General features: G+C 60.0%; 53 protein-coding genes (2 of these 53 cut by a window edge). 33 read left to right on the top strand and 20 right to left on the bottom strand.

Translation table 11 applies throughout. The features are described from left to right. On the top strand, positions 1-297 hold the end of the coding sequence (locus EOI86_RS11515; RefSeq protein WP_127765359.1) for a CCA tRNA nucleotidyltransferase. 900 nt of this gene lie to the left of the window's left edge; the window shows 297 of its 1,197 coding nt (coding positions 901-1,197); the start codon falls outside the window, past its left edge; its stop codon occupies positions 295-297. A gap of 15 nt (positions 298-312) precedes the next feature. Here EOI86_RS11515 and EOI86_RS11510 read toward each other — a convergent pair whose 3' ends face one another. From EOI86_RS11510 to EOI86_RS11500, 3 genes are all read right to left on the bottom strand, one after another. Then, positions 313-861 carry a hypothetical protein gene (locus tag EOI86_RS11510; protein ID WP_127765358.1) on the bottom strand — a complete coding sequence of 183 codons (549 nt, stop codon included), beginning with the start codon at positions 859-861 and terminating at the stop codon, positions 313-315. 31 nt (positions 862-892) lie between these two features. Then, entirely contained in the window at positions 893-1,762 is an 870-nt protein-coding gene (gene hemF / locus EOI86_RS11505) for an oxygen-dependent coproporphyrinogen oxidase (protein WP_127766359.1), read from the bottom strand. Positions 1,763-1,833: 71 nt separating this feature from the next. Next, on the bottom strand, positions 1,834-2,283 hold the full coding sequence (locus tag EOI86_RS11500; RefSeq protein ID WP_127765357.1) for a tRNA (cytidine(34)-2'-O)-methyltransferase: 450 nt from the start codon (positions 2,281-2,283) through the stop codon (positions 1,834-1,836). Positions 2,284-2,733: 450 nt separating this feature from the next. Here EOI86_RS11500 and petA point away from each other — a divergent pair, with 450 nt between their 5' ends. Genes petA through EOI86_RS11485 form a run of 3 tightly spaced genes read left to right on the top strand, consistent with a single transcriptional unit; the run spans position 2,734 to position 5,371 of the window. Further along, positions 2,734-3,285 (top strand): ubiquinol-cytochrome c reductase iron-sulfur subunit, encoded by a 552-nt coding sequence (gene petA / locus EOI86_RS11495; protein WP_127765356.1) that lies wholly within the window; start codon positions 2,734-2,736, stop codon positions 3,283-3,285. A gap of 11 nt (positions 3,286-3,296) precedes the next feature. Then, entirely contained in the window at positions 3,297-4,571 is a 1,275-nt protein-coding gene (locus tag EOI86_RS11490) for a cytochrome b (protein WP_127765355.1), read from the top strand. Positions 4,572-4,585: 14 nt separating this feature from the next. Further along, positions 4,586-5,371, top strand: coding sequence for a cytochrome c1 (locus EOI86_RS11485; RefSeq protein ID WP_240035639.1), 786 nt, complete (start codon positions 4,586-4,588; stop codon positions 5,369-5,371). A 135-nt stretch (positions 5,372-5,506) separates the two neighbouring features. On the opposite strand, the gene EOI86_RS11480 is transcribed toward EOI86_RS11485, so the two are convergent. After that, positions 5,507-5,941 carry a DoxX family protein gene (locus tag EOI86_RS11480; protein WP_127765354.1) on the bottom strand — a complete coding sequence of 145 codons (435 nt, stop codon included), beginning with the start codon at positions 5,939-5,941 and terminating at the stop codon, positions 5,507-5,509. A gap of 130 nt (positions 5,942-6,071) precedes the next feature. Here EOI86_RS11480 and EOI86_RS11475 point away from each other — a divergent pair, with 130 nt between their 5' ends. Next, positions 6,072-6,965, top strand: coding sequence for a LysR family transcriptional regulator (locus EOI86_RS11475; RefSeq protein WP_127765353.1), 894 nt, complete (start codon positions 6,072-6,074; stop codon positions 6,963-6,965). 47 nt (positions 6,966-7,012) lie between these two features. Here EOI86_RS11475 and secA read toward each other — a convergent pair whose 3' ends face one another. Continuing rightward, entirely contained in the window at positions 7,013-9,757 is a 2,745-nt protein-coding gene (gene secA / locus EOI86_RS11470; RefSeq protein WP_127765352.1) for a preprotein translocase subunit SecA, read from the bottom strand. A 302-nt stretch (positions 9,758-10,059) separates the two neighbouring features. Here secA and EOI86_RS11465 point away from each other — a divergent pair, with 302 nt between their 5' ends. From EOI86_RS11465 to mutT, 5 genes are all read left to right on the top strand, one after another. Beyond that, complete coding sequence (locus EOI86_RS11465; protein ID WP_127765351.1) at positions 10,060-10,941, top strand: hypothetical protein; 882 nt, start codon at positions 10,060-10,062, stop codon at positions 10,939-10,941. A gap of 151 nt (positions 10,942-11,092) precedes the next feature. Next, positions 11,093-11,974, top strand: coding sequence for a peptidylprolyl isomerase (locus EOI86_RS11460; protein ID WP_161973799.1), 882 nt, complete (start codon positions 11,093-11,095; stop codon positions 11,972-11,974). Between the two features lie 185 nt (positions 11,975-12,159). Beyond that, positions 12,160-13,398 carry a bifunctional glutamate N-acetyltransferase/amino-acid acetyltransferase ArgJ gene (gene argJ / locus EOI86_RS11455; RefSeq protein WP_127765349.1) on the top strand — a complete coding sequence of 413 codons (1,239 nt, stop codon included), beginning with the start codon at positions 12,160-12,162 and terminating at the stop codon, positions 13,396-13,398. Between the two features lie 6 nt (positions 13,399-13,404). Further along, positions 13,405-13,983 carry a GNAT family N-acetyltransferase gene (locus tag EOI86_RS11450; RefSeq protein ID WP_127765348.1) on the top strand — a complete coding sequence of 193 codons (579 nt, stop codon included), beginning with the start codon at positions 13,405-13,407 and terminating at the stop codon, positions 13,981-13,983. Continuing rightward, positions 13,983-14,432: an 8-oxo-dGTP diphosphatase MutT gene (gene mutT / locus EOI86_RS11445; RefSeq protein ID WP_127766357.1), complete on the top strand. Its 450-nt coding sequence runs from the start codon at positions 13,983-13,985 to the stop codon at positions 14,430-14,432. The genes EOI86_RS11450 and mutT overlap by 1 nt, the downstream gene beginning before the upstream one ends. A gap of 7 nt (positions 14,433-14,439) precedes the next feature. Here mutT and EOI86_RS11440 read toward each other — a convergent pair whose 3' ends face one another. Next, positions 14,440-15,324: a hypothetical protein gene (locus EOI86_RS11440; RefSeq protein WP_127765347.1), complete on the bottom strand. Its 885-nt coding sequence runs from the start codon at positions 15,322-15,324 to the stop codon at positions 14,440-14,442. 5 nt (positions 15,325-15,329) lie between these two features. After that, positions 15,330-16,259: a methyltransferase domain-containing protein gene (locus EOI86_RS11435; RefSeq protein WP_127765346.1), complete on the bottom strand. Its 930-nt coding sequence runs from the start codon at positions 16,257-16,259 to the stop codon at positions 15,330-15,332. Between the two features lie 141 nt (positions 16,260-16,400). Between EOI86_RS11435 and EOI86_RS11430 the strand changes: the two genes are divergently transcribed. From EOI86_RS11430 to EOI86_RS11415, 4 genes are all read left to right on the top strand, one after another. After that, entirely contained in the window at positions 16,401-18,002 is a 1,602-nt protein-coding gene (locus EOI86_RS11430; RefSeq protein ID WP_127765345.1) for a rhodanese-like domain-containing protein, read from the top strand. A 27-nt stretch (positions 18,003-18,029) separates the two neighbouring features. Next, positions 18,030-18,782, top strand: a complete 753-nt coding sequence (locus EOI86_RS11425) for a ComF family protein (protein WP_240035638.1) — start codon at positions 18,030-18,032, stop codon at positions 18,780-18,782. A gap of 165 nt (positions 18,783-18,947) precedes the next feature. Next, positions 18,948-19,232, top strand: a complete 285-nt coding sequence (gene grxC / locus EOI86_RS11420) for a glutaredoxin 3 (protein WP_275668588.1) — start codon at positions 18,948-18,950, stop codon at positions 19,230-19,232. Then, positions 19,229-20,086, top strand: a complete 858-nt coding sequence (locus tag EOI86_RS11415; RefSeq protein WP_127765343.1) for a carbon-nitrogen hydrolase family protein — start codon at positions 19,229-19,231, stop codon at positions 20,084-20,086. The genes grxC and EOI86_RS11415 overlap by 4 nt, the downstream gene beginning before the upstream one ends. Before the next feature lie 31 nt (positions 20,087-20,117). Here EOI86_RS11415 and EOI86_RS11410 read toward each other — a convergent pair whose 3' ends face one another. Next, positions 20,118-20,663: a class I SAM-dependent methyltransferase gene (locus EOI86_RS11410; protein ID WP_127765342.1), complete on the bottom strand. Its 546-nt coding sequence runs from the start codon at positions 20,661-20,663 to the stop codon at positions 20,118-20,120. Positions 20,664-20,827: 164 nt separating this feature from the next. Between EOI86_RS11410 and EOI86_RS11405 the strand changes: the two genes are divergently transcribed. Beyond that, the gene (locus EOI86_RS11405; RefSeq protein WP_127765341.1) at positions 20,828-21,259 is read left to right on the top strand and encodes a DUF1178 family protein; all 432 of its coding nucleotides are present in this window, start codon (positions 20,828-20,830) and stop codon (positions 21,257-21,259) included. A 19-nt stretch (positions 21,260-21,278) separates the two neighbouring features. Here EOI86_RS11405 and EOI86_RS11400 read toward each other — a convergent pair whose 3' ends face one another. The 3 genes from EOI86_RS11400 to ubiG are packed head-to-tail and all read right to left on the bottom strand — an operon-like array spanning position 21,279 to position 23,848. After that, positions 21,279-21,758 carry a DUF2269 family protein gene (locus tag EOI86_RS11400; protein ID WP_127765340.1) on the bottom strand — a complete coding sequence of 160 codons (480 nt, stop codon included), beginning with the start codon at positions 21,756-21,758 and terminating at the stop codon, positions 21,279-21,281. A gap of 3 nt (positions 21,759-21,761) precedes the next feature. Beyond that, a complete protein-coding gene (locus tag EOI86_RS11395) occupies positions 21,762-23,066 on the bottom strand; it encodes an SDR family oxidoreductase (protein ID WP_205032179.1) in 1,305 nt (434 codons plus the stop codon). Positions 23,067-23,089: 23 nt separating this feature from the next. Continuing rightward, complete coding sequence (gene ubiG, locus EOI86_RS11390) at positions 23,090-23,848, bottom strand: bifunctional 2-polyprenyl-6-hydroxyphenol methylase/3-demethylubiquinol 3-O-methyltransferase UbiG (RefSeq protein WP_127766355.1); 759 nt, start codon at positions 23,846-23,848, stop codon at positions 23,090-23,092. A gap of 261 nt (positions 23,849-24,109) precedes the next feature. Here ubiG and EOI86_RS11385 point away from each other — a divergent pair, with 261 nt between their 5' ends. The 9 genes from EOI86_RS11385 to EOI86_RS11345 all read left to right on the top strand — a co-directional run bounded on the left by EOI86_RS11385 (position 24,110) and on the right by EOI86_RS11345 (position 36,184). Further along, complete coding sequence (locus EOI86_RS11385) at positions 24,110-25,330, top strand: aspartate kinase (RefSeq protein ID WP_127765338.1); 1,221 nt, start codon at positions 24,110-24,112, stop codon at positions 25,328-25,330. A 217-nt stretch (positions 25,331-25,547) separates the two neighbouring features. Then, positions 25,548-27,815, top strand: coding sequence for a phosphoenolpyruvate--protein phosphotransferase (ptsP, locus tag EOI86_RS11380; protein WP_127765337.1), 2,268 nt, complete (start codon positions 25,548-25,550; stop codon positions 27,813-27,815). A gap of 190 nt (positions 27,816-28,005) precedes the next feature. Beyond that, on the top strand, positions 28,006-29,379 hold the full coding sequence (locus EOI86_RS11375) for a helix-turn-helix domain-containing protein (protein WP_127765336.1): 1,374 nt from the start codon (positions 28,006-28,008) through the stop codon (positions 29,377-29,379). Between the two features lie 197 nt (positions 29,380-29,576). Continuing rightward, positions 29,577-30,698, top strand: coding sequence for a flavodoxin-dependent (E)-4-hydroxy-3-methylbut-2-enyl-diphosphate synthase (gene ispG / locus EOI86_RS11370; RefSeq protein ID WP_127765335.1), 1,122 nt, complete (start codon positions 29,577-29,579; stop codon positions 30,696-30,698). Positions 30,699-30,730: 32 nt separating this feature from the next. Beyond that, positions 30,731-31,975, top strand: a complete 1,245-nt coding sequence (gene hisS / locus EOI86_RS11365) for a histidine--tRNA ligase (protein WP_127765334.1) — start codon at positions 30,731-30,733, stop codon at positions 31,973-31,975. Between the two features lie 19 nt (positions 31,976-31,994). Then, the gene (gene hemA, locus EOI86_RS11360) at positions 31,995-33,344 is read left to right on the top strand and encodes a glutamyl-tRNA reductase (RefSeq protein ID WP_161973797.1); all 1,350 of its coding nucleotides are present in this window, start codon (positions 31,995-31,997) and stop codon (positions 33,342-33,344) included. Beyond that, positions 33,341-34,426 (top strand): peptide chain release factor 1, encoded by a 1,086-nt coding sequence (prfA, locus tag EOI86_RS11355; protein ID WP_127765332.1) that lies wholly within the window; start codon positions 33,341-33,343, stop codon positions 34,424-34,426. Before hemA ends, prfA begins: the two co-directional genes overlap by 4 nt. Positions 34,427-34,451: 25 nt before the next feature. Continuing rightward, complete coding sequence (gene prmC, locus EOI86_RS11350) at positions 34,452-35,297, top strand: peptide chain release factor N(5)-glutamine methyltransferase (protein WP_127765331.1); 846 nt, start codon at positions 34,452-34,454, stop codon at positions 35,295-35,297. Positions 35,298-35,593: 296 nt separating this feature from the next. Further along, entirely contained in the window at positions 35,594-36,184 is a 591-nt protein-coding gene (locus EOI86_RS11345) for a DUF4167 domain-containing protein (protein WP_127765330.1), read from the top strand. 98 nt (positions 36,185-36,282) lie between these two features. On the opposite strand, the gene EOI86_RS11340 is transcribed toward EOI86_RS11345, so the two are convergent. After that, complete coding sequence (locus tag EOI86_RS11340) at positions 36,283-37,050, bottom strand: MOSC domain-containing protein (RefSeq protein WP_127765329.1); 768 nt, start codon at positions 37,048-37,050, stop codon at positions 36,283-36,285. A 114-nt stretch (positions 37,051-37,164) separates the two neighbouring features. Between EOI86_RS11340 and EOI86_RS11335 the strand changes: the two genes are divergently transcribed. Genes EOI86_RS11335 through EOI86_RS11325 form a run of 3 tightly spaced genes read left to right on the top strand, consistent with a single transcriptional unit; the run spans position 37,165 to position 40,986 of the window. After that, the gene (locus EOI86_RS11335) at positions 37,165-39,540 is read left to right on the top strand and encodes a Lon protease family protein (RefSeq protein WP_127765328.1); all 2,376 of its coding nucleotides are present in this window, start codon (positions 37,165-37,167) and stop codon (positions 39,538-39,540) included. A gap of 23 nt (positions 39,541-39,563) precedes the next feature. Further along, on the top strand, positions 39,564-40,145 hold the full coding sequence (locus EOI86_RS11330; protein WP_127765327.1) for a D-sedoheptulose 7-phosphate isomerase: 582 nt from the start codon (positions 39,564-39,566) through the stop codon (positions 40,143-40,145). 58 nt (positions 40,146-40,203) lie between these two features. Then, complete coding sequence (locus tag EOI86_RS11325; RefSeq protein WP_127765326.1) at positions 40,204-40,986, top strand: N-acyl homoserine lactonase family protein; 783 nt, start codon at positions 40,204-40,206, stop codon at positions 40,984-40,986. A gap of 34 nt (positions 40,987-41,020) precedes the next feature. On the opposite strand, the gene EOI86_RS11320 is transcribed toward EOI86_RS11325, so the two are convergent. The 4 genes from EOI86_RS11320 to EOI86_RS11305 all read right to left on the bottom strand — a co-directional run bounded on the left by EOI86_RS11320 (position 41,021) and on the right by EOI86_RS11305 (position 44,404). Further along, the gene (locus EOI86_RS11320) at positions 41,021-41,893 is read right to left on the bottom strand and encodes an NAD(P)-dependent oxidoreductase (protein ID WP_127765325.1); all 873 of its coding nucleotides are present in this window, start codon (positions 41,891-41,893) and stop codon (positions 41,021-41,023) included. Between the two features lie 2 nt (positions 41,894-41,895). Beyond that, on the bottom strand, positions 41,896-42,273 hold the full coding sequence (locus EOI86_RS11315; RefSeq protein WP_127765324.1) for a carboxymuconolactone decarboxylase family protein: 378 nt from the start codon (positions 42,271-42,273) through the stop codon (positions 41,896-41,898). Between the two features lie 54 nt (positions 42,274-42,327). Then, positions 42,328-43,227, bottom strand: a complete 900-nt coding sequence (locus tag EOI86_RS11310) for a LysR family transcriptional regulator (protein WP_127766354.1) — start codon at positions 43,225-43,227, stop codon at positions 42,328-42,330. A gap of 148 nt (positions 43,228-43,375) precedes the next feature. Next, positions 43,376-44,404, bottom strand: a complete 1,029-nt coding sequence (locus tag EOI86_RS11305) for a mitochondrial fission ELM1 family protein (protein WP_127765323.1) — start codon at positions 44,402-44,404, stop codon at positions 43,376-43,378. Positions 44,405-44,681: 277 nt separating this feature from the next. Here EOI86_RS11305 and EOI86_RS11300 point away from each other — a divergent pair, with 277 nt between their 5' ends. Further along, on the top strand, positions 44,682-45,167 hold the full coding sequence (locus EOI86_RS11300) for an Lrp/AsnC family transcriptional regulator (protein ID WP_127765322.1): 486 nt from the start codon (positions 44,682-44,684) through the stop codon (positions 45,165-45,167). 68 nt (positions 45,168-45,235) lie between these two features. Here EOI86_RS11300 and EOI86_RS11295 read toward each other — a convergent pair whose 3' ends face one another. The 3 genes from EOI86_RS11295 to carB form a co-directional block, all read right to left on the bottom strand. Beyond that, positions 45,236-45,460, bottom strand: a complete 225-nt coding sequence (locus tag EOI86_RS11295) for a hypothetical protein (protein ID WP_127765321.1) — start codon at positions 45,458-45,460, stop codon at positions 45,236-45,238. 87 nt (positions 45,461-45,547) lie between these two features. Continuing rightward, complete coding sequence (greA, locus tag EOI86_RS11290; RefSeq protein ID WP_127765320.1) at positions 45,548-46,021, bottom strand: transcription elongation factor GreA; 474 nt, start codon at positions 46,019-46,021, stop codon at positions 45,548-45,550. 106 nt (positions 46,022-46,127) lie between these two features. Further along, positions 46,128-49,391: a carbamoyl-phosphate synthase large subunit gene (gene carB, locus EOI86_RS11285; RefSeq protein ID WP_127765319.1), complete on the bottom strand. Its 3,264-nt coding sequence runs from the start codon at positions 49,389-49,391 to the stop codon at positions 46,128-46,130. Between the two features lie 165 nt (positions 49,392-49,556). On the opposite strand from carB, the gene EOI86_RS11280 reads away from it, so the two are divergent. Further along, positions 49,557-50,843, top strand: coding sequence for an O-antigen ligase family protein (locus tag EOI86_RS11280; protein WP_127765318.1), 1,287 nt, complete (start codon positions 49,557-49,559; stop codon positions 50,841-50,843). Positions 50,844-50,851: 8 nt separating this feature from the next. Here the strand turns inward: EOI86_RS11280 and carA are convergent, their stop codons facing one another. Further along, positions 50,852-52,030, bottom strand: a complete 1,179-nt coding sequence (gene carA, locus EOI86_RS11275) for a glutamine-hydrolyzing carbamoyl-phosphate synthase small subunit (protein WP_127765317.1) — start codon at positions 52,028-52,030, stop codon at positions 50,852-50,854. A 203-nt stretch (positions 52,031-52,233) separates the two neighbouring features. On the opposite strand from carA, the gene EOI86_RS11270 reads away from it, so the two are divergent. The 4 genes from EOI86_RS11270 to EOI86_RS11255 all read left to right on the top strand — a co-directional run. Then, complete coding sequence (locus EOI86_RS11270) at positions 52,234-52,695, top strand: GatB/YqeY domain-containing protein (RefSeq protein WP_127765316.1); 462 nt, start codon at positions 52,234-52,236, stop codon at positions 52,693-52,695. A 162-nt stretch (positions 52,696-52,857) separates the two neighbouring features. Beyond that, positions 52,858-54,729 (top strand): DNA primase, encoded by a 1,872-nt coding sequence (gene dnaG, locus EOI86_RS11265; protein WP_127765315.1) that lies wholly within the window; start codon positions 52,858-52,860, stop codon positions 54,727-54,729. A 157-nt stretch (positions 54,730-54,886) separates the two neighbouring features. Continuing rightward, a complete protein-coding gene (rpoD, locus tag EOI86_RS11260; protein ID WP_127765314.1) occupies positions 54,887-56,878 on the top strand; it encodes an RNA polymerase sigma factor RpoD in 1,992 nt (663 codons plus the stop codon). A 50-nt stretch (positions 56,879-56,928) separates the two neighbouring features. Next, on the top strand, positions 56,929-56,979 hold the beginning of the coding sequence (locus EOI86_RS11255) for an alpha/beta fold hydrolase (protein ID WP_127765313.1). The gene runs 1,323 nt beyond the window's last position; 51 of the gene's 1,374 nt are visible here — the first part of the coding sequence; its start codon is at positions 56,929-56,931; its stop codon lies off the right edge, out of view.

Here is a 56,979-nt window from a genome sequence, read left to right as displayed (position 1 = left end):
GAGATAGGCCGCTATCTTTATCGAAATGGGGCTGAAATGTCCTGGGGCGCCGGGCATTTGGCCATCGCCCGCGGCATCGACGCTAAGTCTTGGGAAGCTGTCGTAGCGGTGGCCGAGGAATGGCAGCCGAAAACGTTCCCACTGCGCGGGCGTGATCTGCTCGACGCGGGCATGGCGCCGGGTGCTGAGGTGGGGGCATTGCTTGGATCGATTGAAAACTGGTGGATCGACCAGGGTTTCGAGCCGGACCTGGCTGCCTGTCTGGACCATGCCCAATCGTTGATGCCGAAAACCTAGATCGGCGACCGGCCGCTAGTTTCCGATCTTGATCAGCCGCGCCCGCACTTGGCGAATTTGGTCGCCGTCCTCAATGCTTTCAAAGACGAGTTCCATACCCGACCCACTGACGGTGCGGATGTATTTCTGTACCCGCCAGGTGCCGTCTTCGTTGATTTGCATGCGATAGGTATAGAGCGACGTGCCGTCCACCCGGCTCCACCAAACCGGCGCGCCGTCCAAGGGGTCTCCCTCAGATTCCGTTCGGTAAACGCCGGGTGTGTTGGCGGGCATGAAAGTCAGGCTGGCTTGTTTGTGTTTGACCTTCGGATTGTCCGGATCGCCCTTTTCCCGGGTCACGGTGGTCCAATCCAAGGTGAAGCCGCCATTCGGTGCGGCGGCAATCTTTACGTCCAGATCACGGACCGAAACGGCGAAATAGATGCTGTCCGCGTTCTCGGAGATGCCCGACCCTTCGAAATGGCCGAAGAACTTCTCGATCCCTTGCGCCAATGCGCCGGTGCTCGAAAGGCCGGCCGACATGGCCAGGGCCAAAGCGAACAGGAAGGAAAGAAATCTAGGCATGGGCCTTCTCCACTAGGGGGGATGCTGGGCCTTACGGCCATTTCGCTTCCGGCGGCAGGGACATCAGGATCGCCTCCGGATTTCCACCGGTCATCAAACCGAACCGCGTCCCACGGTCATAGAGCAGATTGAACTCCGCATAAAGGCCACGATAGACGAGCTGTGTTTCGCGATCCTCATCGGTCCAGGCCTCGTCCATGTGGCGGGTGACCAGTTTCGGATAAATGTCCAGGAAAGCGCGCCCCACATCCTGCGTGAAGGCGAAGTCGTCGTTCCAGTCGCCGGTATCCAGATAATCGTAGAAGATGCCGCCCGTGCCACGCGCCCGGTTGCGGTGCGGGATATAGAAATACTCGTCGCACCAATCCTTGAACATGGGATGATAGTCCGGGTTATGGGCGTCGCAGGCCGATTTAAACGCGGCGTGGAAATCGGCGGTATCCTCATCGAGTGGAAGCGGAGGGTTCAAATCGCCACCGCCGCCGAACCAGGACCGGCTGGTCACGATGAAGCGCGTATTCATATGAACCGCGGGGACCTTTGGAGAATGCATATGGGCGACCAGCGATATGCCGCTGGCCCAGAAACGGGGGTCTTCCTCCGCGCCAGGGATCTCTTTCGCGAACCGTTCCGAAAATCGGCCATGGACGGTGGAGATGTTAACGCCGACTTTTTCGAAAACGCGGCCCTTCATGACCGACATGACCCCGCCGCCGCCCGGTGAACCGTCTTCGTTCTTGCGTTCCCACGGGGTTTCCACGAACCGGCCCGGCGGCAGATTGTCGCGCAAGGCGCCGCCCTGGTCTTCGCAGGCTTCGAAAGCATTGCGGATATCGTCCCGCAATTGCCGGAACCAGCCCTGGGCGGCTGTTTTGCGTTCTTCGATCACGGCCTCGCCCATTGGCGCCGGATCGGCACCCGGCTTGCGCAGTCGGTTCATCATCGCCCGCTTTTCCAGCTTGTCCCCAGAACTCATGACGGAAATCCTTTTGTTTGGCGCAGCCCCTCGCCCAGCACGATGGCCGCTGCATTGACGACATTCAAGGAGCGCATGCCGGGCATCATGGGGATGCAAAGACGGGCGTCGGCTGCCGCGTGGACATCCGCCGGCACGCCGGCGCTTTCCCGGCCCAACAGCAATGTATCGTCGGGACTGAACAGGAAATTGTCGAAACGCTCGGCGGAACCCGTCGTCAGCAGCACGATCCGGCCGGTGGTCTGCGCGCGATATGCGGCCCAGCCGCTGTGGCGCTTCAAATCGACGTTGTCCAGATAATCCATGCCGGCCCGCCGCATCTTTGGTTCGGACCAGACGAAGCCGCAGGGTTCGATGATGTCGACGCCCACGCCCAAGCAGGCAGCCAGCCGCAGGGCGGCCCCTGCATTCTGGGGGATGTCGGGTTGATAGAGGGCTAGTCGCATCTGCCTTCGTTGTCTCGTCGCGATTACGGCCGGGAAATGTCAGGCCTGTGCGTATTCGGTTGGCCCTATCTTTACAATGATTTCGCCCTACCGATCACGTCGGATCTGATGTGTTTTGGTCCTTTGGTAGGGCTTGTTCTCGACCGGTCTTCAACCGGTAGGATAGGCTAGACGACGCCGGAATCGACTTGCCGGTCAAATCGGGGTAAGCGACAGTGTGTATATAGGCGGCTCGAATACCCCGCAAAAAGTTGTGGGATTCGGGTTTGGGGGCCTGCAGCTTCGTTTGACGGAATGCGATGCGCGCGCTAAACGGTGCGTGATCAGCCGGTTAGTTGCCGGCGGGTGGCGAATGGCTTGATCCGAGCCGAATACGATTCGGATCTGATTGAGCCGGAAATCCTGTGAGAAGGTCGCCACCGGGAGAGGTTTAGAAGGGGATAGGGATACATGTCGGAATCGACCGAAACCGGGCATGCCTCCGAAGACGGCGGCAGTCGGCGCGATTTCCTGGGCATGCTGACCATGGCGACAGCCGCGGTCGGCGCTGCGTCGTTCGCGTGGCCAATCATCGACAGCATGAACCCATCCGCGGAGGTCCTCGCATTGGCGTCGACCGAAGTGGATTTGGATGGCGTCGAGGTCGGGCAAGCCATAACCGTTATCTGGCGTAAAAAGCCGGTCTTCATTCGGCATCGCACGCCGGAAGAGATCGCTGAAGCCGAGGCGGTTCCAATGGACGATCTGGTCGATCCGGAAACGGATGAGGCCCGGGTCAAGAACCCGAACTTCCTCGTCATGGTCGGCATCTGCACCCATCTTGGTTGTATTCCGTTGGGCCAGAATCCCAGCGACCCCAAAGGCGATTTCGGCGGTTGGTTCTGCCCCTGCCATGGGTCGCATTACGACACGTCCGGCCGTATCCGGAAGGGCCCGGCCCCCCGGAACCTGACAGTTCCGGAATACGAATATTTGAGCGATACGCTCGTCAAGATCGGGTAGGGAGCGAGACGATGCAAAGCAACGAACCCGGCCCCGAATTTTCGGGTGTGGTGAAGTGGATCGATCGGCGTTTGCCGATCTTCACGATGATGAGCAAGGAGTACCAGCAGTTCCCGGTACCCCGTAACCTCAACTATTTCTGGAGCTTCGGCGCTCTGGCCTCGATCACGCTGATCGTCATGATCGCGACCGGTATTTTCCTGGCCATGCAGTATCAGCCGAACACCGAACTGGCCTTCAACAGCGTCGAGCGTATCATGCGCGACGTCAATTACGGCTGGTTGATCCGGTATATCCACATGAATGGGGCGTCGATGTTCTTCATCGTCGTCTATATCCATATCTTCCGCGGCATCTATTACGGGTCCTACAAGGAACCGCGTGAGCTGCTTTGGATTCTGGGTGTGATCATCCTGATCCTGATGATGGCGACGGCCTTCATGGGCTATGTCCTTCCCTGGGGCCAGATGAGCCTTTGGGGCGCCACCGTCATCACCAACCTGTTCTCGGCCTTCCCGATCATCGGTGAGCCGATCGTGACATGGCTGTGGGGCGGTTTCGCCGTCGACAATGCGACGCTGAACCGGTTCTTCGCCCTGCATTACCTGCTGCCCTTCGTGATCTTCGCGGTCGTGTTCCTGCACATCGCGGCGCTGCATATTCCGGGATCCAACAACCCGGACGGCATCGATCCGAAAGGCCCGCAGGACACGGTGAACTTCCACCCGTATATGACCGCCAAGGACATGATCGGCATCGCCGTCTTCCTGTTGGTCTACGCGGCCTTGGTCTTCTATGCGCCGAACTTCCTGGGGCATCCGGACAACTACATTCCGGCCAACCCGCTGGTGACGCCGCCGCATATCGTTCCTGAATGGTACTTCCTGCCGTTCTACGCGATCCTGCGCTCCTTCGTCGCCGATTGGTGGTTCTTCCAGATCTTCCTGGGATGGTGGGGCATGACCGCCAAGTTGGCCGGCGTTCTGGCCATGTTCGGGTCGTTGATCCTGCTGGCGGTATTGCCGTGGCTGGACACAAGCCGGGTGCGGTCCTGCAAGTACCGTCCGGTTTACAAATGGCTGGTCTTCCTGTTCGTGATCGATTTCGCCATCCTCGGGTATGTCGGCGGCAAGCCGGCGGAGGGCTGGTATGTGATCGTCGCCCAGTGGGCCACGCTCTACTACTTCTTCCATCTCCTGATCCTGACACCGTTCGTCGGGTGGATGGAGCGTCCGAAACCGCTGCCCGCAAGCATCAGCCAGCCGGCTGTGGCCCCGGCCGAGTAAGGGGAGGAAGAGGAATGAGCATGTCCATAAAATCCCGCATGATTGGCCGCGCCCTGTTGGGCGCCGCCATGGCCCTGATGATCGGTGGCGGTTCCGCCCAGGCGGCGGAGGGTATCGTCCCGCCGAGCCAGGATTGGAGCTTCAACGGCGTCTTTGGAACCTTCGACAAGGCTTCCGCCCAGCGTGGCCTCAAGATCTACAAGGAAGTCTGCTCGGGCTGTCATAGTCTCAACCTGATGTACTATCGGAACATCACGGCGCTGGGCTATTCGGAAGACCAGGCAAAGGCCTTCGCCGCTGAATACGAAACGACCGACGGACCGAACGACGATGGTGATTATTTTACCCGTCCCGCGCGGCCCTCTGACCGTTTCGTGGCGCCGTTTGAAAACGAGAAAGCCGCTGCGGCTTCCAATGGTGGCAAGGCGCCGCCGGACCTCAGCCTGATGGTCAAGGCCCGGATGCATGGCGCAGACTATATCTATGCCCTGCTGACAGGGTACAAGGAAGTCCCGCCGGAAGGCGTTACCTTGTCCCCCGGCGGTCATTACAACGAATATTTCCCCGGACATCAGATCGCGATGGCGCCGCCATTGTTTGAAGATGCCGTTGAATTCGATGATGGCACCCCGGCTACCGTTGAACAGATGGCGAAGGACGTTTCCATGTTCCTGGCCTGGACAGCGGAACCTGAAATGGAAGACCGCAAGGGGATGGGCGTCAAAGTCTTCCTCTTCCTGTTGGTTTTCCTGGGTCTGGCGATCGCCAATAAGAAACGCCTCTGGGCCAAGCTCCACTAAGCGATTGGCGCATGCCTGAGATGAAAACGGCCTGCCGGAAGCTCCGGCAGGCCGTTTTCTTTTGCCCAAGGGGCTGAGTGGAAACAGAAACGGGGGCCGAGGCCCCCGTCTCCCTTTCCGGACCGCGAAGAGACCCTACGCGGAAGCTTGGCCGGCCGTCCGTCCTTCACCCAGCAGGGTGCCGGGTTTCAAGGCATAGGCCCCGTCGCCGAGCAGGATCTGCGTGGCGGAGGCCGCGATCAGGAAAAGCGGGTATTCATAGCCGCCGCCTTCGGCCGAGAAGACCCAGCCATTGCCGGCATGCACCATCATGGCGCCGACCAGGATGGGGACGAGCGCGGCCGCCACATAGCGCGTATAGACACCCAAAATCAGCAGGGCGCCGCCACCGATTTCCGCCGCCACCGTCAGATAGGCGACAAAGCCCGGATAGCCCAGTGATTCGAAGAACTGGACCGTGCCGTCCATCGTGAAGACGGCCAATTTCAGATAGGCATGCATGATGAACATGACGCCGAGGGAAAGACGCAGAAGAGTAGCCGCATAGGGCGCTGTACGAGTATCGATCATTTGGAAAAAACCTCCGCCAAGTGGTTTCGAATTAAACCGGTGTTTCACTCCGGGCCGGACATCCTGTCCGCTTGGTGGACAAGTTAGTATGTGCAGATTATTTCTGTAATTCTTTGAAAAATCTCAATAGATGTGCGTAAATGCACAGATGAGCGATTGGGACAATTACCGATATTTTCTCGCCGTGGCGCGGGAAGGCACCCTTTCAGGGGCTGCACGGGCGCTATCGGTCAATCACGCGACGGTCCTGCGTCGGCTGCGGTCGCTTGAGGAGCAGCTTCAAACCAGCTTGTTCGAGCGCCGCTCCGACGGCTATTCGCTGACCTCTGCCGGGGAGGAGATGCTCGACCATGTTGCCCGGATGGAGGAGGAGAGCCTCGCGCTCGAGCTTTTGCTCGCGGGCCAGGATGTTCGTTTGGCCGGTGACGTGCGGGTGACGACCGTCGACTCCCTCGCCGACGCGGTGCTGGGTCCCCTGCTGCCGTTTTTCACCCAGGAACATCCCGGCATCACGATAGAGTTGGCCACCGACTACCAATGGGCCAACCTGTCCCGGCGAGAGGCGGATATCGCCTTGCGGCCGTCCAACAATCCGGGGGATGCAATGGTCGGCCGGCGTGTCGGCCTGTTGAAAAGCGGCCTGTACCGGTCGCCCGACCTGCCGGGCTTCGACGCGGCATCGCCGGATCGCGTCATGGACTGGCGCCAGGCGCCGATACTGGCGCCCGACGGGCGCATCGCAGAGACCGCGGCGGCCCGTTGGTTCAACAAGGAGTCACAGTCATCCCGTGTGGTGCTGCGGGGCACCTCGTTTCTGATCCTTCGGAAAGCCTGCCTGGCGGGCATGGGGGTCACTTGCCTGCCACACTACCTTGGTGAGGGCCTTGTACGCATCGAAAGCGCGCCTGAGAGCACGTTCACGGACGTCTGGCTGCTCACACATCCTGAACTGCGCAAAAGCGCCAGGGTCAGGGCCGTTTTGGATTGGATGGCGCGGGAAGTGCCTCGGCGCATGCCGAACTAGGCCTCACCGTCGCGGGTTTTCAAAGAAGTACCCAGTAACGCGGGGAACTACAGATTGCCGTGGCAATGCTTGTATTTCTTGCCGGAACCGCAGGGACAGACCGAGTTCCGCGAAACCTTGCCCCATGTTTCCGGGTCATTCGGATGCAGCCAGCGGCGCAGACCTTCATGAAAAATGAAGCCTGGGGGGGCAGTGTCCTTGGTATATTGCGTCCCCATGGACCGCACGGCCGTGGCCGGCGCGTCTTCTTCGTCACTGGGCCCCGATTCCTCTAGATCCGTCGGTGCTTCCGGCTCCAGGGCCTGTTGGGCCTGATCGGCGCGGATTTCCACATGCGACAGGACCTGCGTCACCGTGCTGCGCAGATTGTCGAGCATGCTTTCGAAAAGTTCGAAAGCTTCCGACTTGTATTCATTCAGCGGGTCACGCTGCCCGTAGGCACGCAGACCGATCCCCTGACGCAGGTGATCCAGATTGAGCAGATGATCCTTCCAGGCGGTATCCAGAAGCTGCAGCAACAGGCCGCGCTCGGCATATCGCATCATCTCGGTCCCCATATCGACGGCCTTCTTGGCCATTTTCTGGTCGACCGCTTCGCGCAGGCGTTCCCGGATTTCCTGGTCGGCGATGCCTTCTTCCTTGGCCCATTCCTGGACCGGCAGGTTCAGACCGAAGATACGCAGGGTTTCTTCGTGCATGCTGTCGATAGACCACTGATCCGGCAGGGCGTCTTTCGGCATCGCCTTGTCGACGATGTCGTCGATCACCTCGTAACGCATGTCCAGAACGGTGTCGTGGACGTCGTCGGCGCGCATCAACTCCTTGCGTTGCTCAAAGATGACCTTGCGCTGGTCATTCATGACGTCATCGAACTTCAGAAGCTGCTTCCGGATTTCGAAGTTCCGCGCTTCAACCTTCTGCTGTGCCTTTTCAAGCGCCTTATTGACCCAAGGATGGATGATCGCTTCGCCGTCTTCCAGGCCAAGCTTCTGCAGCATCCCGTCCATCCGCTCCGATCCGAAGATCCGCATCAGGTCGTCTTCCAGGCTGACATAGAATTTGGACTCGCCCGGGTCGCCCTGACGGCCCGATCGGCCGCGCAACTGGTTGTCGATGCGCCGGCTTTCATGCCGTTCGGTGCCCAGAACGAATAGACCACCCGCATCCAGGACCTGTTTCTTCTTGGCTTCGATATCGGCGGTGATCTCGGCGACCTTGGCGTCGATCGCCGCCTGATCTTCCATGCCTTGAGTCTCGCGTTCGACACGCATTTCCAAGTTGCCGCCCAATTGAATGTCGGTTCCGCGGCCCGCCATGTTGGTCGCGATCGTCACTGCGCCGGGCACGCCGGCATCGGAGATGATATGCGCTTCCTGTTCGTGATGCCGCGCGTTCAGAACCTTATGCGGAATTTTCATCTGCGTGAGGGTCTTCGAAATCTGCTCCGACCGTTCGATGGAAATCGTGCCGACCAGAACCGGCTGGCCCTTTTCGTGGCAGATCTTGATCTGCTCGATCCCGGCGGCTTCCTTCTCACGCGCCGAACGGTAGACTTCGTCGTCGTTGTCGATCCGGACCATGTCCTTGTTGGTCGGAATTTCTATGACTTCCAGCCCGTAGATTTCCTCGAATTCCGCCGCTTCGGTCATCGCCGTACCGGTCATGCCGGCCAGTTTGTTGTACATGCGGAAATAGTTCTGGAAGGTGACGGAGGCGATGGTCTGGTTCTCGTTCTGAACCTTGACGCCTTCCTTGGCTTCCAAGGCCTGATGCAGACCGTCGGAATACCGGCGGCCTTCCTGCAGGCGCCCGGTGAATTCATCGACGATGATGATCTTGTCGTCTTTCACCACGTAATCGACATCCGCAGTGAACATCTTATGGGCGCGCAGCGCCTGATTCACGTGGTGGACGAGGCTGACATTCTGGATGTCGTACAGGTTGCCGTCTTCCAGCACACCGGCGTCGCGCAGGATGTTTTCGACGTTCTCCTGCCCGTCCTCCGTCAGCGAGATGGCTTTCGACTTCTCGTCCTTTTCGTAGTCCGCCTCGGTCAGTTTCGGGATGACCTCGTTGATCTGGCGATACAATCCGGACGAATCCTCCGACGGGCCGGAGATGATCAGCGGCGTCCGCGCCTCATCGATCAGGATCGAGTCCACCTCATCGACGATGGCAAAATTCGGTTCCCGCTGGGCCATGTCTTCCAGTCGGAATTTCAGATTGTCGCGCAGATAGTCGAAGCCCAGTTCATTGTTCGTGGCATAGGTGATGTCGCAGGCATATTGCTGTTTGCGCATCTGCTCCGGCATCTGCGGCACGATCACGCCGACCGTGAGGCCCAGGAACGTATAAACATTCCCCATCCATCCGGCATCGCGACGGGCCAGGTAGTCGTTCACGGTGACGACATGCGCGCCCTTGCCGTCCAATGCGTTCAGGTAGACCGGCAGGGTGGCGACAAGCGTCTTCCCTTCACCGGTCTTCATCTCGGCGATCTTGCCGGAATGCAGTACCATGCCACCGATCAACTGTACGTCGAAATGTCGCATGCCCAAGGTCCGCTTGGCGGCTTCCCGGACGACCGCGAAGGCTTCTTCCAGGATGTCGTCCAGGGTTTCGCCGTTGTTCAGACGGCTGCGGAATTCGTCGGTCTTGGCTTTCAGCGCCTCGTCGTCCAAGGCGGATATCTGTTCTTCCAGGGCGTTGATTGCGTCCACGCGTTTGCGCAGCCCCGCTACGGTCCGGTCGTTAACCGAGCCGAAGACACGTTTTAAAAGTCCGCCCAGCATGAAGAAGGCCTTTGCGATAAATCAATGGAAGTGCAGATGCGATGGTTGATCGCATGTTTAGGTGAAAGTCCCGCATGTCAGATAAGGGGCGGTCCAAGGCCTGTCAACGATACCATGGTTGATTGCCCCGCAAGGAAGCCCCGATTTCCGCAAGACTTACCGCTAATAAAGTAGTATCTTACCTTCCTTGCCGGAAGCCAGAAGGCATCCGACAGGCCGGGAACATCCGGCCAAAGATTTAGACAGTTGATCAGTCAGTAGATCAGGCAATCGTGCCACGAAGCCGACAGAAGGAGGCGACGATGGTTGAGTATATGTCCCAAATACGGCCGAACCTCTTCGGCCAGCGACTGGCGAATTTCGCCGATAACGCATCGCTCACGAAACCCCGCACAGCAACGACAATCGCCTCGAATTTCACACGCAACCCGTTTCGCGACGGGTTGGGCGCCAGGCCAGATGACGCCGGCTTGCGTCGCGGACCCTTTGGGGGACCCGTGGAACTGTCCGATGGGGCTCGACAGGCGCTGCTAGGGTCGGAAAAGGCGCTGGAACTGGCCCGTGATTTCAACGCTGCCCGGCTGGGCCGACCCGCACGCCGCCGGCTGGGTGATTTTTTTCGCGGGTTCTCCAAGGAATTGGGCGCGTCTGAAAGAAATATCGAACAGACGGCCCGGCGCATTGCCCGTTTGACTGAGGATCTGGACCGGCGTTTCGGCGATTTTGCGGAACGCGTGCTCGGCAGGGTGGGGGCCGGTCCTGGCGGATCGGTCAGGTCGACGGAGTTTTCCGTGAGCCAAGTCAGTTTTTCACTGCAGGTCGATACCACGATCTTTTCTATCCTTGAGGATGGTGAGACATCGGCGCTGCGGCTGGATCAGGTACAGCTTTCTTTGCAAGCCGTGCAGATCGAAGGCAGCGTTTCAGTCCGTGAAGGGGTCGCTTTCGCGCCGAAAACGCCGCTATTCGAATTGCGGGACGGGGAAACGCTTACGGATATCGCCGACCGATTGATCAAGGTTTTCGGAACCAAGGCGGTTTCCACGGAATTTGCCACCCAACAAGTCGAACTTGACCTGTCCACGACTGTGTTCACGGCGCAGGGATCCGCCCTGGCAGGCGGTGCAGAGGGTGAGCCCGCCGACGAAACCGACGCGGATGGCGGGGTCAGCGTCGACGCCTAGGGTTTTGTCCGGATCATGCCGCACATCGGCCAGTTCACTTCTACGCTAGGCATTTCGAGCGATGGGCTTCACGGCAGGCTATGCCCTTGTTCCGGGCGGCCCGCTGTGGTCTTTTTGCGGGCATTTCACGAATGGCGCCGGAGTTGACCCAATGCAAATGACTGCCTCCCGTATTGTTAAAGACCTGACCTTGATGGCCTGCGGTGCATTTTCCTGCGCCATGATTGCTGCCGCGCCCGCCGTCGCACAGAGCGCCGATCAAGAGCGGACGGACCAGGTCATAGCGGAGGTCGGCGGTGAGAAACTTTATCGCTCGGATTTCGAGGATGCGTTCCAAGGGCTTCCCCCCGAAACCCAACAAATGGGCCAGGAAACGCTTTATCCGCGGATTCTTGAATCGCTTATCCAGCAGCTTGTCGTGATTCAGACCGGGCTGGAGCAGGGCCTGCAGGACGATCCGGAAATACAAAAACGCATGGAGCTTGTTGAAGCCCAATTGGTCCGCGATCTGTACCTGCGCCGTGCCGTGGAAGCGAAGATCGAGGAAAAGGACCTGCAGGCAGCCTACGACGCCTGGCTTGAGCAGAATCCGCCGAAGGAAGAAGTGAAGGCGCGCCACATCCTGGTGGAAACCGAGGAGGAAGCTCGCAACATCATCAAGATGGTGACCGATGGGCAGGAATTTGCCGAGCTTGCCAAGAAGTACTCGAAAGGCCCCAGCGCGTCGCAGGGCGGGGATCTCGGTTTCTTCGATCGTGGCAGCATGGTGAAGCCCTTCGCGGATGTCGCCTTCGCGTTGCAGCCGAACCAGTTCTCGGCCGACCCGGTCAAAACTAAGTTCGGGTGGCACGTGATTCTGGTGGAAGAGCGCCGCAAAGGCGATTCGCCCAGCTTCGAACAACTTCGTCCCAGCCTGGGTCGGTATGTGGGCGAACAGATGGCACGGCAGATCGCGGCGGAACTGACGGCGAAGTCGGATGTACAGCGCTTTGACCTGTCCGGGAAGCCGATGGCCGCGCCAGCCACGCAGTGATCGCTCGCGGGACCGAGTGCGTGGAAATCTGCGTCCTTCCAGCAAATTGCGTCCCGTCCATGATGTGAGACCCCATTGACGCGAAGCGTCGTTGGCCCGATTACTTAGCACCGAAATACGGTGGGGTCGGGGTCGCTCAGTTGCCGCCCGCGGTCCACCGGCAAAAGATGGATTAGGGGATCGACATGGGTGGGGACGCACCAAAGTCACCTTTCGCGCCGAAATCGTTTCCGGCCTTGCCGGCCATTGACGGTATTCGGATCGCCGCTGCCGCGGCAGGGGTGAAATACAAGGGCCGCAACGACGTTTTCCTGGCCGAGCTTGCCCCGGGCACGCAGGTCGCGGGCGTCTTGACCAAGTCCAAGACCTGTTCCTCCGCCGTCGATTGGTGCCGCACCGTTCTCGACAAAGGCAAGGCCCGCGGCATCATCGTCAATTCCGGCAACTCCAACGCCTTCACCGGCAAGATCGGGGAAAAAGGCACCAAACACATGGTGCAGGCAGCGGCGGATGCTTTGGGCTGCAAACCGAAGCAAGTACTGGTGGCGTCCACCGGTGTCATCGGCGTGCCGTTACCGGGCGACCGGATCAGTGCGGTCATGCCGACCTTGATCGAGGCCTTGGGTCCCGACAATTGGAATGACAGCGCCAACGCGATCATGACCACCGATACATTTCCGAAGCTTGCGACCGCGACCGCTGAAATCGACGGCAAGCAGGTGAAGATCGCCGGGATCGCAAAGGGATCGGGCATGATCGCGCCGGATATGGCGACCATGCTGTCTTTCGTGTTCACTGATGCGAACGTCCCGTCCGCCATCCTTCAAAAGATCCTGAAAGACGGGGCCGACCGGTCCTTCAACTCGATAACCGTTGATGGCGATACATCCACCAGCGACACGTTGATCCTGGCCGCGACCGGCAAGGCCGGAAACAAACCGCCGTCATCCCCATCCGACAAGCGGCTGAAGGGTTTCGTGGCCGCCTTGGATGCGGTTCTGACCGATTTGGCCACCCAGGTGGTGAAGGATGGCGAAGGGGCCAGCAAGTTCATCACCATCGATGTGACGGGCGCGGCTAACAAAAAATCGGCGCGGCGTATTGGCTTGGCCGTTGCCAATTCTCCTCTGGTGAAAACGGCTATTGCCGGCGAGGACGCGAATTGGGGCCGGGTGGTCATGGCGGTTGGCAAATCGGGCGAACCGGCCGACCGGGACAAACTTTCCATTGCCATGGGCGGCGTCACGATCGCCAACAAGGGAGAGGGCGTCTTAGATTATGACGAGGCCCCGGTCGCCGAACACCTGAAGGGCACGGAGGTCCATATCGAAATCGACCTCGGCCTCGGCAAGGGGGCGGCCCGCGTTTGGACCTGCGATCTCACACATGGCTATATCGCTATCAACGCCGATTACCGAAGCTAGTGCAGCGTGACGTGGCCGCCGACTTTCAGTGACGTTCCCGTGCTGGAAACGCCGCGTCTTCGCATGCGGCGCTTCCGGATGTCGGATGTCGGCACTGTTTTCAACCTTGTTTCCGATCTGTCGGTCGCCAAATGGACGGCGCGCATACCGCATCCCTATGAACGCAAGATGGCGGAAGAATGGCTCCGGGATAACGAACGCCTTCGGGACCAGGGAAGAAGCCTGCTCTTCGCCGTGACGGTGCGGGGGGACGACAGTCTCATTGGCGCGGTCAGCCTGGAAATCGAAGACGACCCCGGACATGCCGAGATTGGGTATTACCTGGGACGCGACTATTGGGGGTGCGGCTATATGACGGAAGCCGCCCGGGCCGCGCTGGATTTCGGCTTCGAGGCTCTGGGGGTAGACGTCGTGCGGGCGAATGTGTTCGAAGCGAACGAGGCCTCCGCCGGTGTGTTGCGGAAATTGGGTTTTGTCGACCTCGGGCCATCGACAATGGATGCGCCGGCCCGTGGCGGTATCGTTCCCGTTCTTGCCTACTCTATCGACCGGGCGGTTTGGGCGTCATTGAAGGGTGAAGCATGATGGAAAGCGGGTGCTGGCAGGCAGGCGAACGGGCTGAGACCGCGGGCGAGAGGCCGGTCGTGCTTGTGGTTGCCGTTGCCCTGGTCGATGTCGACGGCCGGGTCTTGATCGCCAAACGGCCACCGGGCAAGAAAATGGCAGGTCTGTGGGAGTTTCCGGGCGGCAAGGTCGACGCCGGCGAGACGCCGGAACAGGCCTTGATCCGCGAGTTGAAGGAAGAGCTGGACATCGACACGCGGCAAAGCTGCTTGGCGCCGCTGACCTTCGCCAGCCATGCCTATGACGACATGCATCTGTTGATGCCGCTCTATGCCTGCCGTGTCTGGCAGGGCGACCCGGTGCCTAAGGAAGGTCAAGAACTGGCCTGGGTTCGGCCGGTCAAAATGAAAGACTATCCGATGCCGCCGGCCGACATTCCGTTGATCGCGATGCTTCGGGACCTGCTATAGGGATGGGTCAGCTTTGCCCCGATGCGGGGTGGCTAAGTTGCCGATAGGTGAGGGACAGGGCGGTAACCCAAATCCCGGCGCCCAGGATGAATTGGCTGCACAGCAGCAATTGCATCAAAAGCATCATCGTCAGCAATCCCGGCGAAATGAAGGCCAGCAGCGAAAAGATCACGCTGACCGGTAGGAAAATCGCCACCATCGCGACAATCACACCGAACAGAACCAGCATCGCCAAGCCCATCAGCGCAAGACCGTTCCCTTTGGTCAATCGCCATGATTCCTGCAGGGTCAGATTGTCCCCTACCGCCGCGGCGGGCAGGACCATCGCGAAGCGCAGCATCACATAGATAGCCACGCCATAGGGGACGACCAGTAGGATCGGCACGACTGCATAGGCAAGGCCGGGCACAGCCCCCAAAATCGTAACGCCGACGAAACCCGACACCAGGGAGGTTGCGAATTGAACGGCGATCTGGATGGCCCCCAGAAGGATCGCCATCAAGATGAATCGACCCTTGGCCGGATCCCATCTAAGTGCTTCCCGCACCGTTTTTCCCTGTTGCGGGCGCAAGATCCGAAAATGCCAGGCGCAGGCAAAGAAACACACGATCACGAAGCCCAGGAACATGAAGATCAGTGCGATCAGGAAGAAGCTGCCATTCTCGTCCAGAAGCCGCGTAGCCAGCTCGTGCGCATCCGCGATCGAAGGCCTATCGGGCAGTGTCATGCCGCCGTCCAGGATGGCAGAGAGCTGATAGACCTGCAGCGCGATGACGTTGAAAGCCAGTGCCACGGCGGGGATGACGGCAATCCGCGCGAAATCGCTCCGCTCGGCCCATACGGTCCGGATGGCTTCCGTCAGAATTGATGCTACGGCGAGTTTGGTCATCACGAACCTTAAGTTCCGTTCGGCTTTTCGCCGGCCGATTGTTCTTCCGCGCCAAGGGCGGCTGCCAATCTGTTGCGCGCCGAACCCGGCCGCAAGGGTTTTTGCTGCGTCTCGTGCGGCGCCCAGCCGTGTAGATAAATGATTTCGAAGGTCGCGGGCACCCGGCCATCCGGTCCGGCATAGCGTTCGGCGTACAATTCCGCCGCGCGCATCAGGATGTCCCGGCCCAAGGGCCGGCGGCTGCGTTCCGCCACGGCATTGCCTTCGCCCATTTTCCGCAATTCCTGCATCAGGGTCAGCGGGTTGCCGTAGGTCACGGTGATCGTGTCGCTGTCGATCACGGGCAGCGCGAAACCGGCGCGTTGCATCAGGGCGCCCGCGTCGCGCAGATCCGCGAAGGGGGAGATGCGCGGGCTCAACCCGTCGCGCAGTTCCACTTCGGCCAGGGCCATCACGTCGCGCAATTCCTTCAACGTCTCGCCGCCCAGCATGGCGCCCAGGAACAAGCCATCCGCTTTCAAGGCCCGGTTGATCTGAATAAGCGCGCCGGGCAGGTCGTTGACCCAATGAAGGGAAAGATTGCTGAGGACAAGGTCGAAGCTTTCCTCGGCGAAGGGCAGCCATTCTTCGTCCGCGGCGACGGCGGGGCGGTCGCCGCGATCCGCCCGTGCAGCCATCCCTGGTGAAAGGTCCGCCTGGATCAGGGTTTGTATGCCGTTCATGCCGGTCACAAAGTCTGACAGCAGGCCTGTTCGGCAGCCAAGGTCGAGGGCCGCGGGAAACAGGCGCGCAATGTCCCGCAGCCTGTCCGTCAACCGGTCGGCGGATTCGCGAACCAGGAAGTCGACATCGTCGAAGCCGGGCGCGGCCCGGTCTCTGTTACGCCGGACCTGTTCCCTGTCGAAGACGGTGATTTGATCGAATTGGGGGCCGTTCATGCAGCCTTATATGGCTTATCATAGGTCCACGGCAAACCCCACAATCCGGAAAGCCCGCCATTCTTGTCCGCGATTTGTCGAGGCCATACAGTGCGGGCTCGTAAACGGAACACACACCCGCCTCAAGGGGCTTAGGGAGGAATGATGACGGTAACGCAGGTAGACGCATCCTGGCTTCGGGCCGCTTTGTTGGATGACGATGAAATCGCGCTGATAGACACACGGGAAGAAGGCCCCTTCGGCGCCAGTCATATCCTGCGCGCCGTAAATATTCCGCTGTCCTTGTTCGAGATAATGCTGCGCCAACTCGTCCCCAATACCGGCGTCCGTTTCGTGTTGATGGATGATGAGTCCGACCGGCTGGAAAAGGCCGTCGCCCTGGCCACCGCTGCCGGATATAGCAATGTGCATACATTGCCGGGCGGATCGAAGGCCTGGGCGGATGCCGGACTGGAACTCTTCAGCGGATTGAACGTGCCGTCCAAGGTCTTCGGCGAATTCATCGAACATACCTACGACACGCCGCGGATCGAGGCGGCGGACCTGAAGAAACTGATGGACGAGGGACAGGACCTGGTCGTCCTCGATAGTCGGCCGATGGATGAATACAACGCCATGAACATTCCGGGCGGGATCGACGCGCCGGGCGCTGAACTGGTCTACCGCGCGAAGGAGGTCATCCCCAGCGACGACACCCTGGTGGTGGTCAATTGCGCGGGGCGGACACGGTCGATCATCGGTTGCCAATCGCTGGTCAATGCCGGCCTGCCGAACAAGGTTGTCGCCTTGAAGGACGGCACCATGGGCTGGTATCTGGCTGGTTTGAAATTGGAAAAGGGCGCGACCCGTACCGTAAACGCCCCATCCGACGATACCATCGCCTGGGCCAAGGATGCCGTGGGCCGCGTATCGCAGCGCTTTGGCGTCCGTTCCGTGGACAAGGCAACGGCGGATGGCTGGCTTGCGGATACGTCCCGCACGACCTTCCTTATCGATGTCCGCTCGCCTGAGGAATACGCCGCTGGTCACCTGCCGGGCGCGGCCTATGCGCCGGGCGGGCAGTTGGTTCAGGCGACCGACACCTATGTTGGCGTGCTCAAGGCCCGCATCGTGCTGGTCGACGATGTGGAAGTCCGGGCGCGCATGACCGCCAGTTGGCTGATCCAGATGGGTTGGGAAGATGTTTATGTCCTGGAAGGCGGACTGGGCGACGGCCCGTTCGAAACGGGTCCCTATGCTCCCCCGGTGCCGGAAGCCGACGCGGCAGCCGTCGACACGGTGACGGCGGCGGAATTGAAGGCACTGGATGGCGCCTTGGTCCTGGATCTGTCCAACAGCGTAAAATACCGCAAGGGCCATATCGCCGGGTCGAAATGGGCGATCCGAAGCACCTTGGCGCGCGATTTGGACCGCGCAGCGGTCGGTGACACGCCGATCGTGGTCAGCAGCCGCGACGACCGTTTGTCGCGGCTGGCCGCCGGCGACTTGCTGGCCCTGGGCGCGAAGGACGTACGCGTCCTGACCGGCGGTCACGATGCTTGGGTTGCGGCCGGCGGCGCGCTGGAAACGGGTTTGGAGAACACGGTTGCGCCGCTGCCGGCGGACGATCTGTATTTCAAACCCTATGACCGTGACCACGGGGTCGAGCAGGCAATGAAAGCCTATCTCGATTGGGAAGTGGCCCTGGTTGAGCAGTTGGAGCGGGATCAGACCATGATTTTCCCGCAATTCCCGGCGGGCTAAACCATGGAGGGGCGGCGGGAAATCGGTATGTCGGTTTCCCTCTCCGGTCAGCTTGCCGATGCGGCGCGGGCGGGGTTGGACTTGTTGCTGCCGCCCCGCTGCCCGGAAACCGGCGCCCTGATCTCAGGCGCGCCCGGTGTCTCCGCGGATGCCTGGCGGAACCTGCATTTCCTTGCCGGCCCATGCTGCGAATGCTGCGGCTTGCCTTTCGACATCGATCTGCCGGGCGGCACGCTCTGTGCCGCTTGTGAGGCGTCGGCCCCGCGCTATGACCGGGCAAGGGCGGTTCTGGCCTATGACGAATTCAGTAAATCGCTTCTGTTGAACCTGAAGCATGGCGACCGGACGGATATTGCACCCTTGTTGGGCGGTTGGCTCCGCCGCGCCGGGGATGGCCTGATCCGGAACGCGGATATCGTTGCGCCGGTGCCGATGCACCGCAGTCGTCTTTTCCGGCGCCGGTTCAATCAGGCGGGCTTGCTGGCCGCCGGTATGACCCAGGGAACCGGGCATCGCCCGGCCTTGGATTTGTTGGAACGTATCCGCGCCACGCCGACGCAGGGGCATTTGTCGCGTCTGGCGCGGTCCCGCAATGTACGGGGCGCTTTCGCGGTCCGGGCGAAGTATCGCGGACAATTGGACGGCAAACGCGTCCTGCTGGTGGATGACGTTTTCACGACCGGCGCAACGGTGGAGGAATGTGCCCGCGTCCTGCGCCGTGCGGGGGTTAAGTTTGTCGATGTGATCACGGTTGCCCGGGTGCTTCGGCCGCGGCACTGAGCGGCGAAAGCCTGATTTTGTCGGCGGCCCTTTCGTTACGGTTGATGAACCTGTGAATGTTGCGCATCTTTGATTCTTGCGCCCGATACGCCATATCTCGAATCAGGAAAGAATTTTACGGTGCCGCTTTTGACGCGCTGAAGGCAGTGTTCAGGTGGCTTCCAGATGAAAGGACGGAAAAGTATGGCCAAGGTCGAACTCTACACCCGCCCCATGTGCGGCTTCTGCTATCAGGCGAAAAAGCTGCTGGATAAGAAGGGCGTGACCTATACGGAATACAATATCTGGACCGATGCGGGCCGGAAGGACGAGATGGCCGAACGGTCCAAGGGTGGCCGCACGGTGCCGCAGATCTTTGTCGATGACACCCATGTCGGCGGTTGCACGGACCTGATGGAGCTTGAGCAGCAAGGCAAGCTCGATGATTTGCTGAAAGGTCAGGCCGCGTGACCGATACGCTCCGCGTCGCCTGCGTTCAGATCACGGGCAAGCCCCGTGTGGAGGATAATATTGCCCTGATCGACCCGATGATCCGGGAGGCTGCGGCGAAGGGCGCGGATTTGGTTTGTTTGCCTGAAATCTGCAATCTTGTGCAGAAGAACCGCGAAGAGCAGCAGAAGCAGGTCAGGACCGAAGCGGAAGACCCCGCGCTTGCCGCCTTCCGCGCCTTGGCGAAGGAACTCGGCATCTGGATCCACGCGGGGTCGTTGGCGATCCGCCCTGAAGAGGGCGACAGGCTGGCCAATCGCGGGTTCTTGATCGCGCCGGATGGCACGATCCGCGCGAAATACGACAAGATTCACATGTTCGATGTGGACCTTGAGAACGCCGAATCCTATCGCGAAAGCTTTTCCTACCGGCCCGGCGAGCATGCCGTCCTGGCGGAAACGCCTTGGGGCGGTTACGGCATGGGCGTTTGCTACGACGTCCGCTTCCCGGCCCTGTTCCGCGATTTGGCGGGGGCTGGGGCAAAGGTGTTGACCATGCCGGCCTGTTTCACGCAGCCGACGGGCAAAGCCCATTGGCATGTGCTGCTGCGCGCCCGGGCCATCGAAAATGGATGCTTCGTAATCGCGGCCGCGCAATGCGGCGAGCATGAGGACGGGCGTAAAACCTATGGCCATTCACTGATCATCGACCCCTGGGGCGAGGTGTTGGCCGATGCCGGTCCCGACCAGGGAATTATCCTGGCCGATCTCGACATGGCTCGCGTCGATGAGGTGCGCGGCATGGTGCCCAGCCTGAAGAACGGGCGGGACTATGCACCGCCGGTACCGCTGGATTTGGCCCAGGCGGGCGAGTGAATCCGTTTAGACGCCCTTCCGGTGTGCCTGATTAGACGCCCTTGCGGGCGTGCAGCCGCTGAATAACGGCGGGTTTCGGGTCCGTCACTTCCCCTTCGAAGAAATCTATCAGGTCGAAGCCCCCGGTTTCAGCGACGGTTTTCAATTCGCCCGGCTTCAGCAGGAAGTCGGGGTTCCTGGGCCGACCGAGCCGCTCATTCCCCAGTGCGAATGTCTGGTAGAGCAATGCGCCGCCCGGTGCCACGGAGGCGAGGATCTGAGGCAGTATAGGCCGCCAAAGGTAATTCGTGACCACGACAAACTCGAATGTTCTGCCGGCCAGCGGCCAGGCGGCGTTTTCCAGGTCCGCCTGCAGAATTTCGCAATCCGGGTTGTTCGACAGGTCGGCTACACCGGCCGTATCGACATCGACGAACGTGACCCGGCATCCCCTTTCCAGAAAGGCGCGCCCGTGACGGCCGCCGCCACAGGCCAAATCCAGCACGCTCTGCCCGGCATCCGCGTCCGCCGCACAGGACGCTATCCAGCGCAGGGGCGCTGATGGGGCGTGGGGTGTTGGCTTTGTATCGGCTGTCATTGATGGATCTCTCCCACCCTTGATTCTTGCGCTTGCGGCATATGTGCCTATTTATAACCTGTTTGGCACTCCTGTATGGAAACTGCTAGACGATTTGGTAAGGTCGATGGGCTCAGCATGCCGATAGGGCAGCGGACGCCGTTTGTAAAAGGACTTGGACTGAGATGATCTCGTTCAATCTTATCTGCAAGAACGATCATGAATTCGAGGGCTGGTTTCCGAACAGCGCCGATTTCGACGAACAATGCGCTAAAAAGCGGATTGAATGCCCAGTTTGCGCCAATCGTAATATTCAGAAGGCGTTGAGCGCCCCGAATATCGCCACCGGCGAGTCCAGGGATGCCGCGCGCCGGGAAAAAATGCAGAAGGCCGTTCAGGAACAGAAAGTCGTGATGGCCAAGATGCGGGAATACGTGAAGGACAATTGCGACTATGTCGGGTCCGATTTCGCGGAAGAGGCCCGCAAGATCCACTACGGCGAAGCCGACGAACGCGGCATCTACGGCGAATCCACCCTGGACGAAGCCAAGGAGCTGGCCGAGGAAGGCATCCCCGTCGCCCCCATCCCCTGGATGGAAGAAACCAAGGAACACTGACCGCTGCCGGGTGACAGGATTACCAAAATGTCAGGTCGGGTCTGTTCAGCATCAGCCAGAAAATCGCCAAAACGCTGATGAAGGCGGGGAACCCGCAGGCGAACCAAATTCTATAAAGACGGTGATAAGCGTTGGGCAGGGGCAGGGAGGATTGAGCCGCCTGACGCGCCAGGTTCCGCAGTTTTGCTTGGATAGCGATGACCGGTAGCCAGAAGACACCGGTCAGAACGTATAATCCCAGAGACGCCATTATCCAGCCTTCGTTTAACGGCCAGCCGATTTCCAATGCCAACAGAACGCCCGTGATTGGCTGGGCAATCACCGCCGTCGTCGTAAACAGGAAATCTGCCAATACTACGGTAGATGCCGTATGCGCGATGACCAGCGGATTGCGGGTGCGATGAGCCATCACCATGAAAAAGGCGATACCTGCCCCGGTACCGAGTAGTACCGCCGCGCCGATCACATGCAGCCAGCGGAGGAGTTCTATCGTTTCCATCGCTTAGCGCTCGTCTATCATGGATGCCGCGGCGAGCGACAGTCCGATGGCGGGTAGGACTTTGACGAAAACGCCGAGCGGATCGGCCCAAAGCTCGGGTGTCAGAACCGTTCCCAGGCCAAGATAAAGCAGCGAAACCCCGACGGATGCCAGGCAGGCCGTCCGCGCGGTCTTTCGAAACAGCAGGGCCAAACCGACTGCGATGTCCAAGCACGATCCGCCGATTACACTGGCATGCGCCAGCAGCGGCGGCAGATCGTCTTCGATGACACGAACGGCATCCGCCTCGAAGACTAGGCCGATTACCCCGGATGCCAGCCAGAAAAGGCTCAACACCAAGATCAATAGAGGTGCGATCAGCCGTAGGCGGGCAAAGACGCGTTCCTGCAAGGTGGAAGGCAGGTCGATCAAGGTTTCGGTCAAACTGCGCGGCGCGATTCCGGTGGCTGCGACCCAATCGCCGGAATCCGCAGTGATGCCGCCCGCGAGCACTTGCAACGATGTCGTTCGCAAAGCGGACCGCCAGCCCAACCAGGCTGCCGCATCCGCGCATTTCGCCAACAATCTGGCGATGGCGGGTGGCACGTCGATGACACGAAGCGGGGCCGGAAAGGCGAGCCATTGGCGGACGGCGAGAATGACTTGGGCAAGCGTATGGCTTTCCGTCTCAACCAGGTCAAATGCGCGGCGCGAAAGGGCTGGATCGGTCAGGGACCGGACGACCGCACCCGTCACATCCGCGATGGAGACGGTCTGAACCGGGCTGTTTGCAAAGACGACGGGTTGTACGAAGGGAAAGGCTGCGATGCTGCGCACAAGGCTGGTGCCGCCATAGGCGGTGGGCGCAATCACCAGACCCGGCTTCAAAACGGTCCAGTCCAGACCGCTGCGTTTTAGGGTGTCGTCCGCCTCGCCTTTGGTGCTCAGGAAGGCAAGGCTTGCGGTTCCAGCCGCGCCGGGGGCCGATATCTGCACGAATTTCCGGACGCCGGTTTGTTCGCAGGCGGCGACCAGTGTGGTTATGGAACGGGATTGCACATCGGACAGTTTCTGACCGGGCGAATCCTGCAGCGCACCGGACGCATTCACCACGGCCTCAATGCCTTCCAAATGGCCCAGCCAATCGGCGGTACCGGTCATTTGCGAGAGGTCGGTCCCGATCCAGTGCGCATTTGGAAGAACCTTCCGGCCATGATCGGCGGAACGGCCGAGGGCAACGACCGTGTTCCCGGCCTTGATCAGTGCCTTGGAGACTTCCAGACCGATCAATCCATAGGCGCCAAGAACAAGGACCTTCATCTCTTCCATGCCAGTTCTGATGGACCCACTGGTCAGCGCCGCTCGGCGATCCCCATATAGTTCACCGCCAGATCCTTTGGGGTAAGCGACCATTCGTCCCGGATCGGGTTGTAGGCGACGCCGGTCAGTTCGGTCAGTTCCATGCCGGCCGGGCGCAGCGCGGCGGCCAGTTCCGACGGTTTGACGAATTTTTTCCAGTCATGCGTCCCACGCGGCAGCCAGCCCAGCACGTATTCCGCCCCGACAATGGCGAGCGCGAAGGACTTTGCCGTCCGGTTCAAGGTGGCGAGGAACATCATGCCGCCAGGCGCGACCAGATCGGCCGAAGCGCCCAGGAATGTGTCCACATTGGCGACATGTTCGACCACTTCCATGTTCATGACCGCGTCAAAACGCTTTTCGCCCGCCGCCAAGTCCTCCACCGAGGTGAACCGGTAGTCGATTTCCAGCCCCATCTGCTCCGCATGGGCGGCGGCGACATGGACGGACCGTTCCGTCGCATCGATGCCGGTGACCTCCGCGCCGAGCCGTGTCAGTGGTTCGCACAGCAATCCCCCGCCGCAGCCGATATCCAGGATCGACAACCCTTTCAGCGGTTCCGGCGCCAGCGGGTCGCGGTCGAAATGGGCGCAGATCCGGTCGCGGATGAAGGCGATGCGGACGGGATTGAACTTGTGCAACGGCTTGAACTTGCCGTCCGGGTCCCACCATTCCTCGGCCATCGCGGCGAATTTCGCGATTTCCGCATCGTCGACGGTGCCCCCAAACGGTTTCGGGGTCTCCTTGTCCATATAGCCGGCATTGCCCGTCTTGGGGTCGCCGGAGGAGAGTGTTTCTGCGGGCTGTGCCATGGCCGGGTGTTTCCTCAGCTTGCGTGCCTGTTTCTGTCCGAGTATGGATAGCGCGCCCCGGCCCCTGGGGACAATGCCCGTGCGCGTGTACGGCATGCGACCCAGTGGCCAATCGAAGCGGTTTCGCCGGCATTGCCCGTTCAGGGCGAGACGGCGGCGCCGTGAACCAGTGTCGGTCTCCTTTAAGGTACGAAGGTTGTTATGGCCCGGATCGTCATGAAATTCGGCGGCACGTCGGTTGCCGATTTGGACCGCATTGCTAATGCGGCCGAACGCGTTCGCCGCGAGGTCGAGGCAGGGAACGAGGTGATTGTCACCGTTTCCGCCATGGCCGGTGTAACCAATCAACTGGTCGGCTATGTCGATCAGACCAGCAAGATGTACGATGCCCGCGAATACGACACGATCGTATCCAGCGGCGAGCAGGTGACCGCGGGCCTGATGGCGCTGCGCCTGCAGTCGATGGGCATATCTGCCCGTTCTTGGCTGGGTTGGCAGATTCCGATCAAAACGAATGAAGTGCACGGCAAGGCGCGGATCGAGGATATCTCGACCGATGCCATCGTCGCCCGTTTCGCGGAAAACCAGGTCGCGGTCGTGGCCGGGTTCCAGGGGTTGAGCCCGCTGAATCGGATCACGACACTGGGCCGCGGCGGCAGTGATACGACGGCCGTGGCGCTGGCGGCTGCCTTTAAGGCGGATCGCTGCGACATCTATACGGATGTGGATGGCGTCTATACGACCGACCCGCGCATCGTCTCGAAGGCGAAGAAGATCGATATGATCACCTTCGAGGAAATGCTGGAAATGGCGTCGCAGGGCGCGAAGGTGCTGCAGACGCGGTCGGTCGAAGTGGCAATGAACCACGGGGTGAAGCTGCAGGTGCGCAGCAGCTTTGAGGATACCCCGGGCACAATGGTGGTGGACGAGGACGAAATCGTGGAACAGCAGGTCGTTAGCGGTATCGCATATAGCAGGGACGAGGCGAAAATCACGCTCGTTCGGGTCAACGACAAGCCGGGCGTCGCGGCGGCGATTTTCGGACCGCTGTCGGACGGGTCGATCAATGTCGATATGATCGTTCAGTCTGTTTCTCCCGATGGGGAACGGACCGATATGACCTTCACCGTCACAAAAACCGATCTGGGTCGGGCCATCGAGGTTCTGGAGGCGAACCGGCCGGAAATCGGTTACGAGAACCTTTTGTCGGACGACAATGTGGTGAAAATTTCCGTCATCGGTGTCGGCATGCGCAGTCATGCCGGTGTCGCGCAGACGATGTTCCGGACATTGTCCGAGAAGGGAATCAACATTCAGGTGATCTCGACCAGCGAGATCAAGATCTCCACGTTGATTTCCGAAGATTATACCGAACTTGCCTTGCGTGCGCTCCACACGGCGTATGGGTTGGACGCACAATAGGCATTAGTCCCCTGGACCAGGACGTTTTCGGCGGACAAGGTGTCGTTACGGCGCGCGAAAAAGCGTTGTGCTAAAGCAAAATGAGCCGGTTGAAATCGGCCGGGGCGGGGCATGGACGGAAATGAATGCCGTGCTCCGCCGTATTTGATTCCGGGGGGTGAATCGGGTGGCTGTAATGTAGCGATGATCCATGGTGGGACATCGTTTGGAGGGCTGAATGGCGCAAAGGGCGACATGGGCGGGGTCCCGCCTGTTGCTGCGGCGATTGCGGGACGTCATGGCGGGGTCCGGCAGCGCACAGGAGCGTCTTGACCTCATCGCCCAGATCATCGCCCGCGACATGGTCGCCGAAGTGTGCTCGATCTATGTCCGCCGCGCCGGCGAGGTTATCGAGCTTTTCGCCACGGAAGGCCTGCATCCGGACGCCGTCCACAAAATCCGCTTTCGGTTCGGCGAAGGTATCGTCGGTGTGGTCGCGGCCTCCGCCCGGCCGATTGCCTTGGCCGAGGCGCAGAAACATCCGAACTTTGCCTACCGCCCGGAAACCGGGGAAGAAATCTATCAATCCATGCTCGGCGTTCCGATCCTGCGGGGCGGGCGGGTGCTCGGCGTGTTGGCCATTCAGAACCGGACCCAAAGGGAATATGCCGAGGAGGAAGTAGAAACCCTCGAGACCGTGGGTATGGTCATTGCCGAAATGCTCGCGACCGGCGAAGTGATCAGCGCCCAGGAGCAGCAGCCGGTCGATGGCTTGGCGCTGAAGCCGCTGCGTTTGGAAGGGATCCGGATTTCGCCCGGTCTGGCGCTCGGTAATGCGGTTCTGCATCAACCCTCGATCACCATCACCGACCCGATTGCCGAGGATGAGGACGCGGAGCTTGAGCGTATCGACGAGGCGATGTCGGAGATGCACTCCGCCCTTGACCTGCTGATCGCGCGGTTTGACGGGGAAACGGCAAGCGACCACCTCGACATCCTGCGGACCTTCCGCATGGTGGCCGAGGACCGAGGGTGGATCCGACGCATCCGCGAAGCGATCGGTACCGGCCTGACGGCCGAAGCCGCGGTGGCCCGCGTACAGAATGATACACGGGCGCGGATGGCGGTGGTTCAGGATCCCTATATCCGCGAACGTTTGGCTGATTTTGAAGAACTGACCAACCGCCTGCAGCAGCATCTGTCCGGCGATATGGGGCCGTCCGGCGTGGAATTGCCGGACAATGCCATTCTCGTAGCCAGACAATTGGGACCGGCTGAACTGCTGGACTACGACCATACGAAATTGCGCGGCGTGGTTCTGGAAGAAGGGTCCGTGGTTTCGCATGTCGCTATCGTCGCGCGGGCCCTCGACATTCCGGTGGTCGGGCGGGTGCGCGGGTGCGTATCGCGGATCGAACCGCTGGACCGCATCGTGGTCGATGGGCAGAACGGCGTCTGCTTCATCCGGCCGGGCGAAGACTTTCAGCGCGTCTTCTCGGAATCCATGGACCTTTATGCGGAACAGCGCGCGGCCTATATGCGCGACCGCAGCAAACCGTCGGTCACGCTGGACGGGGTCGATATCGACCTGTTCATCAATGCGGGGCTTTTGATCGACGTACCGCATCTGGAAGAAAGCGGCGCGGTGGGGATTGGGCTTTACCGGACCGAAGTCCCTTTCATGGTCCGCTCGGGCTTTCCGAATGTGGATGAGCAGCAGAAGCTCTACCAGAACATCCTGGACCAAGCCGGGGACAAGCAGGTCGTCTTCCGGACGCTCGATATCGGCGGGGACAAGATCCCTTCCTATGTCCGCGAGTCGGAGGAGGAAAATCCGGCCCTTGGCTGGCGTGCCCTGCGGATCGGGTTGGATCGGCCCTATATGCTGCGGCAGCAGCTTCGCGCCCTTATCGGCGCCGCGTCCGGGCGTCCGCTTCATGTCATGTTCCCGATGGTTGCTGAAGTCTCGGAATTCGATGCCGCCCGGGCGGTAATGGACCTGGAGTTGAAGAGGGCCGCGGAAAAAGGGGTCGATCTGCCGTCGCAAATCTCTGTCGGGACGATGCTGGAAGTGCCGGCGCTGTTGTTCCAATTGCCGACCCTGTTGTCGCGGGTGGATTTCGTCTCGGTAGGGTCGAACGACTTGCAGCAATTCCTGTTCGCCAGCGACCGCGGCAATCCGAAGCTGGATGGCCGGTACGACCCGTTGGCGCCCGGGATGCTGCGGATGCTGAAGACCGTCGTGGATGCTTGCGCGGAAGCGGATGTGCCGCTGGCGCTGTGCGGGGAAATGGCCGGGTCGCCGCTGGAGGCGCTGGCGCTGATCGGTCTGGGGTTCAGACGGTTATCAATGAACGCAAGTTCTGTAGGCCCTGTTAGGGCAATGGTTCGTAGTGTTCAATGTGAAAACCTGACCGGTTTCATAGAGAGTATAATGAATAGCCACCATCATTCATTACGCAGTTACTTGGCCTCTTACGCGAAGGACCATAAGGTTCAAACTTAATGTTCACATTTAGTGCGTTGCTTTTAATGAACTCTTTGTGCTACTGGTGGGTGAGTGATCGGTCAACAGTGGTTTACGTTAAGTACTGACGATATCTTTACGAGTGCCGACGACGACTTGGTTATCCTTCGCGAATTGCACGGATCGATCCAAACATGGCCGTGCGTCGGTCTGACGATTGGATAGTACGATGGCTAGAGGCGGTGCGGCGAAAGAAGCCGCGAACGATTCCATTAGAACGGAACTCAAGACGGTTGTGGATAACCGCACTGTCGGGGAGATCCTGACCGAAGCGCGCATGGCGCATGGCATGGACTACGCCGATGTCGCAGCGCAGCTCCGTATCAGGCGCACTTATATCGAAGCGATTGAGGAAGGTCGGTTGGGTGATCTGCCCGGGTCGACTTACGCGATCGGTTTCGTCCGCACTTATGCGGAATTGATGGACCTCGACGTTCCGAAAGTCGTCGCCAAGTTCAAACAGGAAGCTGCGGAATTCGAAGACCGGACCCAGTTGGTCTTTCCCGAACCGATGCCCGGCAGCCGCGGGCCGACTGTGTCGGTCATTGTAATTGCGATCTTGATGCTCGCCGGTGCCTATGGCGGCTGGCTGTACGTGTCCAACAAGGATCGCGAAACGATCGAATTGGTCCCGCCCCTGCCGGAAGCACTAACCCAATTGTTGTCCAAGTCCACGGTTGAACCGGCCGTTCCAGCTGCCGAAGAGCGTGCCGCTGCGCCTGAAACCGCGCCCGAAGCTGCCGTCCCAGGTGCCGCCCCTGAGGCAGCATCTACATCGCAAACAGCGACGGTGCCGACCCCGGTAACGGAGACGCCGGAGACGACGACAACCGAACAGCCGACGATCGTGAATGAAACGATCGCATCCGCGCCGGTGACCGAAGCGACGAACCAGACCGAAACGATTGCGGAATCAGTCGCTGTAACGGCTGAATCCGCCGAACCCGCCGCAGCGCGGGCAGAAGAAACGGTTGAGGCTGCCGTACCGGAGACGCCAGTTGCGGAGGCGCCGGCGGCGACGCAACAAGAACCTGCCGTGGAACAGGCCGAAACTGTGGCCGCCACTGCCGTCGAGACGGCGGAACCGGCCCCGGTGGTTAATCCCGTGGTTAATCCGGTGGTAAATCCGGTGGTGGCCGAAGAACCGGCGGCGGTCGAAGAAACCACGGCGCCCGCAACGGCAGCAACGGAAACCGTGCAACAGGCCGCGGTTCCGGAAACAGATACCGAATTGCCGACGGTCGGCGGTTCGGAACCGGCCGCGTTCGGCGCCGATACCGGTGTCTCGCGGATTGTCATCAAGGCCACCTCACCGGCATGGGTTGAGATCACCGCTGCCGATGGTGAAGTTTTGCTGAACCGCTTGTTGCGGGTTGGCGATACGTTCAAGGTTCCCGACCAACCGGGCATCACTTTGGTCACGGGCAGCGCCGGCGGCCTGGAATTCACGGTCGACGGCAAGACAGCCCCGCCGATCGGTGAAATTGGCGATGTGCGCCGCGATGTCGTTTTGGAACCAGATGCCTTGCTGAAGGCACAGTAGTCCATAAAGCGGATCCAATAAGCGATGTTAAGGGCCCTTGATACGTTGAGGGCCCTTGATCTTTTCAGGCCCTGCACGCATTTTCCCAACCACCCGGCCCATCCGGCCGAACCGCGCCTGTGTGGAGAGAGCCTCGAGGCACATTGTGTTCGGTAGCGGAGCGTCCGGAACGGAGCATCACCGAACAGGTCAACACTATGAGTGTGCGTCCCTATCGCGATATCTATCGCCGCAAATCCCGTCAGGTCATGGTTGGGTCCGTGCCCGTGGGTGGCGATGCGCCCATCACCGTGCAGACCATGACCAATACGTTGACCGCCGATGTCGACGCGACGGTCGCGCAGGTGCGCCGATGCGAAGAGGCCGGGGTCGACATCATCCGGATTTCCTGCCCCGACGAAGCCTCGACCGATGGGCTCGCGAAAATCATCCCGCAGATTCAGGTGCCCGTCGTCGCGGACATTCATTTCCACTACAAGCGCGCGATCGAAGCGGCCGAGGCGGGCGCCGCCTGCCTGCGGATCAATCCGGGTAATATCGGAAGCGCCGAACGGGTCCGCGAAGTCGTCAAGGCGGCCAAGGATCACGGATGCAGCATGCGGATCGGCGTCAATGCCGGCTCGCTTGAGCGCCACCTGCTGGAGAAATACGGCGAACCGGTCCCCGAAGCGATGGTGGAAAGCGCGCTGGAACACGCGAAGATATTGGAAGACAACGATTTCTTCGACTTCAAGATCAGCGTGAAAGCCTCCGACGTGTTTCTCGCCGCCGCCGCCTATCAGGGCCTGGCGGAAGCCTGCGACTATCCCCTGCATCTCGGCGTGACGGAAGCGGGCGGCCTGCGAACCGGTACGATCAAGAGTTCCATCGGGATCGGGTCTCTGCTTTGGGCGGGGATCGGCGATACGATCCGTGTTTCGCTGTCGGCCGACCCGGTCGAGGAAGTGAAGGTCGGCTTCGACATCCTGAAATCGCTGGGCCTGCGCTATCGCGGCGTCAACGTGATTTCCTGCCCCTCCTGCGCGCGTCAGCAGTTCGACGTGATCGAGACCGTTCGGGTCCTGGAGGAGAAGCTTTCCCATATTACGACGCCGATGACCGTTTCGGTGATCGGCTGTGTGGTCAACGGGCCTGGCGAGGCGCGGGAAACCGATATCGGTTTCACCGGCGGCGGCAAGGGAACCCATCAAGTCTACATCGCCGGGCAGCCGGCCCATCGCCTGAAGGACGAAGGCATCGTCGACCATCTGGTCGGATTGGTCGAAGCCAAGGCGGCGGAAATCGAACAAGAGCGGCTGGAAGCGGCCGCGGCGGAATAACCGGAAACCTGAAACACAGTTGGAGTAGTCGTATGGCGGCGTTACAGCCTGTCCGTGGCACGCATGACCTTTTGCCCGAAGACCATCGGCGCCACCGCCATGTCATCGACAATGCGGCCGGTGTGTCGTCGCTGTATGGCTATGAGTTCATGTCGACGCCGATCTTTGAATTTACCCAGGTGTTCAAACGCACCCTGGGCGATACGTCCGACGTCGTCACGAAGGAAATGTATACCTTTACCGACAAGGGCGGGGACGAGATCACGCTGCGGCCGGAGAACACGGCCGGCGTCTGCCGTGCCTTCATGTCCAACGGCCTCGCCCAACATGCCCCGGTCCGGTATTTCTATGGCGGGCCGATGTTCCGCTATGAACGGCCGCAGAAAGGCAGGTTGCGTCAATTCCACCAGATCGGGATCGAACTGATCGGCGCACCGCAACCCCAAGCGGATATCGAAGTGATTGCCTGCGGTGCGGCCATTCTGGACCGCCTGGGTATTCTGGGCCGGACGGAACTGGAGCTGAACACGCTGGGCGACACGGCGAGCCGGACGGAATACCGCAACGCGCTGGTCGAGTATTTTAGCGATCACAAGGATAGCCTGTCCGAAGATTCCCGCGACCGCCTGAACCGCAACCCGTTGCGCATCCTGGATTCGAAGGATGAGGGAGACCGGAAGCTGATCGTCGATGCGCCGGTCTTCTCGGACTATCTCAATCAGGAAAGTCAGGAATTCTTCGCGACGGTGCGCCAGGGATTGGACGATATCGGGATCGGCTATCGCCTGAATCCGCGTTTGGTCCGTGGGTTGGATTATTATTGTCATACGGCATTCGAATTCACGACGACGGAACTGGGATCGCAAAGCGCGGTGATGGCTGGCGGACGGTATGACGGGCTGATGGAAATGATGGGCGGGCAACCGACGCCGGGCGTGGGCTGGGCCGCTGGGATCGAACGCCTGTCGATGCTGGCGACCGAACCGGAAGGGGGCGCCCGCCCCGTCGCTTTGGTCCCGATGGGCGAAGCGGCCGAGCGGCAGATGCTGAAATTGGCCGAAACCTTGCGCCACGCGGGTGTCCAGGTGGATATGGCCTTCGGCGGTAATATGAAGAAGCGGATGAAGCGGGCCGACAAGGTCAATGCCAGCCAGGCGGTGATCCTGGGTGATGACGAGTTGGCGCGCGGTGTGGTGCAGATCAAGGACCTCGCCACCGGGGAACAGATCGAAGCCCCGATGGACGGTCTTGCCGCGCGGCTTGCGCCACCGATGTGACCGGGCGGATACTGCCCGCATGACGGATGCAGCAGGATTCCGGGAAAGCCCCCGTTACGCGGTTGTCGGCGCAAGCCATCAGACAGCCGATGCCGCGTTCCGCGACCGACTGTTCGTCGATGACGAAGGCCGCGCCGGGATGCTTGCGAAGTTGCGCGACAGCGACATCCGGCAGGCCGTGATCCTTTCCACCTGTGACCGTGTCGAATTTCATCTAGCCTTGTCCGACCCGGAACAGGGGGTGCGTATGGTTGAAGACGTGGTTGCGGAGTGCACGGGACGGCGCCGCAATGCCGTCGAGGAACAGTTATTCCGGCGCTATGACCAGGACGCGGTCCGCCATATCTTCCGTGTCGCCTGCGCGCTTGAAAGTCAGGTCGTGGGCGAAAGCCAGGTGCTGGGACAGGTAAAGCACGCCTTCGCGCAGTCGCGGGACGTGGAAATGATCGGCGCCGATTTGGACACCCTTTACCAGGCGACCTTTTCACTGGCGAAACAGGTTCGCACGGAAACCAGGATCGGCGAAGGGGCCGTAACCGTTGCGTCCGCTGCCGTTCAAATCGCCCGGGACCTGCACGGCGACCCGGCGAAGATCCGCCTTTTGGTGATCGGGTTGGGGGATACCGGCGCTCTGCTGTTGGAACAGTTTCGCCTGGCCGGCGTTCAGGAATGCGTTCTGACCGGGCCGTCGCGCCGTACAGAAAGAGCAGCGGGGCGGGCTCAATGTCATTTCACCCCTTTCGACTCCCTGCCCGATGCCTTGGCTGAGGCCGATGCCGTGATCACCGCATCAGGCTCCGGTCGGTTCCTTGTCGACAGGGCGCTTGCCGCGGGGGCCCTGCGCCAGCGCCGCGGCCTGCCCATCATCCTGTTCGATTGCGGCAGCCCGGAAGACGTGGACCCGGCGGTCGACGATCTGGACGGCGCGTTCCGATATACGTTGGCGGACCTGGAGCGCATGGCGCGGGAAGGGAAGTTCGGCCGCCACGAACAAGCCAACGATGCCGCGAGAATGGTTGACGAACGGGTGGTTAGCTTCCAGAAATCGCTGGCGGCGCAGGAAGGTGTTCCGGGGCTTGTCGCCCTTCGCCAGCATTTCGAGGACGTCAGGCGGCATGTGATAGAACATCATGCCAATGCCGATGCGGAAGAAGCCACCCGGCTGCTGATCAATCATCTTCTGCATTCACCCAGCAAAGTCCTGCGCGACGTGGCGGCGCAAGGGGGCGTGGCGGATTTGCGGGATACGATAACGGTAAACCGGGTGGTTGCGCGGCTGTTCAATCTTCGGCTGGAAGATTCCGCAGGCGGGCAATTCGATGGTGAATCCAACGGCGAAGGCCGGAAAGACGATGGGTCTGTAGAATGAGTTGGCGTGATAGGTTGCAGCGGGTAACGGCCCGGGCGCAGGAATTGTCGGACCGAATGGCGGCGGGCAATCTGGATGCCCAGGAATTCACTGCGCTTTCCAAGGAATATGCGGATATTTCCCCAATAGTTGAAAAGATTGAGGCGTTTCAATCCGCTGAGCAGGAGCGCGCCGATCTTGAAGAATTGCTGGCGGACAAGTCGACGGATGCGGAAATGCGCGAAATGGCGCGCGAGGAAGCCAACGACCTGAAAGAACGCCTGCCGGAAATCGAACATCAACTGCAATTGATGCTGTTGCCGAAGGACGAGGCCGATGCGCGCAACGTCATCATCGAAATCAGGGCCGGAACGGGCGGCGATGAGGCCGCGTTGTTCGCCGGCGACCTTTACCGGATGTATCAGAAATACGCGGCGCTGAACGGCTGGCGCATGGAAGCCATCGATATCAGTGAAAACGATATCGGCGGGTACAGTCAGATCGTCGCGTCGATCAGCGGTGGCGATGTCTATGCCCGCATGAAGTACGAATCCGGCGTCCATCGGGTGCAGCGGGTTCCGGTCACGGAAAGCGGCGGCCGTATCCATACCTCCGCTGCGACGGTGGCGGTTCTGCCGGAAGCGGAAGAGGTCGATATCCACATCGACGAGAAGGACCTGCGCGTCGATACCTATCGGTCCCAAGGGGCGGGCGGTCAGCACGTCAACACGACGGACAGTGCGGTCCGCATCACCCATATGCCGTCCGGGATCGTCGTGCAGTGCCAGGACGAGAAATCCCAGCACAAGAACCGCGCGAAGGCGATGAAGGTGTTGATGGCCAGGCTTTATGAGCATGAGCGCGAACGGCAGGAGTCGGAGCGCGCCGCGGACCGGAAAGGCCAGGTCGGCTCAGGCGACCGTTCCGAACGCATCCGCACCTATAACTTCCCGCAAGGCCGCGTTACCGACCACCGCATCAATCTCACGCTGTACAAGCTGGACAAGGTCTTGGAAGGCGAGGCGCTGGACGAAGTGCTGGACGCGCTGATCCTGGAAGAACAATCCGCGCGATTGGCCGCCTTGTCGGAAGATGCGGCGTGATCTGCCGGCATAGTGGAGCCCGGACGTGACGACGGTCGACGGTTTTTTGGCGGATGCCGCCCGTCTTCTAAAGGAAGCCGGCAATCAGGATCCAAGACGTGAAGCACGCCTGCTGCTGGCTTTCACTGAAGGGGTTTCTGGTGAAACGCTTGTCGCTTATCCCGAAAGGGAACTGTCCAATTCGGATCGGGCATGGACAGCGATTAAGCGGCGTGCCTCGGGTGAACCGGTGTCCCGTATTGTCGGGCGGCGGGGCTTCTGGAAAGACGACTTCCTGATCGGTCCCGATACGCTCGATCCCCGCCCGGATACGGAAACAGTTATCGAAGAAGCGCTGGACCTGTTGCCGGACCGCGCGCATGTCGAGCGGATACTAGACCTCGGCGTTGGCAGCGGCTGCCTGCTGCTGTCCTTGTTACGGGAATTTCCCGCCGCACATGGGGTCGGTGTGGATATCAGCGATGGGGCGGTGGATGCGACCTTGTCCAATGCCCAGGAATTCGGGTTGGACGACCGGGTGCAAGCCTTTGTGGGAAACTGGTTCGCAGGCGTGACGGGCCGATTCGACCTGATCGTTTCAAACCCACCTTATATTAAAAGCGGCGATATACAGGCGCTCGACCGGGAAGTTCGGGATCATGACCCTATGCGGGCCTTGGATGGCGGTGCGGATGGGTTGGAATGCTACCGGGCGATTATCCCTGCGGCGAAAGACGCGCTGAAACCGGGTGGTTTTCTGGCCCTGGAGGTCGGCGCGCGCCAAGCTTCCGAGGTCTCGTCCTTCTGCGTGAGGGAGGGGTTTTCGCGTATCCGGGTACGCCAAGACCTCGCTGGGATCGAACGTTGTATTTCCGCGCAATGGCCCGGATAGACGCAGATGCAAAAAACGCTTGGAAATACGGGCTTCGGCGGCTAGGTTGAAGGTGTTCCGGACATTGAGAAGAGCATCGATTGCAGTTGCCTGCAGCCGTGGATGATGTGCTCCCGATGTTTACCGGGCCTCCGTCATTAGGACGAAGGAACGGATCGGTCTGATCTCCTAACAAGGATTTTGGCTAGCCGTTCCGATGGTAGGGCAGATGCGGAAAGATTCCGTGGCCCGAGGGGAGTGCCCACGTGACGTGAGTCACGGTGCGCATGGTGCATCACTATCTTGCGAAGAAGAGCATGAGACCGAACAATCAATCGCAGGGCCAGAAGCGTGGCCGCAATCGTAATAACAACAACAACAATCGGCGTGGCGGTGGCGGCAGTCATCGGCAGACATTCGATTCGAATGGCCCCAGCGTGCGGATTCGTGGCACGGCGGCGCAGATCAATGAAAAGTATCTGACCATGGCGCGCGATGCGACGTCTGCCGGCGACCGTGTCCTCGCGGAAAGTTATTTTCAGCATGCCGAGCATTATTTCCGAATCCTGAATCAGGACGCGGAAGCCCGTCAGGCCCGCATGGCGAAAATGCAGGCGGAAGCCGAGGCCGATGCGGATGAAGACGAAAACGAATCGGAAGCCGCGGTTGAAGTGACCGTTACCAGCGGCGCAAGCAACGAAAATGCCGAGGATGAAGAGTCCTCGAAAGAAGAGACGGAGAGCCGCGGAAACGGACGCGCGCGGAAGGCCGAACCGGCCGAAGCCGCTGCCGAAGAGGGCGAGCAACCGGCAAAACGCGCACCGCAGCGCCGCCGCCGTGCGCCGCGCGCCAAGGTGCCGAATTCGCCGGCCGAATTGGCTGCTGCCGCGGAAAACGCTGCCGATTGACGGCGTCGCGGACTGCAAAAGAATACGAAGAAGGGGAAGCTTAAAAGCTTCCCCTTTTTTCTTTGTCTCGGTTGTCTTGGTAGCGGTGGGGCGCGGCTTCAGGCCGGTTCTGTAATCGTGTCGCCCGTCGAAATCGTGCCGCCGCTTTTCACCTTTGCATAGACGCCGCAATTGGTATGGCCGAACCCTTTGCGCAGTGTCAGGGGAATGTTCAGGTCGCGTTGCCCCGTGGCTGGGTCCACATTGGTGGCGGCGCATCGGCCAATCGGCTCCAGCACCTGCAGGACAACGCCGTTGCCGATCGAAATATCCTGACCGACCCAACTTGTTTCCCGCCAGGCGGGAAGGCCTTCCACGTAAAGATTGCCGCGAAACCGCATGGGGTCGACCGGCTCCCGCACGACGCGTTCGATATCCTTGACCGTCGCGAGATTGATGATCGAGATAAAATTGCTCGGTACGTCTGAGAAGCTTTTGCCTTCCGGCGATTCGACGATCACCGGCTTGCCGCGCGGACCGTCCGGCATGAAGGCCGCGAGGAAGGTTTGAAGCACGTTTCGGCCGGTTTGACTGGTCAAAACACCGCGGCTGACGGACCGACCCTTGCGAGTGATCATAAGGTCCGCCGTTTCCTCGTCGAACTCGATTCCCAACTGGGCCAATTTCTCATCGCGCGCCAGCATCAGGAATTCGTTCTTCTGTGCCCAATCGGGCTGTGCCTTATCGACGCGGCTGGATGCATGGGCCAGCGCGAAACGTCGGTCGAACGGAATCACCTCACCCGCCGCAACCGTAACGGAGGAGGGATGATCGGCCGCCAAGCCCTTGACGGGATAGCGGCAAATATCGGCAATCGTGATTGTCATGCGCGCACAGTATACGCAGCATCCCAATTCGAAAAGGCTGCGATTTGCCGGTTTTCCGGGGCCTTGTATAAAGGCTAAGCTGTCGAAAATAACTGATATCAGGTGGGGGTGTTCATGGCGTCGCGCGAGTTGCCGGCGGAACAAGTTGGTATTCCGAAATTCGACCCGAACGGCACCGCCACAGGGACGCTGTTCGAGCTGTCGAGCCACGAGCGCGCACGAGAGGCGTTGGAGACCGGCCTGACCCTTGATGCGCCCGGTTTCAATATTTTCGTCGTCGGCGAAGACCGTAGCGGCCGGATGACCCAGACATTGGCTTTCCTGACGGAATTTCTGAAGGACAAACCCGTTCCCGACGATTGGGTTTATCTGAATAATTTTCGCCGCAGCCATCGGCCCAAACCGGTCCGCCTGCCGCCAGGGGTCGGGCGTGCCTTCCGCGACGCCATGGCCCGCACAATCCCCAATCTACGTGACGCGTTGGTACAGGCCTTTGGCGGTGAGGAATTCACCACCGCCATGGAAAGGGCCGGCAAGGAAGTCCACGACAAAATCGAAGAAGAGGTCGATGCCCTTCGCCAGGACGCGCGGGAACACGGTTTGACGATCCTGCAGACCTCCAATGGGCTGATGGTCGCGGCGCTCGATGAGGAAGAGAAACCCATCGGCATCGACAAACTGCCGGAAGACCGCCGGGTCGCGGTGCAGGAAGAAGCGCAGCGGATCGGGTCCATTCTGGGGGACATTCTTCGCCGCGCCGCGGTGATGCAGGGCGAATTGGCGGAAAATATTCAACAGCTGCGCCGCCAGGCGGCCGACCATGCGGTTGGCGCGATGTTGGAGGGGTTGCATACGGAATTCAGCAAATATGGCGGACTGAACCGTTGGCTGATCACGTTGCGGGAAGACATCCTCGACAATCTGGCCCTGTTCTTTCCGCAACAGCCGGCTATGCCGGGGGTGCCCGTCGAACAGAGGGAGCCGCCGGAACGTCGATACATGGTAAACCTGCTTGTGGACCATGGCGACGACAAGGAATGTCTACCTGTCCTGGAAGCCAATCCATTCTATGAGAATTTGTTCGGCAGAATCGAGTACCGGTCGACCGGCGGTTATCTGGATACGGATTTTACTTTGATCCGCGCGGGCGCCCTGCATAAGGCGAATGGCAGCATCCTGGTGCTAAGGGCGGAGGCAATCGGGATACACCCCATTAGTTGGTCCTTCCTGAAAGGCGCCTTGCGGGACAGTGAAATCCGCATAGAGGAACAGCATCGGCAAGGCGGCGTTCAGATCACCGGGTCACCCAACCCGAAACCGATCCCACTGGATGTGAAGGTGGTGATTGTCGGGGCGCCTCGGTGGTATTACGCGTTCTTTTCAATCGACCCGGAATTTAGAACTCATTTCAAGGTGAAGGCGGATATCGATCCCGATATGGACGCCACGGACCAGAACCTGGCGGCCCTGTCTTCCGTCATTCGGGAAACGGCAATGCGTGTCGGTGCGTCCGCGATAGAGGACGAAGCCGTGCAGCGGCTGTTGGGGCAATCTTCACGCTGGGCGGGTGACCGCACCAAGATCACCGCACAGGCGGAAATCGTCGAGGACGTTTTGACGGAAGCGGTGCATCTCGCTTCCCGCGCCGACGGTGTGATTACATCCGACTTGCTGAAAAAGGCTGTTGCGCGCCGCCGCCGCCGCAACGCGCGGGTGGAAGACAGGCTGCAGGAACAGGTTCACCGCAAGACGATCATGATCGACACCGACGGCGCGGTCGTCGGGCAGGTCAATGGTCTGACGGTCCGGGATGTCGGCGATCATACCTTTGGCAGTGCATCGCGCATTACGGCCCGCGCCAGTATCGGGCGGCGCGGCGTCATCAATATCGAACGTGACGTCGAAATGTCGGGCCCGATCCAGCAGAAGGGGGCGATGGTTCTGCACGGATACCTGACAGGGGTGTTCGCACGGACCAGGCCGGTCTCGTTCAATTGCTCCATCACCTTCGAACAGAATTACGGCGGGGTGGAAGGGGACAGTGCTTCCCTGGCGGAGTTGATCGCCATCATCTCCGACCTTTCCGACCTGCCTGCCCGTCAAGATCTTGCCATCACCGGATCGGTCAACCAGCGCGGCATGGCCCAGGCAATTGGTGGGGCGCATCATAAAATCGAAGGCTTCTACCGCACCTGCAAGGAAAACGGCCTAACGGGCAAGCAGGGCGTCGTGATCCCGCGTGCCAATGAGCGCAATCTGGTCTTGCGATCCGAGGTCGGTGAAGCCGTTGCCGATGGCACGTTCCATATCTATAGCGTGGATACGATCGAGGATGCGCTAGCCTTGTTCCTCGGCATGCCGGTCGGTGTCCGCGCGGTGGATGGGACCTATCCCGCCGAGACCGTTTATGGCCGGGTGCAGGCGACCCTTGCTGAATTTGACCGCATACTTGTACGGAGTCGGCACGATCAATCCGACGCCGCCGACTGACTTTCACTTGCCGGAGTGCCAATGTGACTGAGAAGCCCGACTTTTACGATTCAGAGTTTGATGAGCATTTTGCCGTCGCGGCTGCGACGCGCGATGCGGTGCGTTCCGAATTTACCGAATTATTGGAATGTAGCCTGAAAGCAACACAAGCTGGCGGAAAAATTCTGTTGTTCGGCAATGGGGGCAGTGCCGGGGATGCGCAGCACATCGCGACCGAATTGACCGTACGCTATGTGCAGGACCGCGCACCGATTGCGGCCATAGCGCTGACCACCGACACTTCGGCCCTGACGGCGATCGGCAACGATATGGGGTTCGATGCCTTGTTTGCGCGGCAGATCGCCGCCCTAGGTCGTCCGGGCGACCTTGCCATCGGAATATCCACATCGGGCCGCAGCCCGAATGTCATTGAAGGATTGAAGACCGCGAAGGCGATGGGACTTCAGGCGGCAGGTCTGTCCGGCCGGGATGGGGGCGGCATGGTCGGCTTGGCGACACCGTTGCTGATCGTCCCGTCGAATACGACCGCGCGCATTCAAGAGATGCACATTACGCTGGGCCAAATGCTGTGTGGTGCGCTTGAAAAGGAACTGGGGTTGATCTGACTTGTGCTCGGACGCGCGCCGGAACGAGAATAAAAAAGTTTGGAGGAAGGTTTGGGCCATGACCGATTTGTATGAAGTTTACGCGATCCAGTATGGCGCACTGGGAGAACGGATGGCGTCGGACATGATGGAAGGTGGCGATCCCCATGAAGGGCCGTTGTCGATCAGCTACTACGTCTGGCTTTGTGTCGGCCGGGACAGGACCTTCCTGGTCGATATCGGAATCAGCCCGCCGGTCGGAAAGCGTCGGCAACGCACGATTCTGCGCACGCCCATGGAAGGGCTTCAATTGATGGGGGTCGACCCGGCGTCGATCCAGGACATCATCATCACCCATATGCACTACGACCATGTCGGAAACTTCGACGGTTTCCCCAATGCCAGGTTCCATCTTCAGGATTCGGAAATGGCCTATACGACCGGCCGCCACATGCTGGACGAGCGCAAGCGTCACTTCTTCGAGCCCGATGAGGTCTGCGCCATGGTGCGAAACATCTATGGCAATCGCGTGGTCTTCCATGATGGGGACGATGAATTGGCGCCGGGCCTTAGTGTTCATCACCTGGGCGGTCACACCGCCGGCCTTCAATGCGTGCGGGTGAATACGCGCCGCGGTTGGGTGGTGCTGGCCTCGGATGCGGCGCATCTCTATGCGCATCTGGAACGCCGGATGGTTTTCCCGAACTATTTCGACCCGCAGGCCGTGCTCGCCGGATACGACAGGGTGGCGGAACTCGCCGACAGTTGGGATCACATCATTCCCGGTCACGATCCGAAAGTGATGGAAAACTATCCCGCGAAATCACCGGACCTGGAAGGGATCGTCGTCCGCTTGGACTGATCCCTTTCCAGGAAACTGCCGCAGTTAGCCCTAATCAGGATTTTGGCTTGTCGACCACGGCTGTATGGTCCGCATCCGGTCCGATCTTCTCCAGCGCGTCTGCCCAATAGGCAAGGCAGGATTCCGCGAAGGGAATGTCCTGGCCCGTCGCCTTGCCCACGGCAACCGCGGTGGCGATGTCCTTCGTCATCAGGCCAAGTGAAAAGCCGGATGCGTAGGTTTTTGGGATGACGTGCTGTTTCAACTTCTTTTCGGTCGTGTTGTTGCGACCGGTAGAGACATTCAGGATGTCGGCCATATGGTTCGGGTCCAGGCCGAAAGCTTCACCCATGCGAAGGGCTTCGATCGCCGCGACCGCACCGGCCGCGGAAACATAATTGTTCAGCGCCTTCATCGCATGCCCACAACCCAGCGCGCCGGTCCGGAACAATTGGCCGCCCATTGTGGAGAGAAGCGCTTCGCATTCGTCGATCACAGCGGGATCGCCGCCGATCATGATCGAAAGGGTCCCGTTTTCCGCGCCCTTTACACCGCCGGAAACGGGCGCGTCGATAAATTTCAGGCCACGGGATTCCATTTCCGTGCCCAGCGCCCGCGTTCCGTTCGGGTCCGACGAACTCATATCGATTACGATCGTTCCCGCACCCGCCGCATCGGCCAAGCCACCGTCGATCAGCAAGGCGCGCACGGCCTTCCCGTCCGGCACCATGGTGATGATGACATCGCAGTCACGCGCCAGCGTTACCGTATCGGGGGCAGCGGTCGCGCCGGTTGCGGCTGCGACATCGCGTTTCGTGTCTTCATTCAGGTCGAAGACGGTCAATGGATAGCCCGCCCGGGCGATGTTGGCGGCCATCGGCGCGCCCATCTTGCCTAGGCCGATCAGGCCGACATGATATTTGGTCATCCTTAGACGCCCATCTCGTCGAATACTTCCTGGGCTATCTTGAAGGCTTCCAGCGCCGCGGGGACGCCGCAATAGGTCCCGATCTGAAGGAAAATCTCGCGCATTTCATCCTTGGTCACACCGTTGTTTACAGCGCCGCGGCAATGAACTTTGAACTCGTTCGGCCGGTTCAGCGCACTCAACATGGACAGGTTGATGATGCTGCGTGTTTTCCGGTCCAGGCCTTCCCGATTCCAGCAGTCGTTCCAGCAATAGGTTGTGACATATTCCTGGAAAGCCATGGTGAAGTCGGTCGCTTTGCCAAGCGATTTCTCGACATATTCGTCGCCCAGAACGGCTTTGCGGGTCTCGAGTCCTTTGTCGAATTTCTCCTGGTCCATGGTATTCCTCCTTAGAAAAGCGTGTTTTTGGTTTTTCCGGTCTGGTCGCGCTGGTCAGCGTTCCGACAGGCCTTCTTCCTGGATCTTCCTCAGAAGGAAGTCCCTGAAAACGGTGATGCGCTGCGAATGGCGCAGCTCTTCCGGGTAGACGAAATAGGTCTTTGTTTGCGGCCCATCCACATCGGGCAGGACGCGTTCCAGATTGGGCGCCGTCCGCGCCATATATTCGGGCACCGATGCGATGCCGAGACCGGTCCGCGCCGCCCTGAAAATCCCGTATGAATTGTTGATTCGCAGGATTGGCCGCCTTGGTTCCTGCGGATTGGCGCCAAGCGACAGCAGCCAGTTCATGCTGGCCACCGGCAGCGGCGTATCCTCGCCAAAGACGATCAGGTCGTGATCGCCCAGGTCTTCGGGTGTCTGCGGCCGTCCGCGCCGGTCGAGATATTCCGTCGTGGCCCAGAGGGTCGATCTGACATTCATCAGGGGGCGTTGGATAAGGTCCGGTTGGCGTGGTTCCTTCATGCGAATGGCCACGTCCGCCTTCCGCATGCCGAGGTCGACTTCCTCATCCGTCAGGAACAGGGTCACGTCCACATCCGGGTAAAGCGCGATGAATTCCTTCATATGCATGGTCAGCCAGGTCGATCCGAACCCGATCGTGGTCGTGACCTTCAGCGGTCCCGTGGGCCGGTCCTGGCTTTCCGCCAGCTGCGCCTGCGCCATCGACAGCTTGTGGAAAACGTCCTTTACCGTCTGATACAGCAATTCGCCCTGTTCGGTCAGGATCAAGCCGCGCGCATGGCGGTGAAACAGCGGTGCCTTGACGCTTTCCTCCAAGGCGCTGATCTGCCGGCTGACGGCGGATTGTGACAGATTCAACGTGTCACCGGCATGCGTGAAGCTGCCCGCTTCCGCGACGGCGTGAAAGACACGAAGCTTGTCCCAGTCCATCGGCATGATGTCCGCTCCAACTCGGGTAATGGTGTTTGAGGTTTCTCCCCCAGCGGGCATTCCGATAGGAATGCCGTCCCGGTGTTTAAACTTTAGGGGCTAGAATCGGGAACCGCCAGCGCAACTTCCCGCTTGGGCCGGATATTGGCTACTGAAACAGCTTTTTTACCGCCGCTGCGACCCGCGTCGTTTCATCCAACCGGACGGGTTGGTCGTCAAGATCGGCGGTATCGTCGAACATGCGGGCTGCGCCCTTGTCGATCACCTGCTGTTGGAAACGATCGAACTTGCCCGCCGCCCGCTCAGCGCCGGGCGCCGTTTCCAGGGGCATGATGTAGACGGGTTTGCCGCTGCTTGCGGCTTCGGAAACCATGTTGACCGAATCGCCCGTTACCAAAATTGCATCCGCTTGGGCTAGAAAACCGAAATAGGGGTTTTCGCCCGTGCCGTCCCAGAAGAATACGTTGGGGCCGCTCAGTGCCTGGCGCAGAACAGCTTCGTTCTCGGCCCCCGTCCGGCGAGACGCGGTTACCAGCAGCCCGGCGCCCAGCCGGCCGGCCAGGGCTGAAATTTGCGCCGCCATGCTCTCCGCGATGGCACGAGTCATCGTGAAGGCCTTGTTGCTGCCGCCGATCAGAACGGCGATCAGCGGCCGCGGCAGGTGGTCGAACTGGCCCGCGAAACCGGTCTTTGCCGCCGCTAATTTGGCTTTAGAAACCCGATGGATCGCCCCCGTCGTGACAATGACATTGGGCCCCGTCAAATTGTCGTGGCTGGGTACGGCGACAAGGTCGAAACGCTTCAAAGGCATATGTGGGTGCTGAATGTGCACGGCCTTGGTTTTTCCGCCGCTTGCCCGCTTCACCGCAAGGGCCGGACCGATGGCCTTTCGCCCACAGGAAATTACCAAATCCGGCCAGGGTGGCGTCAGCTTAGCGCTTTCCGCGCCCTTTAATCCGAACACACTGGGCGGCCAGAATGCAGGTGGCAGGCTACGCCATGGTTGGCGCAAGACAATGATCTTGTGTTCGAAGGGAAAGCCCACAGCTTCGGCCAACCCGATTGCTTGGTTGATGGTACCTACCCGGTCGTCGGTTATCACCCAGCACGTCCTGCCGCCATCCGGGGCTTCCGGGCCGGTCTTCAATTTCTGTGCGGTCATATCATCGGCGGGCATGGGCCATAATCTTTGTGATTTGTTCAAAAAGATTTCTGTGCTTGTCGGTCTAACAATAACCGTCGGTCCGCGCCATTCCGAACGTGTTTGCGCCGTCGACCTACCAGGGTAGCGGCCCAATTATGCGTGAACGAATTGATAATAATCTTGCGAAAATACCCTGATCTGTAATACGACGTTGCCAGCCGAAAGAGGTGGCGGACGCTTGCCGAAAGCAGTCCGCCGACCCAAGTAATGGCCCAACCTTAATTTTGTTTTGCCGCCAAGGGGAACGTTCGTGCGCCGCGAAAAGCTGGACCAAATCGACCGCCGAATCCTGGATGACCTGCAATCGGACGGTCGTATGACCAATGTGGAACTGGCCAGCCGGGCCGGTATATCGGCGCCGCCCTGCCTGCGCCGTGTGCGTGCGCTTGAAGAATCCGGCTACATCCGTGGCTATCACGCGGATATCGACCCGTCCCTGATGGGATTCGGCGTAACGGTTTTTGCTTTTGTCGGTCTGACCAGTCAGGCGGAAACGGATTTGGTGAGATTCGAGGAATGCGTCGCCGAATGGCCGCTGGTCCGCGAATGCTTCATGCTGCAGGGGGAAACCGATTTTCTGCTGAAAGTCGTCGCCGAGGATTTGGCGAGCTACAACAGGTTCCTGACCAATGAACTGACGGCAGCGCAGAATGTGGCGCATGTGCGCTCAGCCATTACGATTCGCCATTCCAAACAGGCCTTCGGTGTGCCGATCGATACCAGCCCCGACGCATAACGATAGACGTCGCGACAGAACTGCCGGCCACCGGCCCGGACCGCATCGCTGCCGAAGAAACCGCTGAGCTAGTTTTTTATCACCTTGTGATGGCCGGTCGTTTGTCCGACCTCATCGGCGATATCGTCATGCCCATTGCGGTTGGAGCGCACCACGAGCCACATCAGCCCCACATTTAAGATCAACACGCCGATTGCCCCCAGGATGAAGGCGAGCCAGCCATGCAGGCTGAATTCGACGCCCGTGGCGCCATTCAGCCAAGAGACGGCATTATCTATGAATTCGAAAGACATATCGGTGTTCCTGCCAAAAATGAAAAAGGCGCTTTTCGAAAGCGCCTCATCATACCGATCGCCGAGTAGGCCGGACCGGAATTCAGATTATTTAAATTCGACACTGACGATCTCATAATCCTTGGTGCCGCCGGGCGAATGCACTTCGATTGCGTCGCCGACGGACTTGCCGATCAGCGCTCGCGCCATCGGTGACGTCACCGCCAGTTTACCCGCAGCGATATCGGATTCCGATTCGCCGACGATCTGATATTTCTTCTCTTCGTCGGTTTCGCAATCGGCAATAACGACGGTAGCGCCGAACATGACCTGGTCGCCCGAAAGCTTCGTCGGGTCGATAATTTCGGCCCGGCTGGTCTTGTCTTCCAATTCGGCGATACGGCCTTCGACAAAGCTCTGGCGTTCACGCGCTGCATGGTATTCCGCATTCTCGGAAAGGTCGCCATGCTCGCGTGCTTCTGCAATCGCCTGAATGATGGCGGGGCGCTCGGTCCCCTTCAACATCTTCAATTCGGTCTGCAAGGCCTCATAGCCTTCCAAAGTCATAGGTACTTTTTCCATCGTCCCACCTATAGCGGTGCGCGGCTCTTATTGCGTAGCTGGCCGCACCCCCCTCCATAAAATAGATAGAGCCGGTCAAGCCGGCCCGGAACAATCTTCCAAAATGTCAGGAAGCATCCTTAAAATATGACTGAAGCGAGGCAACTTCAAGCCCGCCTTTAGCAACGGCCTTCATAGCGAAGGCAGCGGCCCGGATACCCGCGACGGTGGTGTAGTAGGGAACCGACCGTGTCAGGGCCGCCCGACGCAGCGAGAAAGAGTCCTCGATGGCCTTCTTGCCGGCTGTTGTATTGAGGACAAGCTTGACCTCACCATCGATGATCGCATCGACGACATGGGGCTGTCCTTCCAGAACCTTATTGATCTCCGCGACCTCCAGGCCCTGGTCCCGCAGGTAGCGCGCGGTGCCGCGCGTCGCGACAAGCGCGAAGCCCAGTTCCAACAGCGCCTTTGCCGGTTCCAGCATTGCTTCCTTGTCGGAATCCTTCACCGAAATGAAGATCTTGCCGTCCGTCGGAAGATCCGCGCCGCACCCGAACTGCGCCTTGGCAAAAGCACGGTAGAAATCCGTATCGAGGCCCATGACCTCACCGGTCGACTTCATTTCCGGTCCCAGCATAACGTCCACACCGGGGAACCGGCTGAACGGGAAGACCGCTTCCTTGACGGCGACATGGGCAAATTCCGGCCGCGCGCCAAGATTGAAGGCGGACAGCTTTTCACCGGCCATGATGCGGGACGCGATCTTCGCGATCGGCACGCCCGTCGCCTTGGCGACGAACGGGACCGTCCGGCTGGCCCGCGGGTTGACTTCAAGGATAAAGACTTCCCCGTCCTGGACCGCGTATTGGACGTTCATCAAGCCGACGACGTTCAATGCCCGCGCCAGTTCGCGGGTCTGGCGTTCCATTTCCGCGACGATTTCGGACTTCAATGAATAGGGCGGCAGGGAACAGGCACTATCGCCCGAATGGATCCCGGCTTCCTCGATATGTTCCATGACGCCGGCGACATAGACGTCCTCGCCGTCGCACAGGGCGTCGACATCGACTTCGATTGCGTCCCGCAGGTAGAAATCGACCAGAACGGGGTTCTTGCCGGAGACGTTAACCGCAGTGTTGATGTAGCGTCGCAGGTCGGGCTCGTCATGGACGATTTCCATCGCCCGGCCGCCCAGAACGTATGACGGCCGCAGCACGACGGGGTAGCCGATTTCCGAGGCTATCTTCACGGCCTGCTCTTCGGATTTGGCGGTGCCGTTCGGCGGCTGTTTCAATTGAATCTGCTTCAGCAGGGCCTGGAACCGTTCGCGGTCTTCCGCCAGATCGATCGCGTCGGGCGACGTGCCGAGGATCGGAATATCGGCTTTTTCCAGCGCGGCGGCCAATTTCAGCGGCGTCTGACCGCCGAACTGAACGATCACACCGTAAACCGAGCCCTTTGCCATTTCCGCATGGACGATTTCGACGACATCCTCGCCGGTCAACGGTTCGAAATACAAACGGTCGGACGTGTCGTAATCGGTCGATACGGTCTCAGGATTGCAATTGACCATGATGGTCTCGAAACCGGCGTCGGACAGGGCATAGGCCGCGTGGACACAGCAATAGTCGAATTCGATACCCTGGCCGATCCGGTTCGGACCGCCGCCCAGGATAAGAATTTTCTTCTGGTCTGACGGTTCGACTTCCGACTCCGCCTGTTCGAATCCATCGCCTTCGTAACAGGAATAGAGATACGGCGTCGGCGACGGGAATTCGCCCGCGCAGGTATCGATCCTTTTGAAAACCGGGCGCACGGAAAGGGCCCGGCGCGCTGCGGAAACTTCTTCTTCGGTTTGTTCGACCAGTTCGGCGAGCCGCGCGTCCGAGAATCCGATCTTCTTCAACTGGAGGAAGCCTTGCGTCGTGGTCGGCAGACCGTCTTTACGGACCGCTTCTTCAGTGTCGACGATCTCCTTGATCCTATCGATGAACCAAGGATCGATCTTGCAGGCATTGAAAATATCTTTTTCGGAAACCCCGTGCCGAAGGGCCTGCGCGACCACTAACAAGCGGTTCGGCGTGGGTTTGGACAGCTCGGACCGGATCGAATCGGGATCTTCCGCGTTTTCGATGACCACTTCGTTCAGGCCGGTAAGGCCCGTTTCCATGGATCGAAGGGCCTTCTGAAGGCTCTCGTTGAAGGTCCGCCCGATCGACATGGCCTCGCCGACGGATTTCATCGACGTGCTCAGCAATGCCTCGGCCCCGGGGAATTTTTCGAAGGTGAAGCGCGGCATCTTGGTGACGACATAGTCGATCGACGGTTCGAAGCTGGCCGGCGTGATCTTGGTAATGTCGTTGTCCAACTCGTCCAGGCGATACCCGACGGCCAATTTCGCCGCGACCTTCGCGATCGGGAAGCCGGTCGCTTTGGACGCCAATGCGGAGGAGCGAGAAACCCGCGGGTTCATCTCGATGACCACCAGACGGCCGTTCTCCGGGTTGACGGCGAACTGCACATTAGAGCCACCGGTATCGACCCCGATTTCGCGCAGACAGGCGATCGAGGCGTTCCGCATGATCTGGTATTCCTTGTCCGTCAGCGTCAGGGCCGGCGCGACGGTGATCGAATCCCCGGTATGGATTCCCATCGGGTCGATATTTTCGATCGAACAGATGATGATGCAGTTATCCGCGCCGTCGCGGACGACCTCCATCTCGTATTCTTTCCAGCCGAGCACCGATTCTTCGACCAGAACCGTGCCGACAGGCGAGGCGCGCAGACCGGTATGGATCAGGTTCGTGAACTCTTCCTTGTTATAGGCGATGCCACCGCCGGTGCCGCCCAAGGTGAAGGAGGGCCGGATAATCGCGGGTAGTCCGACTGAATCGAGCGCGGCCAGCGCCTCGTCCAGGTTGGAAACCATTTTCGAGCGCGGACTTTCCAGCCCGATCTTGTCCATTGCCTCCCGGAAGCGTTGCCGGTCTTCAGCCTTGTCGATGACATCGGCCTTGGCGCCGATCATTTCCACGCCCAGGCGCTCGAGGGCGCCGGATTTGTCCAGGGCGAGCGCCGTGTTCAAAGCGGTTTGCCCGCCCATGGTCGGCAGCACGACCATTTTTTCGTCGGGATGCGCTTCGCGTTCCTTTTGCAGGATGCGCTCGACCGTATCCGGCGTGATCGGTTCTACATAGGTCGCATCCGCCGTGTCCGGGTCGGTCATGATCGTCGCGGGGTTCGAATTGACCAACACCACGCGGTAACCGCATTCGCGCAGCGCCTTGCAGGCCTGGGTTCCGGAATAATCGAATTCGCAGGCCTGGCCGATAACGATGGGCCCGGCTCCGATAATCAAGACGGCGTCGATGTCTTCCCGCTTAGGCATGATGAAATCCTGAGAACTGAGTGATTTTTGTGGACCAGCCAGACTGATCCCGCAGTCGGCGCTTCCTTTATCGTATGGGCCCGGATATGACCAGTCGGCATTGCAAATCATTGCGCTGCCGCGTACGGACCTATCGCGCCGGAAGGGCCGGCCGAGACCGCCCCCGTGGCACCGGTTCCCGCCAAGGCGACGCGGCGTTTTCAAACCAACGACTTTGCTGCTGAGGTCCGTGTGACTGAAAAGGTTAGAATATACGGCAATGTGTTCACCGTTCTGGTGTTCGCGGGCAGTTTCGCCGCGGCGGTCCTATCGCCACAGGCCATGGCGCCGTTGGTCATGCTGTACGCGTTGGGCATTGCTGTCCTGAATTGGCGCAATTTCAAATTGGCCCCGAAGTCATTCCTGCCGATCGCCGCCGGTGTTTCGCTGCTTGCTTGGGCGCTTGCCAGCGCTCTGTGGTCGTTGGACCCAGGCCTTAGCCTGGAAAGGTCCCTCCGCCTGTTTCTGATGATTGCCCTGGCAGCGCTGGTGGCGATCGTCCTGCCGAATGTCAGGGTCGGGAAAAGGGGCGCCTTGATCATCGCCGGTGCAATCTTTTGTGCATCCGGCCTTATCATTCTCGACACCGTGCTCGGTTTGTCGATCGGTCCGCATCTGGCAAAGGGGGGCGACCCCTATGATCGAACGGGCCCGCTTTTTGTTCTTCTATTATTGCCGACCTTCACGATCATTGATGGACGATTTGGGCGGAAGGTGTCGATTTCGCTGGTGTTTCTGTCGGTTGCCGCCGTCCTGCTGCTTTCGAACAAGGCGTCGGTCTTGGCCCTGATTCTGGGGCTTGGCGCTTGGATCGTCTATATGGCTCTGCGTCGATTCGGGCCCCAGCTGGCGGTTGCCGCAATTCTGGTTTTTACCGTGGTTCAGCCACTGGGCGTGGCGGCGTTTCATTCCCAAATCGGACAATGGTCGCTGTCGTCCAATGCGGAATCGGGAATCCGCCATCGCGCCTATATCTGGGCCTTCAGTGCGGAAAAAGCGCTGGAACGTCCGGTCTTTGGGTGGGGGATAGGAACCAGCCGAGCCGTACCGGGTGGGGACACGAAGGCCACATTCCTGCGGCCGGATGGTACCATCGCCGGACAAGGGGAAGCGATTCCGCTGCATCCCCATAACGCATTTCTGCAGGTTTTTCTGGAAATGGGCTTGGTTGGAATGGGCTTGGTCGCCCTGACATTGTCCGTCGCCGCATACCGCTTCGCCCGGCTTTTGCAGCCGGCCGGTCTTCTGGGGCCGGGAATCGCGTTTATTGTCGCGGCCCTTACCATTTCATCGATCAGTTTCGGTGCGTGGCAGGGCTGGTGGGTTTCCGCGCAACTTCTCGTCGGTGCCTTGCTGACCGGTTTGGCAAGGACACATACACGCGCGGTCGGCAAAGCTGAAAGCGTTCGTTAAAGGCCCGTTTAGGCTGGGACTTTGCGCTCTTCCAGCATGTTCACGAACCGCAGGAACAGATAATGCGAGTCCTGAGGACCTGGTGAGGCTTCCGGGTGATACTGCACCGAAAAGACCGGACGGCCCTTTAACCGTATGCCTTCAAGCGTTCCGTCGAACAGGGAGACATGGGTCTGTTCCACGCCGTCGGGCAGATTGTCGTCCCGCACGACGAAGCCATGGTTCTGGCTGGTGATCTCGACCTTCCCGGTCTGAAGATCCTTGACCGGATGGTTCCCACCGCGGTGGCCCCGATCCATTTTCTTCGTTTCGGCACCAAGCGCCAGGGCCAGCAACTGGTGACCCAGGCAGATACCGAAGATTGGGATGTCTTGAGCCAGGATCTGCTTGATCGCGGGCACGGCGTATTTGCCGGTTTCGGCAGGATCGCCCGGACCGTTCGACAGGAAGACGCCGTCCGGTTGATGTCGCAGGATGTCTTCGCCGGTCGAGGTTGCGGGAACCACCGTCACCCGGCAGCCCAGATCGGCAAGGCAACGCAGGATATTGCGTTTCGCGCCGTAATCGACCGCCACGACATGGAATTTCGGGTCGGTGAGCTGTCCGTATCCTTGGCCCAGCGTCCAAGCGGTCTCGGACCACTCATAGGTCTGCAGGCAGGTAACTTCTTTGGCGAGGTCCATACCCTCCAGGCCCGGCCATTCCTGGGCCTGTTTCACCAGGGCCGGTATGTCGAAGGCGCCGTCGGGCGCATGGACGATAACGCCGTTAGGCGCGCCGCCGTCCCTGATGCGACGGGTCAGCTTGCGTGTGTCGATGCCGGCGATGCCCGGCAAGTCGTGCGCTTTCAGCCAGCCGTCCAGATGGCTGATGGCCCGGAAATTAGACGGCTCGGTGATATCGGCGCGCAGGATGCAGCCGCGCGCGGCCGGCGTCGTCGATTCGATGTCTTCCAGATTGGCGCCCACATTGCCGATATGCGGGAAGGTGAAAGTAATGATTTCTCCCGCATAGGAAGGGTCGGTCATGATTTCCTGATACCCGGTAAGCGAGGTGTTGAAGCAAACCTCGCCGACCTTGGCAGTGGCGGCGCCAATGCCGCGCCCCCAAAAGACGCTGCCGTCTGCAAGCACAAGAACGGCTGTGGCGCCTGGAGGAGGCGTCATCCCGGAAGCGGTGTCTGTCATCGAAATCAGTCCTTTAGCGCATCGCCGCAGACTCTTATGCCGGTGCAGCCTAAAAATCAAGATGGCACGAAATAAAATTATCATTCAATTTCAGGTGCTTACCGGAATGGCAATGGTTGCGGGTCAAGACGCTTTCCATTAGGGTCTCTCGCTTGCCGGGCAAGGGTACGATGGCCCGTATACGGGAATAGTGTGGAGGGGATATGTCGGCATTGCGCGATTCCATCAATCAGGCTCTCAAGGATTCGGTAAGGTCGAAGGACACCGTCAGCACCAGGACGCTGCGGCTGATCCTGGCGGCGATCAAGGACCGCGACATCGCAGCCCGCGGCAAGGGCGCGACCGAAGGAATCAGCGATGATGAGCTTTTGTTGATGCTGCAGACGATGATCAAGCAGCGCCGGGAAAGTATCACGATGTACGAACAAGGCGGGCGCCTTGAATTGGCGGAAGGCGAGCGCGGCGAGATCGTCGTCATAGAACGCTTCTTGCCGAAGCAGATGGACGAAGCCGAAATGAAGGCCGCGATCGACGGGCTGATCAGGGAATTGGGGGCGTCCGGTCTAAAGGAAATGGGGAACGTGATGGCGGAGTTGCGGACCCGATTCGCCGGACAGATGGATTTCGGTAAGGCCGCCGGCCTGGTCAAGGCCAGCCTCTCCTAATCCGGCGTCAACGGCCGGGCGACCTTATTCGCCGAATTTTGATCGCCATGGCCGACGCCCCGATTTGACGGTACTTTTTCTCCGCCCCCTGTGGTCTACTTTTCTGCCTGCCGTTTCGGTGGGCGACGGACGGCGGTTGGCTAAGCCGCGAAGGCATAGGTTATGGCGTTTCCCCCTGGGTTTCTGGATGAAGTGAGAGCGCGGGTCTCCTTGAGCGGCCTGGTCGGTCGGCGTGTCCAGTTGAAACAGCGCGGCCGAGACGATTGGTGGGGCCTGTCCCCTTTCGTGAACGAAAAGTCGCCCTCCTTCCATGTCCGAGAAGACAAAGGCTTCTTTCACTGTTTCTCAAGCGGTGAACACGGCGATCATTTTTCCTGGCTGATGAAGCTGGAAGGGCTGTCCTTCCCCGAAGCGGTTGAGCGCTTGGCCACCGATGCCGGCCTGGATATGCCGGAACGGACGCCGGAACAAAAAGCAGCCGACGAACGCCGCGGCGGGCTAACCGACGCGACAGAAGCGGCGTGCGGCTATTTCCAGCGCGCGTTGCGGTCTGAAGCCGGGCGGGAAGCGTTAAAATATTTGCGGGACCGCGGCTTGAAGGATGAAACCATTGCCGCGTTCCGGCTGGGATATGCGCCGGGCGATAGCGGGGGCTTCAAGGATGCGATGACCAAGGCGGGCATCCCCGAGCAGGTCCTGATGGAAACGGGTTTGATGCGCCGATCGGACGGCGGCCGCAGCCCCTATGCGTTTTTCCGCGACCGTATCCAATTCCCGATTTTGGATGCCCGCGGCCGGGTCATCGCCTTCGGTGGGCGATTCATGGGCGACGCGAAGGCGGCCGGCGTCGGCAAATACGTCAATTCCCCGGATACGGTGCTCTTCGACAAGGGGCGAACCCTCTACAACTTGCAAAACGCGAGGCAAGCCGCCCATGACGGCCAGACCGTACTGGTCGTTGAAGGGTATATGGATGTGATCGCGCTGGCCGAATACGGGTTGGACGCGGCGGTCGCTCCGTTGGGCACCGCGATTACCGAACACCAATTGCAGCTTCTATGGCGTTTCTCGGACGAGCCGGTCCTGTGTCTGGATGGGGACGATGCCGGTTTGCGGGCAGCCCTGCGGGCGGCGGAACGGGCTTTGCCGCTGCTGAAACCCGGAAAGAGCCTTCGCTTCGCCTTCCTGCCGGCGGGTGAGGATCCCGATACGCTGGTGCGCGGCCAGGGGGCGAAAGCGATCACGACACAGGTCGACACGGCAGAACCGTTGGACCTTGTCCTTTGGCGGTCCGAAGTGGGAAATCAGCCGGTGGATACGCCCGAACGGCGTGCCGCACTGGAAGATCGTTTGAAGAAACTTGCGGGGCAGATCGAGGACGAAAGCGTCCGGCGCGAATATTTCAGAACCTTCAACGACAGGGCCTGGTCGGCGTTTCGCCAGAACCGCGGCGGGCAAGGCAAGACGGGGGGGCGCGGCGGGTTCCGTGCCGGTGGCGGCAACGGCCGATCCGCGAATGGACGCCCATTCCAACAGCCCCAATCCAAGCGAATCATGCGTTTGAAGCCCGGAATGTCGCGCCGCCGGCAGCAGGTTCTTCTCGCCGCGCTGCTTAACCATCCCGCTTTGTTGCCGGATTTCGACGAGGATTTGCGGCTGGTGGAGTTCGATGCCGATCTTGACAAGCTATTGCTAGCGCTTCAGAACATCACGACCATCGGGGTAGATCTTGACGTCGAGGCCATTAACCACCACTTCGCTGAACATGGGAGCGAGCAGCTCTTGCGGTTGGTCCGCAATCGTGAGGTTCTGGACTTGGCCCGGCAGGCACGGGCCGACGCGCCCGACGCGGAAGCCAGATCGCTGATCGAACACATCCTGCGCCTTCGCTCCCAGGAAACTCTTCAGAGTGAGTTGGAAACGGCAGCTCGCGGGGCTAGTGATGAAGTGGCCGAGGCTCGGGTGGTTGCCTTTCACGACACGTTTTCGGACGGTGAAAGGGATTTGTGCGACGGAGAGGACGACATTCTTTAGAGTGTCGTCGCAATAGTTTTTTGTGTGCCGCCTTCTGCAACGCCGGAATGTGCGGTCACGGTAGGGTCAAATGCCTGGCGGACGGCCGCGGTATTTGGTCGTTGACGAGGATTATGCGTCAATATCGCATGGCGGATAGGCGGTAGGGAAATAGCTAATGGCAACAAAAGCAGAAGCGACTGATCGTTCCGAATCCGGTGATGAGCAGACCGACGGCCCCCTGTTGGACGTTATCGAACAAGCTGTCAAAAAGCTTGTGGCGAAGGCGAAGGAGCGGGGCTTCATCTCTATCGACGAGCTGAACGCGGCGCTTCCGCAGGAGCAGGTTTCTTCCGAACAGATCGAAGACACGATGACGATGTTGTCCGAAATGGGCATCAATGTCGTCGATACGGAAGAATCCGATAACGAGGCCGAACCCGCCGGGGAAAGCGAAACCGAAACAAGCCAATCGGCCGCCGGCAATATTGCCGATGACGATGTCGGTCGGACTGACGATCCGGTCCGAATGTATCTGCGTGAAATGGGCTCGGTCGAACTGCTGTCCCGCGAAGGCGAAATCGCCATTGCGAAACGGATCGAGGCCGGGCGCGAGAAGATGATCGGCGCGCTTTGTGAAAGCCCGCTGACCATGCGCGCGATCACCGAATGGCACGACTCCCTCGTTGAAGAATTGATGTTGCTTCGCGATGTCATCGATTTGGACGCCACGATGAGCGGCGGGCCGGACGGTGAAAACGAATTGGTGCCCGGCGTTGCCGGTGCGGCACCCGGCGCCGAGTCCGACGATGAAGACGACGACGAAGAAGAGGACGAATCCTCCGAAAAGGCCGAGGGTGAGGACGAGGACGGCGAAGAGTCGGACGAGGACGGCGAAGACAACAACATGTCCCTTGCGGCCATGGAACAGCTTCTGAAGCCGACGGTCCTTGAAACCTTTGAGCAGATCGCCTCGACCTATGCCAAGCTGCAACGGGCCCAGGACAAGCGTTTGCAATCGCTGCAGAAGGGTGAATCCGCGTCGGCGTCGACGGAACGGACCTATGAAAAGCACAAGAAAGAGCTGATCGAGCTTCTGAAATCCGTCCGTTTGAACAATATGCGGATCGAACAGCTGGTCGAAGAACTCTACCAGCTTAACAAGCGGCTGACCGCCTCGGAAGGAAAGCTGCTGCGTCTCGCGCTCGATTCCAAGGTCAAACGCGAGGACTTCCTGGAAAAATACTACGGCAACGAACTCGACCCGAACTGGGTCGACGAGGTCGCGGGCGTTAACAAGAATTGGGCGGCTTTCGTCGAACGCAGCCGTCGGAAAATCGAAAACATTCGGAACGACGTGGCGGAAATCACCGAAGACGCCGCCATGCCGATCGGGGAATTCCGGCGCATTACGTCGACCGTCCAGCAGGGCGAACGCGAAGCGGCGCGCGCCAAGAAGGAAATGGTCGAGGCCAACCTGCGCTTGGTTATTTCCATCGCCAAAAAATACACCAATCGCGGCCTGCAGTTCCTGGATCTGATCCAGGAAGGGAATATCGGCCTGATGAAGGCGGTCGATAAGTTCGAATACCGCCGCGGCTACAAGTTCTCGACCTATGCGACCTGGTGGATTCGGCAGGCGATCACGCGATCGATCGCCGACCAGGCCCGGACCATCCGTATTCCGGTCCATATGATTGAAACGATCAACAAGCTGGTCCGCACCTCGCGTCAAATGCTGCACGAAATCGGCCGCGAGCCGACGCCGGAAGAGTTGGCCGAAAAGCTGCACATGCCGCTGGAAAAGGTCCGCAAGGTTCTGAAGATCGCCAAGGAGCCGATCAGCCTTGAAACCCCAATCGGGGACGAGGAAGACAGCCATCTCGGCGATTTCATCGAGGACAAGAACGCAATTCTGCCGGCGGATGCGGCGATCCAATCCAACCTGCGGGAAACGACGACGCGTGTCTTGGCCTCGTTGACGCCGCGTGAAGAACGCGTGCTGCGCATGCGCTTCGGCATCGGCATGAACACCGACCATACGCTGGAAGAGGTCGGCCAACAGTTCAAGGTCACCCGCGAACGTATCCGTCAGATCGAAGCGAAGGCGCTGCGGAAGCTGAAGCATCCGTCGCGCAGCCGGAAACTGCGCAGCTTCCTCGACTATTAAACCCGAATTTGGGTGGGGACCGATGGCGGTCGACAGGGCACAGCGCGTCAATGCTTAATCCTGTCGAGCGTTCCCTTGTCTCTTTCATTTCCCGTCCCTGG

The sequence above is a fragment of the Hwanghaeella grinnelliae genome, from assembly GCF_004005845.1.
In the GTDB taxonomy this organism is placed as follows: domain Bacteria; phylum Pseudomonadota; class Alphaproteobacteria; order UBA8366; family Aestuariispiraceae; genus Hwanghaeella; species Hwanghaeella grinnelliae.
This window is presented reverse-complemented; position numbering and strand designations above follow the sequence as displayed.

Bases quoted from the DNA above. Each gene is read 5' to 3' on its own strand.
- EOI86_RS11510 (WP_127765358.1), bottom strand. From the start codon at position 861: ATGCCTAGATTTCTTTCCTTCCTGTTCGCTTTGGCCCTGGCCATGTCG.
- hemF (WP_127766359.1), bottom strand. From the start codon at position 1,762: ATGGGCGAGGCCGTGATCGAAGAACGCAAAACAGCCGCCCAGGGCTGG.
- EOI86_RS11500 (WP_127765357.1), bottom strand. From the start codon at position 2,283: ATGCGACTAGCCCTCTATCAACCCGACATCCCCCAGAATGCAGGGGCC.
- petA (WP_127765356.1), top strand. From the start codon at position 2,734: ATGTCGGAATCGACCGAAACCGGGCATGCCTCCGAAGACGGCGGCAGT.
- EOI86_RS11490 (WP_127765355.1), top strand. From the start codon at position 3,297: ATGCAAAGCAACGAACCCGGCCCCGAATTTTCGGGTGTGGTGAAGTGG.
- EOI86_RS11485 (WP_240035639.1), top strand. From the start codon at position 4,586: ATGAGCATGTCCATAAAATCCCGCATGATTGGCCGCGCCCTGTTGGGC.
- EOI86_RS11480 (WP_127765354.1), bottom strand. From the start codon at position 5,941: ATGATCGATACTCGTACAGCGCCCTATGCGGCTACTCTTCTGCGTCTT.
- EOI86_RS11475 (WP_127765353.1), top strand. From the start codon at position 6,072: ATGTGCGTAAATGCACAGATGAGCGATTGGGACAATTACCGATATTTT.
- secA (WP_127765352.1), bottom strand. From the start codon at position 9,757: ATGCTGGGCGGACTTTTAAAACGTGTCTTCGGCTCGGTTAACGACCGG.
- EOI86_RS11465 (WP_127765351.1), top strand. From the start codon at position 10,060: ATGGTTGAGTATATGTCCCAAATACGGCCGAACCTCTTCGGCCAGCGA.
- EOI86_RS11460 (WP_161973799.1), top strand. From the start codon at position 11,093: ATGCAAATGACTGCCTCCCGTATTGTTAAAGACCTGACCTTGATGGCC.
- argJ (WP_127765349.1), top strand. From the start codon at position 12,160: ATGGGTGGGGACGCACCAAAGTCACCTTTCGCGCCGAAATCGTTTCCG.
- mutT (WP_127766357.1), top strand. From the start codon at position 13,983: ATGGAAAGCGGGTGCTGGCAGGCAGGCGAACGGGCTGAGACCGCGGGC.
- EOI86_RS11435 (WP_127765346.1), bottom strand. From the start codon at position 16,259: ATGAACGGCCCCCAATTCGATCAAATCACCGTCTTCGACAGGGAACAG.
- EOI86_RS11430 (WP_127765345.1), top strand. From the start codon at position 16,401: ATGATGACGGTAACGCAGGTAGACGCATCCTGGCTTCGGGCCGCTTTG.
- EOI86_RS11425 (WP_240035638.1), top strand. From the start codon at position 18,030: ATGTCGGTTTCCCTCTCCGGTCAGCTTGCCGATGCGGCGCGGGCGGGG.
- grxC (WP_275668588.1), top strand. From the start codon at position 18,948: ATGAAAGGACGGAAAAGTATGGCCAAGGTCGAACTCTACACCCGCCCC.
- EOI86_RS11410 (WP_127765342.1), bottom strand. From the start codon at position 20,663: ATGACAGCCGATACAAAGCCAACACCCCACGCCCCATCAGCGCCCCTG.
- EOI86_RS11405 (WP_127765341.1), top strand. From the start codon at position 20,828: ATGATCTCGTTCAATCTTATCTGCAAGAACGATCATGAATTCGAGGGC.
- EOI86_RS11400 (WP_127765340.1), bottom strand. From the start codon at position 21,758: ATGGAAACGATAGAACTCCTCCGCTGGCTGCATGTGATCGGCGCGGCG.
- EOI86_RS11395 (WP_205032179.1), bottom strand. From the start codon at position 23,066: ATGGAAGAGATGAAGGTCCTTGTTCTTGGCGCCTATGGATTGATCGGT.
- ubiG (WP_127766355.1), bottom strand. From the start codon at position 23,848: ATGGACAAGGAGACCCCGAAACCGTTTGGGGGCACCGTCGACGATGCG.
- EOI86_RS11385 (WP_127765338.1), top strand. From the start codon at position 24,110: ATGGCCCGGATCGTCATGAAATTCGGCGGCACGTCGGTTGCCGATTTG.
- ptsP (WP_127765337.1), top strand. From the start codon at position 25,548: ATGGCGCAAAGGGCGACATGGGCGGGGTCCCGCCTGTTGCTGCGGCGA.
- EOI86_RS11375 (WP_127765336.1), top strand. From the start codon at position 28,006: ATGGCTAGAGGCGGTGCGGCGAAAGAAGCCGCGAACGATTCCATTAGA.
- ispG (WP_127765335.1), top strand. From the start codon at position 29,577: ATGAGTGTGCGTCCCTATCGCGATATCTATCGCCGCAAATCCCGTCAG.
- hisS (WP_127765334.1), top strand. From the start codon at position 30,731: ATGGCGGCGTTACAGCCTGTCCGTGGCACGCATGACCTTTTGCCCGAA.
- hemA (WP_161973797.1), top strand. From the start codon at position 31,995: ATGACGGATGCAGCAGGATTCCGGGAAAGCCCCCGTTACGCGGTTGTC.
- prfA (WP_127765332.1), top strand. From the start codon at position 33,341: ATGAGTTGGCGTGATAGGTTGCAGCGGGTAACGGCCCGGGCGCAGGAA.
- EOI86_RS11345 (WP_127765330.1), top strand. From the start codon at position 35,594: ATGAGACCGAACAATCAATCGCAGGGCCAGAAGCGTGGCCGCAATCGT.
- EOI86_RS11340 (WP_127765329.1), bottom strand. From the start codon at position 37,050: ATGACAATCACGATTGCCGATATTTGCCGCTATCCCGTCAAGGGCTTG.
- EOI86_RS11335 (WP_127765328.1), top strand. From the start codon at position 37,165: ATGGCGTCGCGCGAGTTGCCGGCGGAACAAGTTGGTATTCCGAAATTC.
- EOI86_RS11325 (WP_127765326.1), top strand. From the start codon at position 40,204: ATGACCGATTTGTATGAAGTTTACGCGATCCAGTATGGCGCACTGGGA.
- EOI86_RS11320 (WP_127765325.1), bottom strand. From the start codon at position 41,893: ATGACCAAATATCATGTCGGCCTGATCGGCCTAGGCAAGATGGGCGCG.
- EOI86_RS11315 (WP_127765324.1), bottom strand. From the start codon at position 42,273: ATGGACCAGGAGAAATTCGACAAAGGACTCGAGACCCGCAAAGCCGTT.
- EOI86_RS11310 (WP_127766354.1), bottom strand. From the start codon at position 43,227: ATGGACTGGGACAAGCTTCGTGTCTTTCACGCCGTCGCGGAAGCGGGC.
- EOI86_RS11305 (WP_127765323.1), bottom strand. From the start codon at position 44,404: ATGCCCGCCGATGATATGACCGCACAGAAATTGAAGACCGGCCCGGAA.
- EOI86_RS11295 (WP_127765321.1), bottom strand. From the start codon at position 45,460: ATGTCTTTCGAATTCATAGATAATGCCGTCTCTTGGCTGAATGGCGCC.
- greA (WP_127765320.1), bottom strand. From the start codon at position 46,021: ATGGAAAAAGTACCTATGACTTTGGAAGGCTATGAGGCCTTGCAGACC.
- carB (WP_127765319.1), bottom strand. From the start codon at position 49,391: ATGCCTAAGCGGGAAGACATCGACGCCGTCTTGATTATCGGAGCCGGG.
- carA (WP_127765317.1), bottom strand. From the start codon at position 52,030: ATGACAGACACCGCTTCCGGGATGACGCCTCCTCCAGGCGCCACAGCC.
- EOI86_RS11270 (WP_127765316.1), top strand. From the start codon at position 52,234: ATGTCGGCATTGCGCGATTCCATCAATCAGGCTCTCAAGGATTCGGTA.
- dnaG (WP_127765315.1), top strand. From the start codon at position 52,858: ATGGCGTTTCCCCCTGGGTTTCTGGATGAAGTGAGAGCGCGGGTCTCC.
- rpoD (WP_127765314.1), top strand. From the start codon at position 54,887: ATGGCAACAAAAGCAGAAGCGACTGATCGTTCCGAATCCGGTGATGAG.